This window comes from Roseovarius sp., from assembly GCF_040219995.1.
In the GTDB taxonomy this organism is placed as follows: domain Bacteria; phylum Pseudomonadota; class Alphaproteobacteria; order Rhodobacterales; family Rhodobacteraceae; genus Roseovarius.
The window spans coordinates 1-54,107 of record NZ_JAVJUC010000041.1; the positions used below are offsets into that span (position 1 = coordinate 1).

Annotated in this window: 60 protein-coding genes and 1 tRNA gene (1 of these 61 running past the window's edge); 26 read left to right on the top strand and 35 right to left on the bottom strand. The window is 63.1% G+C overall.

Going from position 1 to position 54,107, the window contains the following annotated elements; all coding sequences use genetic code 11:
- Positions 1-174 precede the first annotated feature (174 nt).
- Together RID11_RS16450 and RID11_RS16455 are read right to left on the bottom strand one after the other, a co-directional pair.
- Positions 175-627, bottom strand: coding sequence for a YqaA family protein (locus RID11_RS16450; RefSeq protein ID WP_350141054.1), 453 nt, complete (start codon positions 625-627; stop codon positions 175-177).
- A 45-nt stretch (positions 628-672) separates the two neighbouring features.
- Entirely contained in the window at positions 673-1,245 is a 573-nt protein-coding gene (locus RID11_RS16455) for a LabA-like NYN domain-containing protein (protein WP_050661671.1), read from the bottom strand.
- A 143-nt stretch (positions 1,246-1,388) separates the two neighbouring features.
- Between RID11_RS16455 and folK the strand changes: the two genes are divergently transcribed.
- From folK to recO, 13 genes are all read left to right on the top strand, one after another.
- Positions 1,389-1,955, top strand: coding sequence for a 2-amino-4-hydroxy-6-hydroxymethyldihydropteridine diphosphokinase (gene folK, locus RID11_RS16460; protein WP_350141056.1), 567 nt, complete (start codon positions 1,389-1,391; stop codon positions 1,953-1,955).
- Positions 1,956-2,033: 78 nt separating this feature from the next.
- Entirely contained in the window at positions 2,034-2,387 is a 354-nt protein-coding gene (gene rpoZ / locus RID11_RS16465) for a DNA-directed RNA polymerase subunit omega (protein WP_050661673.1), read from the top strand.
- Between the two features lie 32 nt (positions 2,388-2,419).
- On the top strand, positions 2,420-4,561 hold the full coding sequence (locus RID11_RS16470) for a RelA/SpoT family protein (protein WP_350141058.1): 2,142 nt from the start codon (positions 2,420-2,422) through the stop codon (positions 4,559-4,561).
- 11 nt (positions 4,562-4,572) lie between these two features.
- Complete coding sequence (locus RID11_RS16475; protein WP_350141060.1) at positions 4,573-5,253, top strand: DUF2062 domain-containing protein; 681 nt, start codon at positions 4,573-4,575, stop codon at positions 5,251-5,253.
- A gap of 39 nt (positions 5,254-5,292) precedes the next feature.
- The gene (locus RID11_RS16480) at positions 5,293-6,042 is read left to right on the top strand and encodes a pyridoxine 5'-phosphate synthase (RefSeq protein ID WP_350141062.1); all 750 of its coding nucleotides are present in this window, start codon (positions 5,293-5,295) and stop codon (positions 6,040-6,042) included.
- A 117-nt stretch (positions 6,043-6,159) separates the two neighbouring features.
- Positions 6,160-6,834 carry a hypothetical protein gene (locus tag RID11_RS16485; protein ID WP_350141064.1) on the top strand — a complete coding sequence of 225 codons (675 nt, stop codon included), beginning with the start codon at positions 6,160-6,162 and terminating at the stop codon, positions 6,832-6,834.
- A gap of 59 nt (positions 6,835-6,893) precedes the next feature.
- Positions 6,894-8,333, top strand: a complete 1,440-nt coding sequence (locus tag RID11_RS16490; RefSeq protein ID WP_350141066.1) for an alpha/beta hydrolase — start codon at positions 6,894-6,896, stop codon at positions 8,331-8,333.
- Positions 8,330-8,740, top strand: a complete 411-nt coding sequence (acpS, locus tag RID11_RS16495) for a holo-ACP synthase (RefSeq protein ID WP_350141068.1) — start codon at positions 8,330-8,332, stop codon at positions 8,738-8,740. Before RID11_RS16490 ends, acpS begins: the two co-directional genes overlap by 4 nt.
- 400 nt (positions 8,741-9,140) lie before the next feature.
- Complete coding sequence (lepB, locus tag RID11_RS16500; RefSeq protein WP_350141070.1) at positions 9,141-9,971, top strand: signal peptidase I; 831 nt, start codon at positions 9,141-9,143, stop codon at positions 9,969-9,971.
- Positions 9,968-10,654: a ribonuclease III gene (gene rnc, locus RID11_RS16505; protein WP_350141072.1), complete on the top strand. Its 687-nt coding sequence runs from the start codon at positions 9,968-9,970 to the stop codon at positions 10,652-10,654. Before lepB ends, rnc begins: the two co-directional genes overlap by 4 nt.
- Positions 10,651-11,556 carry a GTPase Era gene (era, locus tag RID11_RS16510; RefSeq protein ID WP_350141073.1) on the top strand — a complete coding sequence of 302 codons (906 nt, stop codon included), beginning with the start codon at positions 10,651-10,653 and terminating at the stop codon, positions 11,554-11,556. The genes rnc and era overlap by 4 nt, the downstream gene beginning before the upstream one ends.
- A 5-nt stretch (positions 11,557-11,561) precedes the next feature.
- Positions 11,562-11,894, top strand: coding sequence for a DUF1491 family protein (locus RID11_RS16515; protein WP_350141075.1), 333 nt, complete (start codon positions 11,562-11,564; stop codon positions 11,892-11,894).
- A 9-nt stretch (positions 11,895-11,903) separates the two neighbouring features.
- Positions 11,904-12,638, top strand: coding sequence for a DNA repair protein RecO (recO, locus tag RID11_RS16520; RefSeq protein WP_350141077.1), 735 nt, complete (start codon positions 11,904-11,906; stop codon positions 12,636-12,638).
- A gap of 293 nt (positions 12,639-12,931) precedes the next feature.
- Here the strand turns inward: recO and RID11_RS16525 are convergent, their stop codons facing one another.
- On the bottom strand, positions 12,932-13,321 hold the full coding sequence (locus RID11_RS16525) for an META domain-containing protein (RefSeq protein WP_350141079.1): 390 nt from the start codon (positions 13,319-13,321) through the stop codon (positions 12,932-12,934).
- A 5-nt stretch (positions 13,322-13,326) separates the two neighbouring features.
- Positions 13,327-13,881 (bottom strand): TetR/AcrR family transcriptional regulator, encoded by a 555-nt coding sequence (locus RID11_RS16530; protein ID WP_350141081.1) that lies wholly within the window; start codon positions 13,879-13,881, stop codon positions 13,327-13,329.
- A 148-nt stretch (positions 13,882-14,029) separates the two neighbouring features.
- On the opposite strand from RID11_RS16530, the gene phnC reads away from it, so the two are divergent.
- The 5 genes from phnC (at position 14,030) to RID11_RS16555 (ending at position 18,834) form a co-directional block, all read left to right on the top strand.
- Positions 14,030-14,854: a phosphonate ABC transporter ATP-binding protein gene (gene phnC, locus RID11_RS16535; RefSeq protein ID WP_350141083.1), complete on the top strand. Its 825-nt coding sequence runs from the start codon at positions 14,030-14,032 to the stop codon at positions 14,852-14,854.
- A gap of 65 nt (positions 14,855-14,919) precedes the next feature.
- Positions 14,920-15,825, top strand: coding sequence for a phosphonate ABC transporter substrate-binding protein (gene phnD / locus RID11_RS16540; RefSeq protein ID WP_350141085.1), 906 nt, complete (start codon positions 14,920-14,922; stop codon positions 15,823-15,825).
- A 72-nt stretch (positions 15,826-15,897) separates the two neighbouring features.
- Positions 15,898-16,770 (top strand): phosphonate ABC transporter, permease protein PhnE, encoded by an 873-nt coding sequence (phnE, locus tag RID11_RS16545; RefSeq protein WP_350141087.1) that lies wholly within the window; start codon positions 15,898-15,900, stop codon positions 16,768-16,770.
- Between the two features lie 4 nt (positions 16,771-16,774).
- The gene (gene phnE / locus RID11_RS16550; RefSeq protein WP_350141089.1) at positions 16,775-18,112 is read left to right on the top strand and encodes a phosphonate ABC transporter, permease protein PhnE; all 1,338 of its coding nucleotides are present in this window, start codon (positions 16,775-16,777) and stop codon (positions 18,110-18,112) included.
- A gap of 104 nt (positions 18,113-18,216) precedes the next feature.
- On the top strand, positions 18,217-18,834 hold the full coding sequence (locus RID11_RS16555; RefSeq protein WP_350141091.1) for an LbetaH domain-containing protein: 618 nt from the start codon (positions 18,217-18,219) through the stop codon (positions 18,832-18,834).
- Positions 18,835-18,965: 131 nt separating this feature from the next.
- Here the strand turns inward: RID11_RS16555 and RID11_RS16560 are convergent, their stop codons facing one another.
- Positions 18,966-19,739 (bottom strand): sulfite exporter TauE/SafE family protein, encoded by a 774-nt coding sequence (locus RID11_RS16560; RefSeq protein WP_350141093.1) that lies wholly within the window; start codon positions 19,737-19,739, stop codon positions 18,966-18,968.
- Between the two features lie 146 nt (positions 19,740-19,885).
- Here RID11_RS16560 and RID11_RS16565 point away from each other — a divergent pair, with 146 nt between their 5' ends.
- Positions 19,886-21,574: an acyl-CoA dehydrogenase family protein gene (locus tag RID11_RS16565; protein ID WP_350141095.1), complete on the top strand. Its 1,689-nt coding sequence runs from the start codon at positions 19,886-19,888 to the stop codon at positions 21,572-21,574.
- A gap of 239 nt (positions 21,575-21,813) precedes the next feature.
- Here the strand turns inward: RID11_RS16565 and RID11_RS16570 are convergent, their stop codons facing one another.
- From RID11_RS16570 to RID11_RS16580, 3 genes are all read right to left on the bottom strand, one after another.
- Positions 21,814-22,767: an SLAC1 anion channel family protein gene (locus tag RID11_RS16570; RefSeq protein WP_350141097.1), complete on the bottom strand. Its 954-nt coding sequence runs from the start codon at positions 22,765-22,767 to the stop codon at positions 21,814-21,816.
- Between the two features lie 5 nt (positions 22,768-22,772).
- On the bottom strand, positions 22,773-23,471 hold the full coding sequence (locus RID11_RS16575) for a fumarylacetoacetate hydrolase family protein (RefSeq protein WP_350141099.1): 699 nt from the start codon (positions 23,469-23,471) through the stop codon (positions 22,773-22,775).
- Between the two features lie 73 nt (positions 23,472-23,544).
- Positions 23,545-24,687 carry an alpha-D-ribose 1-methylphosphonate 5-triphosphate diphosphatase gene (locus tag RID11_RS16580; RefSeq protein WP_350141101.1) on the bottom strand — a complete coding sequence of 381 codons (1,143 nt, stop codon included), beginning with the start codon at positions 24,685-24,687 and terminating at the stop codon, positions 23,545-23,547.
- Between the two features lie 50 nt (positions 24,688-24,737).
- Here RID11_RS16580 and RID11_RS16585 point away from each other — a divergent pair, with 50 nt between their 5' ends.
- Complete coding sequence (locus RID11_RS16585) at positions 24,738-25,433, top strand: DUF1045 domain-containing protein (RefSeq protein WP_350141594.1); 696 nt, start codon at positions 24,738-24,740, stop codon at positions 25,431-25,433.
- Here the strand turns inward: RID11_RS16585 and phnN are convergent.
- The 4 genes from phnN to RID11_RS16605 are packed head-to-tail and all read right to left on the bottom strand — an operon-like array spanning position 25,415 to position 28,304.
- On the bottom strand, positions 25,415-25,963 hold the full coding sequence (gene phnN / locus RID11_RS16590; RefSeq protein WP_350141103.1) for a phosphonate metabolism protein/1,5-bisphosphokinase (PRPP-forming) PhnN: 549 nt from the start codon (positions 25,961-25,963) through the stop codon (positions 25,415-25,417). The two genes, RID11_RS16585 and phnN, sit on opposite strands and share 19 nt — an antisense overlap.
- Positions 25,960-26,643, bottom strand: a complete 684-nt coding sequence (phnL, locus tag RID11_RS16595; protein ID WP_350141105.1) for a phosphonate C-P lyase system protein PhnL — start codon at positions 26,641-26,643, stop codon at positions 25,960-25,962. The genes phnN and phnL overlap by 4 nt, the downstream gene beginning before the upstream one ends.
- Before the next feature lie 24 nt (positions 26,644-26,667).
- Entirely contained in the window at positions 26,668-27,438 is a 771-nt protein-coding gene (gene phnK, locus RID11_RS16600; protein ID WP_350141107.1) for a phosphonate C-P lyase system protein PhnK, read from the bottom strand.
- Positions 27,435-28,304: an alpha-D-ribose 1-methylphosphonate 5-phosphate C-P-lyase PhnJ gene (locus RID11_RS16605; RefSeq protein WP_350141109.1), complete on the bottom strand. Its 870-nt coding sequence runs from the start codon at positions 28,302-28,304 to the stop codon at positions 27,435-27,437. The genes phnK and RID11_RS16605 overlap by 4 nt, the downstream gene beginning before the upstream one ends.
- An 82-nt stretch (positions 28,305-28,386) precedes the next feature.
- On the opposite strand from RID11_RS16605, the gene RID11_RS16610 reads away from it, so the two are divergent.
- Positions 28,387-28,575, top strand: coding sequence for a hypothetical protein (locus RID11_RS16610; RefSeq protein ID WP_350141111.1), 189 nt, complete (start codon positions 28,387-28,389; stop codon positions 28,573-28,575).
- Between the two features lie 2 nt (positions 28,576-28,577).
- Here the strand turns inward: RID11_RS16610 and RID11_RS16615 are convergent, their stop codons facing one another.
- Genes RID11_RS16615 through phnG form a run of 4 tightly spaced genes read right to left on the bottom strand, consistent with a single transcriptional unit; the run spans position 28,578 to position 31,313 of the window.
- Positions 28,578-29,180, bottom strand: coding sequence for an HAD family hydrolase (locus tag RID11_RS16615; RefSeq protein WP_350141113.1), 603 nt, complete (start codon positions 29,178-29,180; stop codon positions 28,578-28,580).
- A 31-nt stretch (positions 29,181-29,211) separates the two neighbouring features.
- Positions 29,212-30,300 (bottom strand): carbon-phosphorus lyase complex subunit, encoded by a 1,089-nt coding sequence (locus tag RID11_RS16620; RefSeq protein ID WP_350141115.1) that lies wholly within the window; start codon positions 30,298-30,300, stop codon positions 29,212-29,214.
- Complete coding sequence (gene phnH / locus RID11_RS16625; protein ID WP_350141117.1) at positions 30,301-30,870, bottom strand: phosphonate C-P lyase system protein PhnH; 570 nt, start codon at positions 30,868-30,870, stop codon at positions 30,301-30,303.
- Positions 30,870-31,313, bottom strand: a complete 444-nt coding sequence (gene phnG / locus RID11_RS16630) for a phosphonate C-P lyase system protein PhnG (RefSeq protein WP_350141119.1) — start codon at positions 31,311-31,313, stop codon at positions 30,870-30,872. The genes phnH and phnG overlap by 1 nt, the downstream gene beginning before the upstream one ends.
- A gap of 102 nt (positions 31,314-31,415) precedes the next feature.
- Here phnG and phnF point away from each other — a divergent pair, with 102 nt between their 5' ends.
- Entirely contained in the window at positions 31,416-32,135 is a 720-nt protein-coding gene (gene phnF / locus RID11_RS16635; protein WP_350141121.1) for a phosphonate metabolism transcriptional regulator PhnF, read from the top strand.
- A 122-nt stretch (positions 32,136-32,257) separates the two neighbouring features.
- Positions 32,258-33,019, top strand: coding sequence for a hypothetical protein (locus tag RID11_RS16640; protein ID WP_350141122.1), 762 nt, complete (start codon positions 32,258-32,260; stop codon positions 33,017-33,019).
- A gap of 935 nt (positions 33,020-33,954) precedes the next feature.
- Here RID11_RS16640 and RID11_RS16645 read toward each other — a convergent pair.
- From RID11_RS16645 to RID11_RS16685, 9 genes are all read right to left on the bottom strand, one after another.
- A complete protein-coding gene (locus tag RID11_RS16645; RefSeq protein ID WP_350141124.1) occupies positions 33,955-34,197 on the bottom strand; it encodes a hypothetical protein in 243 nt (80 codons plus the stop codon).
- Positions 34,198-34,200: 3 nt separating this feature from the next.
- Positions 34,201-35,001 carry a hypothetical protein gene (locus RID11_RS16650; protein ID WP_350141126.1) on the bottom strand — a complete coding sequence of 267 codons (801 nt, stop codon included), beginning with the start codon at positions 34,999-35,001 and terminating at the stop codon, positions 34,201-34,203.
- Positions 35,002-35,023: 22 nt separating this feature from the next.
- Positions 35,024-35,692 carry a hypothetical protein gene (locus RID11_RS16655; RefSeq protein WP_350141128.1) on the bottom strand — a complete coding sequence of 223 codons (669 nt, stop codon included), beginning with the start codon at positions 35,690-35,692 and terminating at the stop codon, positions 35,024-35,026.
- 641 nt (positions 35,693-36,333) lie between these two features.
- Entirely contained in the window at positions 36,334-36,918 is a 585-nt protein-coding gene (locus RID11_RS16660) for an HNH endonuclease signature motif containing protein (protein WP_350141130.1), read from the bottom strand.
- Positions 36,919-37,081: 163 nt separating this feature from the next.
- Positions 37,082-38,419 carry a YonV C-terminus-related protein gene (locus RID11_RS16665; RefSeq protein ID WP_350141132.1) on the bottom strand — a complete coding sequence of 446 codons (1,338 nt, stop codon included), beginning with the start codon at positions 38,417-38,419 and terminating at the stop codon, positions 37,082-37,084.
- 747 nt (positions 38,420-39,166) lie between these two features.
- Positions 39,167-39,541 (bottom strand): trypco2 family protein, encoded by a 375-nt coding sequence (locus RID11_RS16670; RefSeq protein ID WP_350141133.1) that lies wholly within the window; start codon positions 39,539-39,541, stop codon positions 39,167-39,169.
- 415 nt (positions 39,542-39,956) lie between these two features.
- Positions 39,957-41,201, bottom strand: a complete 1,245-nt coding sequence (locus tag RID11_RS16675; protein ID WP_350141135.1) for a DUF6538 domain-containing protein — start codon at positions 41,199-41,201, stop codon at positions 39,957-39,959.
- 54 nt (positions 41,202-41,255) lie between these two features.
- Positions 41,256-41,342 (bottom strand) — tRNA-Leu (locus RID11_RS16680).
- Positions 41,343-41,441: 99 nt separating this feature from the next.
- Entirely contained in the window at positions 41,442-42,758 is a 1,317-nt protein-coding gene (locus RID11_RS16685) for a peptidoglycan-binding domain-containing protein (RefSeq protein WP_350141137.1), read from the bottom strand.
- Between the two features lie 102 nt (positions 42,759-42,860).
- Between RID11_RS16685 and lipB the strand changes: the two genes are divergently transcribed.
- Both lipB and RID11_RS16695 read left to right on the top strand, forming a co-directional pair.
- Complete coding sequence (gene lipB, locus RID11_RS16690) at positions 42,861-43,562, top strand: lipoyl(octanoyl) transferase LipB (RefSeq protein WP_350141139.1); 702 nt, start codon at positions 42,861-42,863, stop codon at positions 43,560-43,562.
- 96 nt (positions 43,563-43,658) lie between these two features.
- Positions 43,659-44,045, top strand: coding sequence for a c-type cytochrome (locus tag RID11_RS16695; protein ID WP_350141141.1), 387 nt, complete (start codon positions 43,659-43,661; stop codon positions 44,043-44,045).
- A gap of 90 nt (positions 44,046-44,135) precedes the next feature.
- Here RID11_RS16695 and nthA read toward each other — a convergent pair whose 3' ends face one another.
- The 5 genes from nthA to trxB form a co-directional block, all read right to left on the bottom strand.
- The gene (gene nthA, locus RID11_RS16700) at positions 44,136-44,786 is read right to left on the bottom strand and encodes a nitrile hydratase subunit alpha (RefSeq protein ID WP_350141143.1); all 651 of its coding nucleotides are present in this window, start codon (positions 44,784-44,786) and stop codon (positions 44,136-44,138) included.
- A complete protein-coding gene (locus RID11_RS16705) occupies positions 44,776-45,054 on the bottom strand; it encodes an SH3-like domain-containing protein (protein ID WP_350141145.1) in 279 nt (92 codons plus the stop codon). Before RID11_RS16705 ends, nthA begins: the two co-directional genes overlap by 11 nt.
- Positions 45,047-45,388: a ScnB-like protein gene (locus tag RID11_RS16710; protein WP_350141147.1), complete on the bottom strand. Its 342-nt coding sequence runs from the start codon at positions 45,386-45,388 to the stop codon at positions 45,047-45,049. The genes RID11_RS16705 and RID11_RS16710 overlap by 8 nt, the downstream gene beginning before the upstream one ends.
- A 39-nt stretch (positions 45,389-45,427) precedes the next feature.
- Positions 45,428-46,498, bottom strand: coding sequence for a flagellar motor switch protein FliG (locus RID11_RS16715; protein WP_350141149.1), 1,071 nt, complete (start codon positions 46,496-46,498; stop codon positions 45,428-45,430).
- A gap of 170 nt (positions 46,499-46,668) precedes the next feature.
- Positions 46,669-47,613, bottom strand: a complete 945-nt coding sequence (gene trxB, locus RID11_RS16720; RefSeq protein ID WP_350141151.1) for a thioredoxin-disulfide reductase — start codon at positions 47,611-47,613, stop codon at positions 46,669-46,671.
- Positions 47,614-47,811: 198 nt separating this feature from the next.
- Here trxB and RID11_RS16725 point away from each other — a divergent pair, with 198 nt between their 5' ends.
- Positions 47,812-48,312, top strand: a complete 501-nt coding sequence (locus RID11_RS16725) for an Lrp/AsnC family transcriptional regulator (RefSeq protein WP_350141153.1) — start codon at positions 47,812-47,814, stop codon at positions 48,310-48,312.
- Positions 48,313-48,569: 257 nt separating this feature from the next.
- On the opposite strand, the gene RID11_RS16730 is transcribed toward RID11_RS16725, so the two are convergent.
- From RID11_RS16730 to hrpB, 5 genes are all read right to left on the bottom strand, one after another.
- Complete coding sequence (locus RID11_RS16730; protein WP_350141155.1) at positions 48,570-49,322, bottom strand: Hint domain-containing protein; 753 nt, start codon at positions 49,320-49,322, stop codon at positions 48,570-48,572.
- A gap of 288 nt (positions 49,323-49,610) precedes the next feature.
- Complete coding sequence (locus RID11_RS16735; protein WP_350141157.1) at positions 49,611-49,754, bottom strand: hypothetical protein; 144 nt, start codon at positions 49,752-49,754, stop codon at positions 49,611-49,613.
- Between the two features lie 278 nt (positions 49,755-50,032).
- Positions 50,033-51,514 carry an inorganic phosphate transporter gene (locus RID11_RS16740; RefSeq protein WP_350141159.1) on the bottom strand — a complete coding sequence of 494 codons (1,482 nt, stop codon included), beginning with the start codon at positions 51,512-51,514 and terminating at the stop codon, positions 50,033-50,035.
- Positions 51,515-51,600: 86 nt separating this feature from the next.
- Positions 51,601-52,044 carry an NUDIX hydrolase gene (locus RID11_RS16745; RefSeq protein WP_350141161.1) on the bottom strand — a complete coding sequence of 148 codons (444 nt, stop codon included), beginning with the start codon at positions 52,042-52,044 and terminating at the stop codon, positions 51,601-51,603.
- 104 nt (positions 52,045-52,148) lie between these two features.
- On the bottom strand, positions 52,149-54,107 hold the 3' portion of the coding sequence (gene hrpB, locus RID11_RS16750; protein WP_350141163.1) for an ATP-dependent helicase HrpB. The gene runs 489 nt beyond the window's last position; only the last 1,959 of its 2,448 coding nucleotides appear in the window; the start codon falls outside the window, past its right edge — the gene reads right to left on this strand; the stop codon is at positions 52,149-52,151.

The following is a 54,107-nucleotide window of genomic DNA, read 5'->3' on the forward strand; positions in this document are numbered from 1 at the left end:
GCCGCGCGATCGCCGGGCCGTCCCGCGGCCTGGCGATTTGAGGGGTGGCGCAACGTGTTGGGGTTACACGGATTTTGCCGGGATAAAGTACCAGCCACGACCGGTGTATCGCCAGTCCCCGGCCCTGCGATCACGCGGCACCTTCTGGCGGGGTGCTATGTCCACTTCAGGCCCTTACCCGCCCGCCTGCACCGTCAGCCAGGCGAGCACGATATATCGTCCCGTCTTGGCGATGGTGACCAGCACGAGAAAGAGCCATGCCGGGGTGCGCATGACGCCCGCGATCACCGTGAAGGCGTCGCCCAGCGGGGCCCAGCTCATCAACAGCGTCCAGACCCCCCAGCGGGCATACCAGCGCTGCGCCCGGGAAAGCTGTGCTGCATTGACCGGGAACCAGCGGCGGGTGCGAAACCGTTCGATCCCGCGCCCCATGACATAGTTGACCACCGCCCCGAGCGTGTTGCCCACGCTCGCCACCACGATCAGCCAAACCAGTGAGGCGGTGCCCGCCAGTTGCAGGCCGACAAAGACCACTTCGGACTGAAACGGCAAGATCGTGGCCGCGCCGAACGCCGCAAGGAAAAGCCCGCCCAGTTGCAAGAAAACGCCCGGATCCGCCATGCTCATGCGTGGGGGACCCGGGCGTCAGTGCAAAGCCGTGTCAGGAAGACGTCATTCCTGTTCGGCATAGGCCTCCTGCCGGTCGTTCTGATGTTCGCGCGGCGGGCGTCCGATCACGTCCTTGAGGTCGGCCAGTTCGATGAAGTTGTCGGCCTGACGGCGCAGGTCGTCCGAGATCATCGGTGGCTGGCTGCGAATCGTCGAGACGACCGAGACGCGCACGCCCTGACGTTGGAGGCTTTCGACCAGCGGCCGGAAATCGCCATCACCAGAGAACAGCACGATATGATCGACGCGCGGTGCGAGTTCCATGGCATCGACGCAAAGCTCGATATCCATGTTGCCCTTGACCTTGCGACGGCCCTGGCTGTCGGTGTATTCCTTGGCCGGTTTCGTGACCATGGAATAGCCGTTGTAGTGCAGCCAGTCGACCAGCGGCCGGATCGGCGAATACTCGTCATTTTCCAGCAACGCGGTGTAGTAAAAGGCGCGCAGCAACTTGCCGCGACGCATGAACTCGGAACGGAGGAGTTTGTAGTCGATGTCGAAACCCAAGGCCTTGCCGGCTGCGTAAAGGTTCGAACCATCAATGAACAACGCCAAACGGTCGTCCTTGTAAAACATGATTAATGTCCTTCCAAATCGTTTTGCCTTGCCTGCGAGAGTGAGTGGTGTGAGTGGTGGGGCAGGACAAAGTAGGACGCAGAATTAGGGGCTTCCTGAAGGCTGCGCAAGAGAATGATACATTACAAAAGAATAGGTGGGACATGACGTCGGATCAACTGTGCTTGATCGCGATCGGTGGAAATATGCCGTCATCGGCGGGTCCGCCAGATCGGACGGTCGATGCTGCGTTGCGGCATCTTGAGGGGAGCGGTGCGCAGGTTGCAGCCGTGAGCCGCCTTTACCGCACCCCCGCCTTCCCGGCGGGCAGTGGGCCGGATTTCGTCAATGCCGCCGCTGTCCTGCGCATGCCGGGCGAGCCGGAGGCGGTGCTAGGTGTGCTGCACGCGGTCGAGGCCGCGTTCGGGCGCGCGCGTGTCGCGCGCTGGGGGCAGCGCACGCTCGATCTCGATCTGATCGGGATTGATGATCTGGTTCTGCCCGATCCTGCGGGGTTCGAGACGTGGCGCGCGCTTGATGCGCAGGCACAGCAGGAGCGCGCGCCAGACCGCCTGATCCTGCCGCATCCGCGCGCCCATGAGCGCGCCTTCGTGCTGGTGCCGCTGGCCGATGTGGCCCCGGACTGGGTGCATCCGGTGTTTGGACAGACGGTGCGCGAGATGCTGGAGGCGCTACCGCAGCACGCGCGCGACGAGGTCGTGCCGCTTTGATTCTACGCTTGTAAATCCTGTTTCAAACCCCTAAGTACGAGGCTTCTGATTCACGCCCAAACCCTGCCCGGAGGTCTTATGGCCCGCGTTACGACAGAAGATTGCGTTGACAAGGTTCCGAACCGTTTCGATCTGGTGATGCTCGCAGCACATCGTGCCCGCGAGATTTCGTCCGGGTCGCCGCTGACCGTGGATCGCGACAACGACAAGAACCCGGTTGTCGCCCTGCGCGAGATCGCTGAAGAGACGCAATCGGCGGATGATCTGCGCGAACGCCTGATCGAGTCGAACCAGACCCAGATCGAGGTGGACGAGCCGGAAGAAGATTCCATGGCCCTGCTGATGGGCGGTGAGGCGGACAAGCCCGAAGCCGACGACATGTCGGAAGAGAAGCTCTTGCGCGCCCTGATGGAGGCCCAGGGTCAGGGCTGAGCCGCCCCTGACCACGGCAAGGCGCGACACTGATGATCGCCGTTGATGACCTGATCACGCTGGTCCGCCACTACAACCCTCGCACCGATGAGGCGCTGATTCGCGCGGCCTATGATTTTGGTCGCGCGATGCATGAGGGGCAGTTTCGCCACTCGGGCGAGCCCTATTTCACCCATCCTGTCGCCGTCGCCGCCATTCTCACCGAACAGCGGCTTGATGATGCGACGATCATCACCGCGCTTCTGCATGACACGATCGAGGACACCAAGGCGTCCTACCGCATCGTCGAGGAGCAGTTCGGCCGCGAGGTGGCCGATCTGGTCGATGGCGTCACCAAGCTGACCAATCTGCAACTTTCAAGCTCCGAGACCAAGCAGGCCGAGAATTTCCGCAAGCTGTTCATGGCAATGTCCAAGGATCTGCGGGTGATTCTGGTCAAACTCGCTGACCGTCTGCACAACATGCGCACGATCAAGGCGATGCGCGTCGAGAAACAGGCGCAGAAGGCGCGCGAGACGATGGATATCTATGCGCCGCTTGCGGGCCGCATGGGCATGCAGTGGATGCGCGAAGAGCTGGAGGATCTGGCGTTCCGGGTGCTGAACCCCGAGGCGCGGGCCTCGATCATCCGGCGATTTATTACCCTGCAACGCGAGACCGGCGACGTGGTCGAGCGGATCACCGGCGACATGCGGCACGAATTGGACAAGGCGGGGATCGAGGCGGATGTCTTTGGCCGCGCCAAGAAACCCTATTCGATCTGGCGCAAGATGCAGGAAAAGGAGATGGGCTTTTCGCGCCTCAGCGACATCTACGGCTTTCGTGTGATCACCCGATCCGAGAATGATTGTTACGGGGCCCTGGGGGCGATTCACCAACGCTGGCGGGCCGTGCCGGGGCGGTTCAAGGATTACATCAGCCAGCCCAAATCGAACGGCTATCGCAGCATTCACACCACCGTGTCGGGCCGCGACGGCAAGCGGGTCGAGGTGCAGATTCGCACGCAGGCGATGCATGACGTGGCCGAAACCGGGGTCGCGGCGCATTGGTCCTATCGCGACGGCGTGCGCGCCGAAAACCCCTTTGCCGTCGATCCGGCCAAGTGGATCTCGAGCATGAGCGAGCAGTTTGACGCCGAGGAGGATCACGAGGATTTCCTCGAAGCGGTCAAGCTGGAAATGTATGCCGACCAGGTGTTCTGCTTTACCCCCAAGGGTGACGTGATCAAGTTGCCGCGCGGGGCGACGCCGATTGATTTCGCCTATGCCATCCATACCCGTATCGGTCATGCCTGCGTCGGCGCCAAGGTGGACGGGATGCGCGTGCCGCTCTGGACGCGGGTCAAGAACGGGCAATCGGTCGAGGTGATCACCGCCGACGGGCAGACGCCGCAGGCCACATGGCTGGATATCGCGACCACCGGCAAGGCGCGCGCCGCCATCAGGCGGGCCCTGCGCGAACTGGACCGGGGGCGCTATATCAAGCTGGGGCGCGAACTGGCGCGCTCGGCGTTCGAGCATGTCGGCAAAAAGGCCACCGACAAGGCGCTGGAGGCCGCCGCCCGCACGCTGCGCCTGAAGAATGCCGACGAGGTGCGCGCGCGGCTGGGCAGTGCGGAACTGACCGCGCAACAGGTGCTGAACGCGGTCTATCCCGATCTTGCGCCCGATCCTTCGGACGAGGTGACGCGCGACCGCGCGGTGCTTGGCCTCAAGGCCGATCAGAGTTTCGAGCGCGCGCGCTGCTGTCAGCCGCTGCCGGGCGAGCGCATCGTCGGCATCACCTATCGCGGGCGCGGCGTGGTGATCCATGCGATAGATTGTGAAACCCTGTCGCAATATGATGAACAGCCCGGGCGCTGGATGGATTTGCACTGGCATACCGGCACCCATCCGGCGGCTTATGATGTGACATTAGACCTCACCATCGGCAATGACGCGGGTGTTTTGGGACGGATTTGCACCTTGATCGGGGAACAGAAGGCCAATATCTCGGACCTGACTTTCGTTGACCGGAAACCTGATTTCTATCGCCTGCTTGTTGATGTCGAATTGCGCGATGCTGAGCATCTGCACGGGGTGCTGTCGGCGCTTGATGCAGAAAGCGATGTGGCCGCCGTCGAACGCTATCGCGATCCGTCCCGCACCGGGGGCGGTATGAACCATGAACCCTAGGAGCCGCGCTGGTGGTTTTCAAACGCAGAGACAGACGACCCTTGTGGAAGGTGATCGCTGACTTTTTCTGGCCCAAGGGCGGCTGGGCGCGGGCGTTCACCTATGTCAAGCACCGGCTGCACCGGCTGCCCGACCCGCCGGACCGGATCGCACGCGGGATCTTTGCGGGGGTGTTCACCACCTTCACACCGTTTTACGGCATGCATTTCATCGTGGCGGGCACATTGGCCATGATCCTGCGCGGCAATATCCCCGCCGCCCTTTTGGGCACCTTCTTCGGGAATCCGCTGACCTATGTGCCGATTGGCGTCATATCGCTTCAGACGGGCCACGCGATTTTGGGACGCCACTCACTGGCCGAGGACGAGATCAGCCGCTCGCTCGGTGGCAAGTTTCTGGACGCAGGCGAGGATCTGAAGAACAACGTTCTGGCGATCTTTTCGGATCATCAGGCCGACTGGCACAGCCTGCACGTGTTCTATGACGAGGTGTTCCTGCCCTACATGGTGGGCGGCATCGTGCCGGGTATCGTGACGGCGCTTGCCGCCTATTACATCAGTCTGCCGGTGATCACCGCCTATCAGAACCGCCGTAAGGGCGTGCTGCGGGCGAAATGGGCGGCGATCAAGGAAAAAAAGGCGCAGAAGGAAAATGCGTCAATTGAGGCTGACGGGCGCGGCAAAGGGGACTAGGTTGCACCCCGAGCCGATCATGATCTGAGGAAGAGCCCGATGCCGTCCGATGGAAAACTGCGCCTTGGCGTGAATATCGACCATGTCGCCACCGTCCGCAATGCGCGGGGCGGGGCCTATCCTGACCCGCTGCGCGCCGCCAAGCTGGCCGAGGAGGCGGGCGCCGACGGCATCACTGCGCATCTGCGCGAGGACCGCCGCCACATCTCGGATGCTGATATCGACGGGCTGATGGAGGTGTTGACGGTGCCGCTCAACTTCGAGATGGCGGCGACGGCGGAGATGCAGGCGATTGCCCTGCGCCATAAGCCGCACGCCGTGTGCCTCGTGCCCGAAAAGCGCGAGGAACGCACCACCGAGGGCGGGCTGGATGTCGCACGAGACGAAAACCGGCTGGCGCATTACATCGCGCCGCTGCGCGATTTGGGCTGTCGCGTATCGATCTTCATCGCCGCCGACAAGCGGCAGATCGAGGCCGCCCACCGGATCGGGGCCGAGGTGATCGAGTTGCATACCGGCGCCTATTGCGACGCCCATGCCGAGGGTGATGTCGAGACACGCGACCGCGAGTTGAAGGCCTTGCGCGAAATGTCGGCCTATGCCCATGCGCTGGGGCTCGAGGTGCATGCGGGCCATGGCCTGACCTATGACACCGTGCAGCCCGTCGCGGGTTTCCCCGAGGTGATGGAGCTCAATATCGGGCATTTCCTCATCGGCGAGTCGATCTTTCGCGGGTTGCAACCCGCGATCACCGAGATGCGCCGCCTGATGGACGAGGCGCGGGAGTGAGTCTGCAGAGAAAACGACTCGGCTAACGGGGATGAAGATGTGAGGCGAATTTTCAAAGGTCTGGTTTTGCCGATAACCCTTCTCCTTTCTTTGTCGAAAGGGGTGCTTACCCTCCTGATGATCGGTTCGCTCGCGCTGAGTCTTGCTACGGTGACGGTCTCCGGAGTTTTTTCTGCACTGTCGAGCGCGGTAGAGGCAGTAACTGGCCCCAGAACGGTGCGGGCAAAGCATCAGGCTCGGCTCGATGATTTATCGGTCAGGAATGTTGAACTCGAGGCGCGCAACGGGAAACTGGTTGCTGAGAACCAGCGCGTGAAACGAGAACTTGCCGATAGCAGAGTGACCTACCGGGGGCAGACCAGATATGCCCGTGACGCGGTGAGGGATACAAGCGGGCGGCTGGCGCATCGGGTGATGTTTGCATCAAGCCGGAACGTGGCGTCGGTCTTTGCAGAAGCCCTGCCGTTTGTAGGTGTCGGTGTGGTTGTTGCCGCCACTGCGTGGGAGATAAAGGACTCCTGCGAGATGATGAAAGACCTGCACGAGCTTGATGTGGCATTCAATCCAGAGAGCGAATTTGACGGAACGGAGGTCTGCGGTATGGAGGTACCCAACCGGGCAGAGGTTTGGCAGGCCATTCGCGAAAGCCCGTCTGCTGCATGGAATGGCGCACAGGAATACATGCCGGAATTGCCGGACTTTTCTGAAAGATATGCGTCTGGATTGGCGCGGGTTACTGGGTGGGCTTGCATGGTTCTCCCTTGTGAAACGGGAGAGGAACCCTCCGAATGAGGACGTCGCGGACGCTGTCCGGTTCCAGAGCGCTCGCTACGGTTGTGATTGCGGCGGCATTGGCCATTTTTGCCCTCTGGCAGCTTGAGGCTCAGCGCGAGGGGCTGGAGATCACCACGCGCCATGTCGGCGAGACGCCGGTGACACGGATCGTGCAGCCGGGCTCTGATGGCCCGGTGGTCGTGGTCGCGCATGGCTTTGCCGGGTCGCGGCAGATGATGCAGGCCTATGGCCACGATCTGGCGCGGGCGGGCTATCGGGTCTGGGCGTTCGACTTTCTCGGGCATGGGCGGCACCCTAGGCCGATGTCGGGCGATGTGGAGAGCATTGACGGCACGACCCGCCTGTTGATCGAGCAGACCCGCGCCGTGTTGGATGCGGCGCTGGCGGCGGAGAACTGGCAGGGTGAGGCTGCGCTGCTCGGGCATTCCATGGCCACCGATATCATCATCCGCACGGCAATTGACGATCCCCGGATCGGCCCCGTGGTGGCGATCTCGGCCTTTTCCAAGGCGGTGACGGCGACTGCGCCCGACACCCTTTTGCTCATCACCGGCGCGTGGGAGCCGGGGCTGCGCGGTTTTGCCCGCGACGCCGTGGCGATGGTCGATCCGCAGGCAGGCGAGGGCGAGACCGCGCGCGCGGGCGAGGTGATCCGCCGTGCGGTGGTGGCCCCGCTTGCCGAGCATGTCGCGGTACTGCATAGCCGCGCCGGGCGGGCCGAGACGGTGGCGTGGCTCGATGCGGCCTATGGGCGCGCGAGCGATATCGCGGTGCGCGCGACGGGGCCGTGGTTTCTGGCGCTGATGGCCGCCATCGTGGCGCTGGCGGCACCGCTCTCGCGCCTTCTGCCGGTACGTGCGCCGCCGGTGCCAGGGACGCTTTCATTGGGGCGTTTTGCGCTGGTCGTAGGCCTGCCTGCGGCTCTTGCGCCGCTGCTTGCCGTGCAGGTTGAGGCGCGGCTCCTGCCGGTGCTGGTGGCGGATTACCTTGCGCTGCATCTGGCGATTTATGGCCTCTGGCAACTGGCGCTTCTGTGGTGGCTTGGGCGACGGCCCGAGGGCCTGCGCCCTGTTGCGGTGCTGGCGCTGCTGGCTTGGGGGCTGGGCGTCTTCGGCTTTGCGCTCGACCGCTATGGCGCGAATTTCTGGCCGACGCCCGAGCGTCTGGTGATCATCGCGGCCCTCAGCCTTGGCGCGCTGCCCTTCATGCTGGGCGATGCGCTGCTGGCGCGCGGGGCCGCGCTCTGGCAACGCATCACGGCACGGCTGGGCTTTCTCCTGTCGCTCGCGCTTGCCGTGCTGCTCGATACCGAGCGGCTGTTCTTTCTCGCCATGATCGCGCCGGTGATCCTGCTCTTCTTCCTGATATTCGGGTTGATCGGTCGGTGGGTTGCGGCGCGGGCAGGGGCGGCATCGGCGGGCGTGGCACTCGGCCTGATCCTCGCCTGGGCGCTTGGCGTGAGTTTTCCACTTTTTGCACCCGGAGGACTGGGATGATCCTTGGCATCGGCACCGATCTTGCGAACATCGATCGGATCGCGGGCACGCTGGAGCGCTTCGGCGACCGGTTTCGCAACCGCGTCTTTACCGATATCGAACAGGCCAAGGCCGAGCGTCGCGCCGATGTGGTCGGCACCTATGCGAAACGCTGGGCGGCGAAGGAGGCGTGCTCCAAGGCGCTGGGCACCGGGCTGCGCATGGGGATCGCGTGGAAGGACATGGCTGTGTCGAACCTGCGCACCGGTCAGCCGGTGATGCATGTCACAGGATGGGCGGCCGAGCGATTGGCAGAGATGACGCCTGAGGGGTATGAGGCGATCATTCACGTGACATTGACCGACGATCACCCCTGGGCGCAGGCCTTTGTGGTGATCGAGGCGCGGCCGAAGGGTGGGGTTGGGTAGAGGACGGGAAGGGCCTGAAGCGGCCGTTGCCGTGAGCCGCGTATCGACGGGCCGCGGTACGGCGATCCAACGATAGTTTCCTAGCACTTTATATCAGCCAAACCCGAAAAACATGCGAGCGCAGAGCAGGTTGCAGCCAAATCGCCGTGCCGGGGGGGGGCCCGGCGATGCGCGGCGGCCTTCGGCCTTGATTCCGCGCATGTGTGTAGCGGTCAACGGCAGCTCAAGGCCAACAAACCCCCACTGTTGCAACAATCGGATGCTACCCCTGACCGCCAAGCCGCGTTTGGGTAACCCGGCCTGCCGCGCACCGGTGATCATACCCCCTCGCGCCTTGACACTTTGAGCCCCGCCCCGCATGTAGCGCGAGACCCAAATCTGCCCTATCCGGAGAGGCCCGATGGCATCTGACGCCAAAAAAGGAAATTCCATCGTCGAGACGATCAAGACGGTGTTCTGGGCTCTCGTGATCGCGGGGCTGTTTCGTACGATCTTCTTCCAACCCTTCTGGATTCCGTCCGGCTCGATGAAGGACACGCTGCTGATCGGCGATTTCCTCTTCGTCAACAAGATGGCCTATGGCTATTCCTACGCTTCCTGCCCGTCGATCCGGCTGGGATTCATCAATGTCGATGCCGAGGATATCTGCGGCTTTCTCGATGGTGACAACACCCGTATTCTGGGCGGAGAGCCCGAACGCGGCGACATCATCGTGTTCCGCCACCCTGTCGATGGGACCGATTTCATCAAGCGCATGATCGGTCTGCCCGGCGACCGTATCCAGATGCGCGATGGTGTGCTGCACATCAACGGCGAGCCGGTGGAGCTTGAACCCGCCGGTGAGTTCACCGAGGAATTTACGCGGCAGGGGCCGATGGGCATCCGCCCGCGCTGCGAAAACGGCGTGGTCGGGGCCGGGGCGGATTGCACCAAATCCCGCCAGATCGAGACGCTGCCCAACGGCCAGTCCCATGCGATCCTGAATATCGGCGACCAACGCTCGGATCATACCGGCGTGTTCACCGTGCCCGAGGGGCATTATTTCTTCATGGGCGACAACCGCGACAATTCCACCGACTCGCGCTTTCCGCAGGCTGTGGGTGGGGTTGGCTTCGTGCCTTACGAGAACCTGATCGGACGTGCCAACCGGGTGATCTTCTCCTCAGGCGGCTCGTCGATGCTGGCCTTCTGGACGTGGCGCGGGGATCGGTTCTTCGAGAGGCTGGAGTGAAACTGTCACGCGACATGGCGGAATTTCAAGCGCGGCTCGGGCATGAGTTTTCCGATCCGGCGCTGCTCGTCCGGGCGCTGACCCATTCCTCGATGTCCTCGCCCAATCGCGACGACAATCAGCGGCTGGAATTCCTCGGCGACCGGGTGCTGGGCCTCGTGATGGCCGAGGCGCTTCTGGCGCATGACAGTGCCGCCACTGAAGGCCAGCTTGCGCCGCGCTTCAACGCGCTGGTGCGCAAGGAAGCCTGCGCCGATGTCGCGCGCGAGATCGACCTTGGCACGGTGCTCAAGCTGGGGCGCTCCGAGATGCTCTCGGGCGGGCGGCGCAAGCTGGCACTCCTGGGCGATGCGATGGAGGCGGTGATTGCCGCCGTCTATGTCGATGCCGGGTTCGAGGCGGCGCGCGCCACGGTCCTGCGGCTCTGGGGCGGGCGCATCGGCGCGGTCAAGGAAGACGCGCGCGACGCCAAGACCGCGCTTCAGGAATGGGCGCAGGCGCGCGGCCTGCCGCCGCCCGACTATGCCGAGACGGCGCGCTCCGGTCCGGATCATGCGCCGGTCTTTACCATCGAGGCGCGCCTGCAGAGCGGCGAGCAGGCAAGCGCCACCGCCGGATCGAAACGCCAGGCGGAACAGGCGGCGGCGCGCGCGCTGCTCGATAGATTGGAGAGCCAGACATGACCACCCGCGCCGGTTTCATCGCCCTGATCGGAGAGCCCAATGCGGGCAAATCCACGCTGCTCAATCGCATGGTGGGTGCCAAGGTCAGCATCGTCACCCACAAGGTGCAGACCACCCGCGCGCGCATTCGCGGCGTGGCGATGGAAGGGCAGAGCCAGCTTGTCTTTGTCGACACGCCGGGCCTTTTCCAGCCGCGCCGCAGGCTGGACCGGGCGATGGTCGCGGCTGCCTGGGGCGGGGCGGCGGATGCCGATATCGTGGTGCTGCTGATCGAGGCGCATCGCGGCGTCACCGAAGGGGTGGAGCGTATCCTCGACGGGTTGCAGGATATCGCCAAGGGGCGCCGGGTCGCCCTTGCGATCAACAAGATCGATCGGGTGGAGGCGCCTGTGTTGCTGGCGCTGACCAAGACAATGAACGAGCGGTTCGCGTTCGAGCGGACCTTTCTGATTTCGGCTGAGAAGGGCCATGGCGTTGATGATCTCCGCCGGTGGCTGGCCGAGGAGGTGCCGGAAAGCCCGTGGCTCTATCCCGAGGATCAGATCGCCGATCTGCCGATGCGGATGATCGCCGCCGAGATGACCCGCGAAAAGCTGACGCTGCGGCTGCATCAGGAATTGCCCTATCAACTGACCGTCGAGACCGAGGCCTGGGAAGAGCGCAAGGATGGCTCGGCCCGCGTCGATCAGATCATCTACGTGCTGCGTGACGGCCACAAGGGCATCGTTCTGGGCAACAAGGGCGAGACGATCAAGGCCGTCTCCAAGGCCGCACGCGAGGAGATGGAAGAGTTCCTCGGGCGACGGATTCACCTCTTTCTGCAGGTCAAGGTGCGGTCCGGCTGGATGGACGAATCCGAGCGCTATTCCGAGATGGGGCTGGATTTCAAGGACGGGAACTGAGGCCCGTGGCCCGGCTGACCGCACGGTTCTGGATCGATGCCTATCTCGCGCGGTTGCGGCTGGCGGATATCGCCGCTTTTGTGGTGGCGCATGGCGATGACACCGGCGGCGCGGTGCTGGTGAAACTCAACACGCTCAATGGGCGGGCACAGGTGTTTCAACGCTCCTTCGATCTCGCGACCGGCGCGCGCGCCTGGGTGACGCTGGCCGAGGGCTGTGAGGCGGAGGTGGATGCCGCCATCGCGCGACAACGCGGGTTCGACCCGGATCTCTGGGTGGTCGAGGTCGAGGACCGCGCCGGGCGGCACCTGCTCGACGCGGACGGGTTGAGCGGGTAGGATTGGGCGATGGATTGGCGTGATCAGGGGATATTGCTGAGCAGCCGCCGCCACGGGGAAACCTCTGCCATCATTGAAGTTTTCACGGCTGAGCACGGGCGGCACGCAGGCGTCGTGCGGGGCGGCGCGTCGCGCAAGATGACCCCGGTGCTGCAACCGGGCGCGCAGCTTGACGTGGAATGGCGCGCGCGGCTGGAGGATCATCTGGGCACCTTCCGGGTGGAGCCCTTGAAATCGCGCGCCTGGTCGATGGGGGATCGGATGGCGCTGGCCGGGCTCAATGCGGTGTGCGCGCTGCTGCTGTTCGCACTGCCCGAGCGTGAAGCGCATGCCGGGATCTACCGCAAGAGCCTGATCTTGCTCGATCTTCTGGAGCAGCCGGAGATCTGGCCGCTGGCCTATCTCAACTGGGAACTGGCGCTGCTCGAAGAGATGGGTTTTGGCCTCGACCTGCGGCGCTGCGCGGTGATGGGCGAAAAGGCCAATGACCTCAGTTACTTATCCCCCCGCACGGGGCGCGCGGTGTCGCGCGCGGGGGCGGGCGAGTGGGCCGACCGGCTCTTGCCGCTGCCGCCCTGCCTGCTGGGCGAAGGCCCCGCGCCGGATGCGGAAATATTGCAGGGGTTTCACGTAACCGGGCATTTCCTGATGCACCATCTCGCACCGCAGATGGGCAACACCCCCCTGCCTGACGCCCGCGCCCGCTTTGTCGCGCGGTTTGCCGCGCAGTCAGGGGCGGGGTGAGGGTGGGATTTTGGAAGTGAGTGGAATGGGGGCGGTTATGTTTGGTCTGGAGTTGCCGTTCAGGTGCAGCCCCAATGCGCGTAATAACGGTGCCGCCGGCACCGCCGCGCAGCGCCCGACCGCCCCACCGGGCGGGCGCTTTTGCAACGTATCAAGCCATTGAAAACGCGGGAGTGCTTGGCTGGCATAAAGTGCGGTCCACCGAAGTTGCTGCGCCCACCCGGCGGTCAGGCGCCGCGCGGCTCATCTCTGAAACCGCCAACAGCAGCTCAAGGCCACCAATCGCATCCCGTCTATTCCCCCGCCCGAAACACCATCTCGCGGCCGGCGTCGTTGGTCAGGAGCAGCGTGTCGCCCGCAACCTCGACCAGCGTCATGTCCGCAAGCGCGCGCAGGTAGCGTGTCTCGGCCTCCAGATCGGGGCAGGCGCGTTTGGTGGTGATCAGGGCTTCGGTGCGGAACCACGGATAGGGCAGGGTCTGCGTGCCGGAATAGCGGTTGCAGGGGGCCTCTCCGGCAAGGCTGCCTTCCTGAGGAAAGCTCAGCGTCGCGCGGGCGGCAAAGGGCGTGCCGTCGATGCTCTGGAGCACCCATGTGGCCTCGGCCCCGCCATGGCCCGAGACCGTCTCGTCCTTGCAATAGCCAAGGATGGACATCGCGATCAGCAGGAGGGCGGCGCGCATCCGCCTTACCTGAGCGCGAGGATCAGATCGACAAGCGAGCCGATGGCGGTGGCCGCCGTATCGCGGGCGGTGTCCTGCAAGGCCTGCATGCCGGTGGCCGAGGCATAGAGGATGCGGGCCATTTCCGGATTGCCGATGCCGCAGGCCGCCAGAAGATCGTTCAGCCGGGCAAGCCGGATTTCGTCGACACCGGCCACCACACCGGCCGCCACGTCATTGCCCTGCGCCCACGCGCGAATCGCGGGTTCGGAGCGCAGCGCGGGGCTGTTGCTGGTGGTGCTGTCGGCGATGGTCTGGGCGGTGGCACGCAGCCGGGCGGTGTCGGTGGCACCGTCGGCGGTGAGCAGGGCCGTTTCGGCATCGGTTTGCCAGAGCGCCAGAAGGGCCGCGTGAAAGCCCGGCACATCGTCGAAATGCCAGTAGAACGAGCCCTTGGTCGCGCCGACACGGCGCGCCAGAGGTTCCGCGCCGAGGGTGCCGGGCCCGCCTTCGCATAAGGCGGTGAGGCCGGTCATAAGCCAGTCGTCACGGGTCAGGCGGGGGCGGCGTCGGGCGATCATGCCTATGGGTTTACGCTTGCTGTCGCACTGCCGCAAGGGTTGCGAATGTCACGCTACGTCAAGCGACCGTCAAAAAACTTTTACCAAACCGTCGCAAACTCTTTGAGTTCGCCACGTAGGTCGGGCGCAAACCAAGGGGGCATCTTTCGTGCTGAGCATCGACGCGCTGACCAAGACATTTGGCCGCAACACCGCCGTGGACAAGGTGACATTCACCGTCGAAAAACCGGCAATGATCGGTATCATCGGCCGGTCCGGGGCCGGCAAATCCACCTTGCTGCGGATGATCAACCGGCTGACCGATGCGTCCTCGGGCCAGATCATGTTCGAAGGGCGTGAGGTCACGGGCCTCAAGGGGGCGGAAAAACGCGCCTGGCAATCCGACTGCGCGATGATCTTTCAACAGTTCAACCTCGTGCCGCGGATGGATGTGGTGTCGAACGTGCTGCACGGCACGCTCAACCGCCGCTCGACGCTGGCGACGATGTTCAACCTTTATCCCGATTCGGACATTCACCGCGCCATCGAGATCCTCGACCGGCTGGGCATTGCCGATCACGCGCCGAAACGGGCCGAGGCGCTCTCGGGCGGGCAGCAGCAGCGGGTGGCGATTGCGCGCGCGCTGATGCAGGACCCCAAGATCGTGCTGGCGGATGAGCCGATTGCCAGCCTCGACCCGATGAACGCGCAACTTGTGATGGATGACCTGCGCCGCATCCACGAAGAGGACGGGCGCACGGTGATCGCCAACCTTCATACGCTGGATACCGCGCGGCGCTATTGCGACCGGGTGATCGGGATGCTGCATGGCCGCGTCGTCTTCGACGGCTCGCCCGAACAACTGACCACCGGCGTGGCGCGCGACATTTACGGGGCCGATGCAAGCTTTTCCGAGGAAAGCACATCGACCTCCATCGAAACGCTGGATCGTGGGACGGTGCGCGCGCTGCGCGAGGCCGAAGCCGCGGTCTGACGACCCCCTGGCCCGCCGGGGGGTGGCGGGCCATCAACCCAAGACAACCCAACCGGAGAGAAACCATGACCAAACTGTTTGCTGCCATCGTGGCCACCACCGCTCTCGTCAGCCCCGCGCTGGCGCAGGACAAGATCGAAGAATTCCGCATCGGCGTGCTGGGCGGCGAGAACGCGCAGGACCGTATGGCCTCGAACGAGTGCTACCGCGCGGCTGCCGAAGAGCTGCTTGGTGTGCCGGTCAAGCTGTTCACCCCCGCCGATTATGACGGCGTGATCCAGGGTCTGCTGGGCGGCACCCTCGATATGGCGTGGCTTGGTGCCTCGGCCTATGCCAAGACCTACCTGACCGACCCCGACGCCGTCGAGCCGGTCATGGTCAAGACCAACATGGACAAGTCCTACGGCTACTACTCGGTCGGCTTTGCCCGCAAGGACAGCGGCATCACCTCGCTCGACGACATGAAGGGCAAGACCTTCGGCTTCGGCGATCCCAACTCCACTTCCGGCTACCTGATCCCCTCGATCGAAATCCCGACGCAGGGCGAAGAGATCACCATGGAATCGGGCGAGTATTTCGGTGAGGTCAAGTTCACCGGTGGTCACGAGCAGACCATCGTCGCGGTCGCCAATGGCGATATCGACGCCGGCGTGACCTGGGCCGACGGCATGGGCGCATGGGAAGACGGCTACAACTCCGGCGCACTGCGCAAGGCCGCCGATGCAGGCCTCGTTGACATGAACCAGATCGTCGAGATCTGGAAGTCCAAGCCGATCCCCGAAGGCCCGATCGTTCTGCGCAAGGAACTGCCCGAGCGCGTCAAGCTGGACATCACCACGCTGACCGCCTCGCTGCCCTATATGGACGCCGATTGCGCCTATAACTTCATGGCTGGTGAGGCGCTCGGCTTCCAGCCGATCAACCACGATGCGTATCAGTCGATCATCGAGGCGCGCAAATCCAAGATGTAAGCCACTCAGGCTGACACACGGGCCGGGCCTGCCATGTGCGCAGGCCCGGCCTCATTTGACCGGGGGCAAGGCATGAGCGATCTGACAGCAGGGCAGGCGGGCGCGGCACGGGTGCACGACGTGCAATCCGCCTATATGGCGATGACCCGGCGCAAGCGGCTTTACGGCAGCGTGATGCTGATCGTGTTCATTGCGCTGATGGTCTCGGGCTTTCAGGTGGCCGACGGGCGCAACGCGGGCGGCTTCTGGGACGGGATCGGCAATATATTCCAGTTTCCCGGCGAGGTGCTGGCCGAGGCGCGCGAGAAGATCGCCAACCTGCCGGGGCTGATGTGGAAATTCCTGCCCTCGCTGATCGAGACGATCAACATCGCGGCGGCGGCCACGCTTCTGGGGGCGATGTTTGGCGTGCTGATCTCGCTTTTGTCGACGCGGGGCCTTGCGAAATGGCCGCGCCTGATCGGGGTGTTTCGCCGGGTGATGGACATCCTGCGCGCGGTGCCCGAAATCGTGATCGCGCTGGTGCTGATCTTCATCCTCGGCGGCGGGCCGGTGCCCGCGATGATCGCCATCGCGCTGCATACTGTCGGTGCGCTGGGCAAGCTCTTTTCCGAGGTGAACGAGAACGCCAGCCTCAAGCCGGTCGAGGGGCTGCACTCGGTCGGCGCGACATGGGGGCAGCGAATGTGGCTTGGCGTGATCCCGCAGGTGGCGCCGAATTACCTCAGCTACGCGCTGCTGCGCTTCGAGATCAATATCCGCGCCTCGGCGATCCTTGGCTTCGTCGGCTCGGGCGGCATCGGCTATGACCTCAAGAACGCGTTTAGCTGGGGGCAGGGCCGCTATGACGAGGTGGCGGCGATCTTCCTGCTGCTATTCGGCACCATCGTCTTTTTCGACCAACTGTCGAGCCGCTACCGCAACAAGCTGATCGGGGGAGAGTGAGACCATGAGCATGGCAAGCGATGCAGGCTTTGACGCCGCCGGGTTCTTTCGGCGCAAGAAACTCATGGCCTTCGCCGTCCCGGCGGTGATCCTGGCCTATTTCGTCTATATCTTCTTTGCCTTCGACATTCCGGGGCTGGCAGATCGCGCACGGATGGACAATGCGCGCATCCTTGTCGCCGACAGCTACAGCTACAAGACCCATGTCACCCGCGACAACCGCACGGGTGATCTGAGCATCGCGGTCGAGGGTGAGAACAAGGGCACATGGCCCGAGGGGCGCAGCCCCGACTGGGTGAGCGTCGAGAGTGAGGATCGCACGCGCGTGGCGCTGAAACACGGGCATGAGGTGCTGATCGGCGGCAACACGCTGCGCTATGACGTGCCGGGTTATGGGCTGATCACGGCCGAGGTGTCGCGCCGCGAGGGCGTGGTGCTCGACCTGCCCACCGACACGGTGCCGGACTGGATCAGCGCGAGCAGCGCGCGCGTCGATATCACCACCGAGGGTGGCCGCGTGACGCTCACCAAGGCGCGCACCGAGGTGATGCGCTATGCCTTCGGCTGGGAGCTGTTCTGGTTCACGCTCGACAGCCCGTTCTACGGCAAGAGCTTTGGCGAGTTGGCGGCACTGGTCGTTTCGGGCGATCGCGTCGTCGAGGGCAAGAGCAACCTTGCTGCCATCATCCACGACATCTGGAACAACAAGATGTGGCAGCACAAGGATGTGATGTGGGCGATCTTCGAGACCATCCTGATGGCCTTTCTCGGCACCATGGGCGCGGCCATCGTGGCGCTGCCGCTGGCCTTTGCCGCGGCGCGCAATTTCTCGCCGCTGATGGCGGTGCGCGCGGCGGTGCGGCGGGTGTTCGATTTCGTGCGCGGCGTCGATGCGCTGATCTGGACGATCATCCTCGCCCGCGCCTTCGGCCCCGGCCCGCTCACCGGCGCGCTGGCGATCCTGCTCACCGACACCGGCACCTTCGGCAAGCTGTTCTCCGAGGCGCTGGAAAACGTCGACAAGCGCGAGATCGAAGGCGTGCAATCGACCGGCGCCAAACCGCTGCAACGCTACCGCTTTGGGGTCATCCCGCAGATCACGCCGGTGTTGCTGAGCCAGCTTCTCTACTACCTCGAATCGAACACCCGCAGCGCCACCATCATCGGCGCGATCACCGGCGGCGGCATCGGGTTGTTGCTGACACAGGCGATGATCACGCAAAAGGATTGGGAAGAGGTGAGCTATTACATCATTCTCATCCTGATCATGGTGATGGTGATGGATACCGTGTCGGGCTGGTTGCGGCGCAAGCTTATCATGTCGGATGACAGTGGGCATTGAGGCCGCGGATTTGAGTATTTGAGCCATAAAGAAACCGAGGGCCTTGCGTTTCTTTGTGGCAAAATTACTCGCGCCGCAGGCATTCATCTCTTGGGGAGCAAGACATGCCGAGATTGCAAGCCGACGGGGCGGTGATCCATCCCGACTGCGAGATCACCGATTGCGAGTTCGGGGCCTATACCGAGGTCGGGCGCGGCAGCCGTCTCGCGCATGTGGCGATGGGCGATTACTCCTATTGCGACCGGGCCTGCGATCTGGCCAATGCCGAGATCGGCCGCTTTGCCAATATCGCCAGTTACGTGCGGGTGGGGGCCACCGATCATCCGCTGGATCGGGCAAGTTTGCATCATTTCCTCTACCGCTCGGCAAGCTATTGGGAGGATGTCGAGGATGATGTGGCCTGGTTCGACAAGCGCCGCAAGAGGGTCGCGCGGATCGGGCATGACACCTGGATCGGGCATAACGCGCAGGTGAAACCCGAGGTGACGGTGGGCCACGGCGCGGTGATCGCGGCGGGGGCGGTGGTGACGCGCGATGTAGCCCCTTACATGATCGTGGCGGGGATGCCCGCCAAGCCGCTGCGCGCGCGGCTGACCCCCGATCTGGCAGAGCGGATGATGGCACTGGCGTGGTGGGACTGGGATCATGCGCGGCTGCGCGACAGCCTTGGGGATTTCCGCGCGCTCACAGCCGAGGCGTTTCTGGAAAAATACGGCGGCTGAAACGCAAAAAGGCGGCCACGAGGGCCGCCTTGCAGATGCTGAAATATCGCGGGGTGAAAGAGCAACTAGAATATGCACGGTGCCTAACGCGGCGATATGACAGAGGGGTGACAGCGCGCGAGATTTCCGCCTCAGAGCATCAGGACCCCGCGCCGGATCAGGTTTACCCCCGCGATCAGCAGCACCCAGAGCGTGACCTTGCGAAAGGTGTCCTGATCGAACCGGTCTTGCAGCCAGAACCCCAGCCCGATCCCCAGAAGTGCCGGCGGCACCAGCCCGAGCGAGAGCGGCAGCGTTTCGGCGCGCAGCACGCCGGAGCCCAGATGCGACACCAGCAGCAGCACCGCGCCTAGCCCGTAGATCACCCCCTGCACCCGCATCTGTTCGCGCTTTTCCGTGCCACGCGCCATCAGCATCGCGACGGTAGGCGGCCCCCAGATGCCTGAAAGTCCGCCGAAAAGCCCCGCGAGCGCACCCATCCCGGCCTCACCGCGTGCGCCGCCATCGGGCGACAGGCGCAGGCCCCGGCCCAGCAGAGTCGAGAGCGCATAGGCGGTAATGAGCGGGCCGATGAAAAGGAACATGGCGGCGGGCGGCAGGCGCGGCACGAGTTGTGCGGCCAGCACCATCACCGCACCGCCCGCCAGCAGGAACACCCGGAACCGCGCGACCGAGGCCAGCGCCGCCCCCACCCCCTGCCGCAGCGCCTGCCAGAGGTTTGTGGCAAGCGTCGGCAGGATCAGCCCGGCCAGCGCCAGATCCGGCGGCATCATCGTGCTCAGCCCCGCGATCAGCACCGTCGGCATGGCAAAGCCCACCACCCCCTTGACCAGTCCGGCGCAAATCGCCACGCCAAAGGCGAGGCTCCAGCCCCAGAGCGGGCCTATATCGAAAAACATCTCCATGTCTGGTGTGGTAGCATGTCGGTAGCGCCGCAGTGCAAAAAATCAATACGCAACTTTAGATCAAAAACCTGCGACAATTGGCATAATAGTTGCGCTGCACCTGCATAATAGATAAAAGGCACCAGATCAGGAAAAGGATGCGATTCATGGCACATGACGGACAGGACATTGCAATGGCCCAGACCACGATTCTGGATGACCTTCTGGCGCTGACCGGTGCGGCGGTTGCCCCGGTCGAGACCGTGCTGGAGCGTGCGAAAACCTCTGTGGCCGACATGGTCACCGTCGAGGGCCGGGTGTCCGGTGCCGAGATCGAGGCGCATCAGACGGCCGCGCACGGGCTGGCGTGGCTGGCCACCTATGTCGAATCGCTGCGCCAGATGCAGAACTGGGCCACCCGGCTGCTGGAGCAGGGCCAGTTCGGCGAGGTCGAGCAGCTTGTTCACCAGATCGCATTCGGCGAATACCTGCATCAGATCGCCGGCGGTATCCAGATGAACCAGGGCGAGATGGTGCGCCTGCAGGATTTGGGCCTTGGCTGGGATGCGCTCAGCGGGTTCCAATGTGCCGAGGTGCAGGCCCTGATGGCGCGCGGCAACAGCCAGGCCGCACGCACCCGGCTGGTGGAGTTGATGCAGGAACGCGCCGCCGAGATTACCGTCGGGCGCAGCGGGCTCGATGACGAGCTTGAGATGATCCGCGAACAGTTCCGCCGCTTTGCCGTGGAAAAGGTCGAGCCGTTTGCCCATGAGTGGCACCTCAAGGATGAACTTATCCCGATGGAGATCATCGAAGAATTGGCGGAAATGGGCGTGTTCGGCCTGACCATCCCCGAGGAATTCGGCGGGCTTGGCCTGTCGAAAGCGTCGATGTGCGTGGTCTCCGAGGAACTCAGCCGTGGATACATCGGGGTCGGCAGCCTCGGCACCCGCTCGGAAATCGCCGCTGAGTTGATCCTTGCCGGGGGCACGCAGGAGCAAAAGGAAAAGTGGCTGCCGCGTCTGGCTAGTGCCGAGACGTTGCCCACGGCCGTTTTCACCGAACCCAACACCGGGTCGGACCTTGGCGCGCTGCGCACCCGGGCGGTGCGCGACGAGAATGACGACTGGAAAGTGACCGGCAACAAGACCTGGATCACCCATGCCGCGCGCACCCATGTGATGACGCTTCTGGCGCGCACGGTGCCCGACACGACCGATCACCGGGGCCTGTCGATGTTCCTCGCCGAGAAGGAGCCGGGCACCGATGAGCACCCTTTTCCGACCGAGGGCATGACCGGCGGTGAGATCGAGGTGCTGGGCTATCGCGGCATGAAGGAATACGAGCTTGGCTTCGACAATTTCCACGTCAAGGGGGAGAACCTGCTCGGTGGCGAAGAGGGCAAGGGCTTCAAGCAGTTGATGGAGACGTTGGAATCCGCCCGCATCCAGACCGCCGCGCGGGCCATTGGCGTGGCGCAATCGGCGCTCGATGTGGCGATGAAATACGCGCAGGATCGCAAGCAGTTCGGCAAGCCGCTGATCGCCTTCCCGCGCGTCTCGAGCAAGCTGGCGATGATGGCGGTGGAGATCATGGTGGCCCGCCAGCTGACCTATTTCGCGGCTTGGGAAAAAGACAATGGTCGCCGCTGTGATCTTGAGGCCGGGATGGCCAAGCTGTTGGGCGCGCGTGTCGCCTGGGCGGCGGCGGATAACGGGTTGCAGATCCACGGCGGTAACGGCTTTGCGCTGGAATACCCCATCAGCCGGATCCTGTGTGATGCGCGTATCCTCAATATCTTCGAGGGGGCTGCGGAGATTCAGGCGCAGGTGATTGCACGGCGGTTGCTGGGGTAGGTTTGGTCTGGCCTGAAGCGGCCAATAGATCAAAGCACCCGCGCGATACGCGGCCGAAGGCCGCCGCGCATCGCCGTGCCGCCCCCCGGCGCGGCGATTTGGCTGAAACCTGCGCTGCGCTCTTATGTTTTCAGGGCTTGGCTGGCATTAAGCACTGCCAAACTAACGTTGGGTCGCCACACCGCGGCACGACGATGCGCGGCTCACGGCAACGGCAACTCAAAGCCAAAATCATCCCATCAATCCGGCTGAAAGATCGCCCCGGCCTGCAACGCACGCCCCGTGCGCCAGATCAGCCCCGCGATGATCACACAGAGCACCGCCAAGAGCGCCAGCCCGATCAGCCGATGCCCCGCCGAGCCTGTCATCTGCGCATGCGCAAGGCTGGCCAGCACCGCCCCCGCCACCGGAAAGCTGAGCGCCCAGAAGGCGAGCGAGAAGGGCAAACGCAACAGTTTCGGCAATTGCACCGCCACGATCAGCGAAAACAGATAGGCGCAGTTCAACAGAACCCGGGCGAATTCATCCACCCCGCCGACCAGTTCCACCCAGGCCAGATACCCAACCGAGGGCGGCGCGATCAGGATCACCAGCGAGGGCTGCAACCGCTCGGGCAAAGGGTCGTGAAAGATCAGCCGGTTCATGACCAGCACCAGCATCACGATCCAGAAGATCAGCCCGACGCTGGTAAAGAACCAACTGATCTCGATATAACCCAGGGGCACACCCGCAATCGCCACGATCACGTTGCCGACGGCGGGGATGAACCACGCGGGCGACAGGTGGCCGTGCTGGAACGCGCGCGCGCTGATCCAGCCATTCACCACCGCCAGTGTCAGCCCAAGTTGCATTGGCACCGCCACCAGCCACATCGCCCGTGCCAGCCCCGGATAGGGGGCCAGCATGACGATGGACATCAGCACCAGTGCGATGGAAATCGCCGGGAAGAACGCGAGTTTCACGGGATGCTGCCACTCGGCCTGCACGGCACCCGGGTGGCGCAGCAACTTGGCCAGGTAGCCCACGGCGATCGCGGCAAAGATGCCCATGGTCAGCCAGTGCGCCACGGCTGAAGCGAGATGACCCAGCCCCAACGCCGCCTCGCCCGCGCGCAGCGCAAGCGTAAAGCCGCACAGCCCCATCACCACGGTAAAGAGCGTCACCGGCATGTGCTCCAGACGGCTTTCGGCCATGCCGCTCACTCCGCCGCGCCGATGCTCAGATGCAGCGGGGCAAGGCCGTCAACCTCGCCTAGAAGCACATTGCCCGGCCCCACTGGCCCGACTCCGGCAGGCGTGCCGGTATAGATGAGATCCCCCGCTTGCAGATGGTAGAACCGCGACAGGTGCGCGATGACCTCGGGCACGGACCAGACCATGTCCGACAGCCGCGCCTCTTGCGTGACCGTACCATCCACCGCCAGCCGGATCGCCTGATCGCCGATCTCGCCGAATGCCGTCTTGGGCGTGATCGGGGCAATGATCGCGGAATGCTCGAAATCCTTGCCCAGATCCCAGGGGCGGCGTTTCTCCTTGGCCGCGCCTTGCAGGTCGCGGCGGGTCAGGTCGATACCGCAGGCATAGCCGTAGATCGCCGTCAGCGCCTCAGCCTCAGGGATGCGAAAGGCAGGCGCGCCGATGGCGACGACGAATTCCATCTCGTGATGGCAATCGCGTGTTTCCAGCGGATAGGGGATCGCCGCCTCGCTCAGGCAGATATCATGCGCCGACTTGGTGAAGTAGAACGGCGCCTCGCGGTCCACCTCGTTGCCCATCTCGGCGGCATGGGCAGCATAGTTGCGCCCGACGCAGAAAATCCGCCGCACCGGAAAGGCCCCGGCCTCACCCTCGACCGGGATAAGCGGGGCGGCTGGAACGGTGAATAGCGGGTCAGTCATGGTAAACTCCGGGGCAAGCGGTTGAAATCGCGCCTGTTATGCGCCCCGCGCGTGACCTTGTCAAAGCACTGGCTCAGCCCGCGCGCAGGCCCCGCGACCAGACCCCGCGCAGGGCGGGCGCGTCGCCGCGCATCCGAAACCGGATCAGATCGGCGCGCGTGCCCAGTTCAATCCGCCCGCGATCCGTGAGCCCCACGGCGCGCGCCGGGTTCATCGTGACGGTGGCCAGCCCCTGCGCCATGTCGCCCCAGCGATGCCCCAGCTGCACCGCCGCCAAGAGCAGCGCCGAGGGCACGTAATCCGAGGACAGGATATCGAGATGGCCGAGATCAGCCAGATCGCTGGCGGCGACATTGCCCGAATGTGACCCGCCCCGGATCAGGTTGGGCGCGCCCATGATGACGGAGATGCCGCGCGCGTGGCAGGCGCGCGCCGCCTCCACTGTGGTCGGGAACTCCGCCAGCCGGATGCCATGGCCATGCGACACGGCGACCTGCGCCTCGGTGGTGTCGTCATGGCTCGCCAGTACCGCGCCATAGCGGGCGGCATGGGCCACCGCCGCCGCCTCGTGCCGGTCGCCATGGGTGTCGCGCAGCGCCTTCAACTGCGCGACATGGGACTCGAATTCGGCGTCGTTCAGCGCGTGCTTGCCCTTCATGTAGGCTTCAAGCTTGCTCAGATCGCGAAACTGCCGCTGTCCCGGTGTGTGGTCCATCAGGCTGACGATGCCGACGCGGTCCTCAGGCCCGAATTCCTCCATCTCCTCTTCCAGCGTCTCGGAACAGACCTCAGCGCGCAGATGCAGGAAATGGCTGATGCGAAGCGCGTCCTCGGCGCGCAGGTTGAGCAATTCGTCGGCGAGCCCACGGGCATATTTCTTGTAGCGCCCGACCCCGGTGGGCACAGAGCCGACGCGCATCGCGTCAAAGACCGTGGTGATCCCGGTGCTGGCCAGTTCCGCGTCATGGGCGAGGATGGCGGCGTTATGCGGCCAGTCCACCTTGGGACGCGGCTGGATATGGCGCTCCAGATTGTCGGTATGCAATTCGATCAGGCCGGGGGCGAGGTAATCGCCGCCGCAATCCACCGCACCCCTAGGCACGGCTGTGCCGGTGTCGATGGCGGTGATCTGCCCGTCCTCGATCTGCACCGATCCGGCGCGCACCTCGTCCGGCAGGATCAACACGGCATTGGCGAGAATGAGGCTTTCTGTCATGTCACTGTCACGCTTCTCTGAAAGGGGGCGTCAAACCGATGAGTATGCCCATGCAATTCACCCGCTACGCTGTCTATTACACGCCGCCCGAGGGCGCGTTTTCGGAGTTCGGCACGGCCTGGCTCGGATGGGATGCGGCGCGGGGTGCCGCGATCGCGCATCCCGAGGTGGCGGGCCTGCCCGCGCCCGTCGCCGAGATCACCGAGACCCCGCGCAAATACGGGCTGCACGCCACGATGAAACCGCCGTTCCGGCTGGCCGAGGGGCAGGACGAGGCGGGTTTGCGCGATGCCTTTGCGCGGTTCTGCGCGCAGGCGCGCCCGGTGCTGCTCGACGGCCTTGCCGTCACCGCACTTGGCCGGTTTCTGGCGCTGATGCCCGAGGGAGACACCACTGCGCTCGACGCGCTCGACGCGCTCGCCGCCGAGACCGTGCGCGCGTTCGAGCCGTTTCGCGCCCCACTCTCGGCGGCGGAACTGACCCGCCGCCGCGCGGGCGGGTTGAGCCCTGATCAAGAGGCGCGGCTCATGGAGTGGGGCTATCCGCATGTGATGGAAGGCTTCCGCTTTCACATCACCCTCACCGGCAAGCGGCCGAAATCCGAGTTGCCCGCGCTGCGCGATATCCTCGCGGCGCAGCTCATGCCGCTCTTGCCGCGCCCCTATCCCATCGACGCGCTGGCGCTGATGGGCGAGGACGCGCAGGGCCGGTTTCACCTGATCGCGCGTCATGTCCTCACCCCGTAGACCAGCTTGATCGCCCGTTTGGCCAGCCGCCCGACAGGGGCATCGGTGTCGAGCGTCACCACCGGCCACGTACCGTCGGGCAAGGCCATGTCCGCCCCCTCCAACCGTTCCGCGATATCGCCCGCCGCCTCGCGCCCGCGTGTGGCCAGGCGCGCGGCCAGCACCTCGGGTGCCGCCGTCAGATGCAGCACGATCAGGCGGGGATAGCGCGCCTGTGCCTGCACCAGCACACCGCGCGACAGGTTGACCAGCAGGTCCCGCCCGGCGCCGAGATCCATGCAGATACCCACTGGCACCCCGTAGCGCAGCCCGTGCGCGCGCCAGTCGAGGGCAAAGCCACCCTCCTTGCGGCGCGCCTCGAACTCGGCCTCGGTCACAGGCTCGTGCCCCTCGCCGCTATCGTCGGCGGGCCGGGTGATGACCCGGCGCACGCGGCGCAAGCCGGGGCGTTCGGCCACCATGGCGCGCATCAGCGTATCCTTGCCCACGCCCGAGGGGCCGACCACGGCGATGAGACGGCCCTTTTTCATGCTGCCCGCCCCGGGGCAAAGGCACCCACGTCGACTTCGCGGTCGCAGACCCGGTCGCGCGCGGCCTCGTCGTGAAAGATGCCGATAATCGCCGCGCCGCGCGCCTTGGCCTCCTCAATCAGCGTCAGAACCACCTCGCGATTGGCGGCGTCGAGGCTGGCGGTCGGCTCATCCAGCAAGAGCGCGGGAAAGGCGTGGGCAAAGCCGCGTGCGATGTTCACCCGCTGTTGCTCGCCCCCCGAAAAGGTCGTTGGGCTCAGCGACCACAGCGCCTGAGGGATGTTGAGCCGCGAAAGCAGCGCCTCGGCGCGCGCGATGGCCTCTGCCCGCGCCACGCCAAGGGTCAGCAGCGGCTCTGCCACCACCTCGCGCGTCGGCACGCGCGGCACGACGCGCAGGAACTGGCTGACATAGCCGAGCGTGTCGCGGCGGAGTTGGATAATCTCGCGCGGGGCGGCGCCGGCGATGTCGGTCTCGCCCACCATGATCCGGCCCGCGCTGGCGCGGTAATTTCCGTAGATCATCCGCATCAGGGTGGATTTGCCTGCCCCCGACGTGCCCGTCAGCGCGACGCACTCGCCGCGCGCCACCCGCAGATGCGCCCCCGCCATCACCGGGATCACCGCACCGCCCTGATTGTGCAGGGTAAAGCTCTTGCCCAGACCTTCGATCTCGATCATCGCATCCATCCTTTCCTGCCCTGCTCACACCTGCAACACGCTCGACACCAGCAACTGCGTATAACCATGCTGCGGATCATCGAGCACCTGATCGGTCAGCCCGTGCTCGACCACGCGGCCATCCTTCATCACCATCAGCCGGTCGGCGAGCAGGCGCACCACTGCCAGATCATGCGTCACGATGATCGCCGAGAGGCCCATTTCCCGCACCAATCCGCGCAACAGGTCCAGAAGCCGCGCCTGAACGCTGACATCAAGCCCGCCGGTCGGCTCGTCCATGAACACCAGACGCGGGCCGGTCACCAGATTGCGGGCGATCTGCAGGCGCTGCTGCATCCCGCCTGAGAACGCCTGCGGCTTGTCATCGACGCGGTCGGCGGCAATCTCGACCCGGCCCAGCCAGTCAATCGCCTGTTCGCGGATATCGCCATAATGCCGCGCGCCCACCGCCATCAGCCGCTCGCCCACATTGCCACCGGCCGAGACGCCCATGCGCAGCCCGTCGCGGGCGTGCTGGTGAACAAAGGCCCAATCCGTGCGCATCAGCATGCGGCGCTCGGGCTCGGACATGCGCAGCGTGTCGCGCGGGCCATCGGCGCGGGTATCGAAAATCACCTCGCCCCGGTCGGGGGGCAGATGCCCGGCAAGGCACGACAGAAGCGTCGATTTGCCCGAGCCGCTCTCGCCGACGATGCCCATCACCTCGCCGGGATAGAGGTCAAAGGTCACATCCTCACAGCCACGCCGCGCCCCGTAGAATTTCGCGATACCCTGAACCTGCAACAACGGTGTCATGCGCTGGCCTCCTCATAGGGCGCGCCCTGTGCGCCGACATGGCCCGCCGCGCGGCGCGACCGGCAGTAATCGGTGTCGGAACAGACGAACATCCGCCCGCCCGCATCATCCACGATCACCTCGTCAAGATAGCTGTCTCCGGCCCCGCACAGATCGCAATCGTGATCGGCCTTGCTGGGCTCGAACGGGTGATCCTCGAAGTCGAGACTGACAACTTCGGTAAAGGGCGGCAGCGCATAGATCCGCTGTTCCCGCCCCGCACCGAACAGTTGGATCGCGGCCATGCTCAGTTTCGGATTGTCGAATTTCGGGATCGGGGACGGGTCCATCACATAGCGCCCCTCGACCTTGACCGGATAGGCATAGGCGGTGGCAATCGCGCCGTGCAGGCTGATATCCTCGTAGAGTTTCACATGCATGAGGCCATATTCCTCAAGGCTGTGCATCTTGCGGGTCTCGACCTCCGACGGTTCCAGAAAGCGCAGCGGTTCGGGGATCGGCACCTGATAGACAAGGATCTGATCCTCGCTCAGCGCCTCCTCTGGGATGCGGTGGCGGGTCTGGATCAGGCTCGCCCGCGCCGTTTCCTCGGTGGTGGCGACCTGCGCGGTCTTTTCAAAGAACTTGCGGATCGAGACCGCGTTCGTGGTGTCATCCGCGCCCTGATCGATCACCTTGAACGTGTCATCGGGGGTCAGGCAGGCGGCCGAGACCTGCACGCCGCCCGTGCCCCAGCCGTAAGGCATCGGCATTTCACGACTGGCAAACGGCACCTGATAGCCAGGGATCGCCAGCCCCTTGAGAATGGCGCGGCGGATCATCCGCTTGGTCTGCTCGTCGAGATAGGCAAAGTTGTAGTCAGACATGCCATGTCCTTTCTTGCACGCGATACCGCCAAGGAAATGCCCGATTCGTGATGCACCCTGGCGGCGCAAAAGGAGACCCGGCATGTTCGACAACTGGATCATCATAGCCCTCGGCGGCCTCTTCGCCCTGTTCCTGGGGCGCTCTGCGGTCATCGTGCTTTGGCCCGAGAGCGAAGCTGCCAAGTTTTGCGAAAACCAGCTTGGCATCATGGATAGCGTCGGCGACAGCGACGGGGACGGCTGCGATGGCGGGGATGGTGGCGGCGACTGACATCACAAAAAACCCCGCTCGCACAGATCGGCGCGCAGCCGCTCCGCCTCGGTAAAATGATGCGCCTTCCAGCCTGCATTCCGCGCGCCCGCCACATTGGCGGCACTGTCGTCGATGAAAAAGCACGCTTCGGGGGCGATGCCCGCCCGAGCGAAGAAAAGGTCAAAGATCGCGCGATCCGGCTTGGCCAGCCCCTCGTGACCCGAGACGACGATGCCCTCGAACGCCTCCTCCAACTCGGGATGCAGGCGCAACGCCTCGGGCCATGTGTCCGGCCCCCAATTGGTCAGCGCCCAGGGTCTGTGTCCGCGCGCGCGCAGCTCCGCCAACAGCGCCCAACTCCCTGCGATCTTGTCGCGGATCGTCAGGTGGAACCGATCAAAGAACTGATCCATCAGGTCGGCATGGTCGGGCCAATGCGCAGAAATCGCCGCCACCGCCTCGGCACGGGTCCGCCCCCGGTCCTGCTCGTAATTCCAGTCGTAAAACCCGACCTTCTCCAGCATCGCGTCGATCTCGACGTCGCTGTCCATGGCATGGCGAAAGGCCGCCTGCGGCTGCCACCGCAAGAGCACATTGCCGATATCGAAGACGATCAGGGTCATCTCATCCCCCGTTTCATCTTGCCAGAAATACTCATTCCGCCGCCTCCCGCCGGGCGCTGTCCTCGACCTCGCGGCGTAGTTTGCGCACCAGTTCCAACTCGGACTGGAAATCGACGTAATGCGGCAGCTTGATATGCTCCAGAAACCCCGTTGCTTGGATATTGTCGGCATGCATCAGCACGAATTCCTCGTCCTGCGCGGGCGCGCCCTGATCCTCTTCGCCCAGTTCCTTCCAGCGCAGTGCACGGTCGACCAGCGCCATGGCGATGGCCTTGCGCTCGGTCTGGCCAAAGACGAGGCCATACCCCCGGGTGAATTGCGGCGGCTCGGTTTTCGAGCCCTTGAACTGGTTGACGGTTTCGCATTCGGTCATCGTGACCTCACCCAATTCTATGGCAAAGCCCAACTCGGGAATGTCCATCTCCACCGCCACGGCCCCGATGCGCAATTCGCCGACAAAGGCGTGGTTGCGGGCATAGCCGCGCTGCGTGGAATAGGCGAGCGAGAGGATGAACCCCTCGTCGCCCCGCGTCAGCGCCTGCAGGCGCAGCGCGCGGTCGGCGGGCAGTTCCATCGGTTCGCGGGTCAGGTCCGGCGGGGTCGCCCCATCCGGCACTTCCTCCTCAATCAGCCCCTCGCGGTTCAGATAACCCATGATATGCGGCGTCGGCCCGGGCTGCGGCGATGCCTCGGGGGCGTCGGCCACCTCGCCCTCGGCGGCCAGTTTGAAATCCAGCAGGCGGTGCGTGTAGTCGAAAGTGGGTCCCAGAACCTGCCCCCCCGGCGCGTCCTTGAACGTGGCCGAAACACGCCGGTCGCAGCGCATGGCAGAGGTCTCCACCGGGTGCGAGGCGCCAAAGCGGGGCAGGGTGGTGCGATAGGCGCGAATGAGAAAGATCGCCTCGATCAGATCGCCGCGCGCCTGTTTGATCGCCAGCGCGGCAAGGTCGGGATCATAGAGCGAACCCTCGGCCATGACGCGGTTGACGGCGAGGCTCAGTTGCTCACGGATCTGCGCGACGCCCAGTTCTGCGACAGAGGTATCGCCGCGCCGCTCCTCGGCGAGCCAGGCATGGGCGTTGTCGATGGCGCGTTCACCGCCTTTGACTGCGACATACATCTATTGGCCCTCCACGCGGGTGCTGCGCGGCAGGGCCGCAACGCGGTCGCCACAGGTAAAGAGGAAATCGAGGCCCAGCGGGAAGGCCCTCGCATTGGCCTGAAATGCCGCCACCTCGGGCAGCGAGAGCGCCGCCGTATCTGCAATCCCCGGCCCGGTCAGCCGCGCACCGGTGGCCTCAAGCCGCGCCGTCTCGACGATCAGCGTGGCCGAACGGTCGGGATATTCGGACGTGCCCCGCGCGTAGTCGTCGAGTGGCATGAGTGCGTGCCAACTTCCTATCGCGAACATCGCTTCGGCGCGCGCCACCAGCGGCGCGCCGGTGTGAAAGGTGATCCAGTCGTGGACGCTCTCGCAATCGGCTTCGCCCGCCAGATGCACCGGCGTTTCCGGGTCGCAGAGCGTGAGCAGCACCGTGCCCGCCGCGACCGACAGGGGGGCGGGCGGCGTGGCCCCCGTTACCGCCTCAATGGTTCCGGGCCGGGCCATCACGCGCATCACCGCGCGAAAGGCACGGGCCGCATCGACCGGGGGGGCCGCAAATGCGCCGCTCAGGGTGTCTGCCTGCATCAATCCTCTCCCCGCATCATGGTAAAGAAATCCACCTTGGTGGCCGCGGCACGGGCGGCACGGGCAGTGCGGCGGGCGTCCTCGGCCTCTTGCAGGGGCGACAGGATCGCCGCGCGCAGGGTCTCGGCCTCACCCCCCTGCATCAGCGCATCGATGAGCGCCGCCTGCGTCGCATGGGTCTTGCCGCGCCCCTGCACATAGCCGTGCCCGACGATCCCATCGGCCAGCCGCACCGCGCAGCGCGTCACCGTCATCTCGCCCAGATTGAACGGCGCGCCGGTGGCCCCGGCGCGACCGCGCACCATGACGCCACCCACCTCGGGCGGGCGCAGATGGACGAACTCGGGGGTCAGCCCGGCCTCGGACCACAGCCTGTTCAGCTCCCCGGCGGGCGCACGCGCCAGTAGGCCCATCCATGACTTGCGCTCTGAAGTTTCGGTCATGCAGACACCTTGCGGATTTGTCGAGATAACTATACAACTAGACAAATATCTACCTGAACCTGCCCTGTCGAACAAGCCTGCAACCCGTGAAATTTATGTGACATGCCCCGAGACAAACCTGATGCGCTGTGGCGCGCGATCCATGATAATCTGAACGCGGACATTGCGGCGGCGCGCTACGCGCCCGGCGACAAACTGCCGACCGAGGCGGCGCTTGCCATCCGCTTCGGCGTCAACCGCCACACCGTGCGCCGCGCGCTTGGCGAACTCTCCGAGGCCGGGGTGATCTTTACCCGGCGCGGGGCCGGGGCCTTTGTCGCGCATCGCCCGACCGATTACCCGATCGGCGCGCGGGTGCGCTTTCACCAGAACCTGCGCGCCGCCGGGCGCCTGCCGGCCAAGGAAATTCTGGCCCTCGAGACCCGCGCGGCGGATACCGCCGAGGCCGAGGCGCTCCGCCTTGTTCCCGGCGCGCAGGTGCATGTCTATGACGGGCTGTCGCTGGCCGATGGTATGCCGGTCGCCACCTTCCGCAGCACGTTTCCAGCCGCCCGGTTCCCGGATCTTCCTCAGGCGCTGCAACGCCTTAAATCCGTGACCGAGGCGCTGCGCGAACAGGGGGTCGCGGATTACACCCGCGCCTCGACCCGGCTGACCGCGAAACTCGCCAGCCCGACCCAGGCGCTGCATCTGCATCTGAACCCCGGCGCACCGATCTTGCGCACGACGGCCGTGAACGTCGACCCCGACGGCCACCCCATCGAATACGGGCGCACATGGTTCGCGGGCGACCGGATCACGCTGACGCTGAGCGATCTGTGATCCCTCCTGTGTTGCGCGAAAGTGCACGCCCAAAGGCAAAGCGCTGTCGCCTGCGCGTCCACATTGACAAAAACCCGAACTGGCCAAATCATCCGTCAAAAATGATTGGGCAAGGGCAGGGCATGGCTACGGTTTTATGCGTCGGGGATTCCCATATGCGGCTTGTCGGGATCAAGCCGCGCGGCGCGCTCTTTCGCTATGAGCGGATCAGCCCGACCCGGATTGCCGGTTTCGACACCGCGCATATCCTAAGTCTTCGCGGCGCGACAGCGGCGGGGCTGCGTCAGAAATCGGATCGCACGAATAGCTATGCCCGGGTGGCGCGGGCGATCGCGCGGCTTGATCCCGATACCGTATGTTTCGGGTTCGGGCAGGTGGATGCGGAACTCAGTTGCTATTACATGGCCCTGCGCGACGGCGTCTCGCTGGCCGAGGCCACGCGCGCCAAGCGGGGTGCCATGCCACGCTATCTGCGCAATTGCCTGCGACTGGCGGAGGGGCGCGGGCTGGTGATCAAGGGGCTGAACACGGTGACGTTGCGCGGCACCGGGGCGCTGCACATGATACTGCGTGCGAACTTGTGTCCGGCGCTTGACCTGTCCGAGCAAGACCTGTCGCATTGGCTGCACGAGAACGACATCACACTGGCGCGGCACGGGGCGATCAATGTCGAGATCGCGACCGCGCTGCGCCGCTCGGCGCATCGCCTTGGTCTGCCGTATTTCGATCTGCGTGCGGTGCTGGCGAGCCCGGATCATCCGGGGCTGTCACAACCTCGGTTCTGCGGGCGCGCGCGGGATGTGCATGTGCAGCCGGTGATGCAGGTCGAGAGGATGATCGGGAACGGCCTGTCGCGGCGTGTAACGCGGGAGCGTGCCGCCTGAGGCACCTTCGGTCGATCTGACATTCGGATGAATGGTGCGGTCGAGAAGACTCGAACTTCCACGGGTGTTACCCCACAGCGACCTCAAGTATAACGCGTCGTATTCTTCCGGTTATCCGCACGAATAGCGGTAGGAAAAACAGTGGGTTACACCCGGTACACCAAAAGACCTAATAAACCTCAGACTTACTCTCGTTGATGGTTCGAGTACCGTTTTTACTGTAAGGGCGAATCACCTGTCAACCCTTACAGTCAATCCTGAACATTCGTGAACACGCAAAAAACTTATCTGTAATTGTCAACCTCCGACAAAGGCACCTCTGCGAGGAACGAGAGTGAACCGTCTGCCCAACCTCGGTTGAACGCGCGTTTCAGCCTGTCCCGCTCGGGCTGGCTGAGGTCACACGGGTAGGTCAAACCGTTGATGCACTCGAAGACATACCAAGCCCTTGCCTCTCGGTCTCGAAAGAGGAAAGGCAGCGCCGGGGTTATGTTGGGATTGTAGAGCATCCCCTTGGTTTGGGATTCCTGCCGCCCCGCTCTGGACTTGAATAGGGCCTGTAGGATTTCCTCGTACAGATCATCACCGAGGATATGCAGGGGCGCTAAGGCGTCCACAGCGGCCCTGAGAGAGTCACTGAGTGCCGCTGAGGGTTTCTTGGTAGACCCAGAGACTGTAGCGCTTTGAGGTTGTCCAGAGGCCGGTAAGATTCCGCATGGGGATGCTAGCAGAGGAGTTACAAGGTAGTCCTCAGGAGAGGTATCTTGGGAACTGGGGTATCCACCTCCTGTACACACCTCTGGACAAGGATTGATATTACCCGAATTCAACTTATTTGTCTCCATTTTTTGGAAGGAGGCAGAGAGGCAACCTCAGCCAATAGCCATAAATTGCCTCTCTGCTTAGTGCGCCACGGCTAGACGCTACCGGAAGGATCAACCGTCGAGGTCTACATCAATCGGGAAATCCAGCCTGTCTGCCGGTATACCCCCGGTGTACGCAAGGTGACCCTCGGGCTCCACGGGTTGCACTCGGTTCGACGTCACGACCTTCACGGCGTTCCCGATATCCGTTGCTGTCGCCTCGTCTTTTTCAAGCTTGGTAATTAAGGCGCGGATCAAGAGGCCATTGAGTTTCTCAAGGTCCGCACGGGTGGCATTCATGTCCTGCTTGGTCATGGGTTACTCAGCGCCTTCATAGGGGGCATAGAGGAAATCGAATGCCTCTGCGGCATCCTTGGCGCTCAGCTTGCCGGTAGCGGCCATGAACCAGAGGTTACGGACGATTGCCTGTTCCTTTTGGTTCCCATTGAAAGCCTTGTCGGCCAGGAACTCGATCCGCTCGGCCCCGAGACCATCGCCGGTTTCCATGTACTGCGCCATGACCTGATCGCCAGTATCGCGCATGTCTTCATATAGCGCAGCGACGGATTGCTCGGACATGCCCAGCTTCTCCTGAGCGAAAGCAAAACCTTCCTCGCCAATCTCGCCATTGTAGACGATATCGTTCTGGAAAGTGGCAAGAGCGGCATCGGCATTGCCTTCACCCACAGCAACCTCAAGCTGGGCTTCGAGCAACTGAGCGGCCTCGGGTCGGGTATCTTGTTGCTGCGCCTGTTGCAGTTCGGCTCGGGTATTCTCAGCGTCGGACATAAAGTTGTCCGCGGGGGTATTGAGGGTTTCCCCTTTGAGCAACCCTAGGGACGCGGCGTCCTCGTAGGCAATTTCCATGCCACCGATAACGACAAGATCACCGGGCTGGTATTCCCCGTTGGCATGTTGCCGCGAACCGTCACGGATCACGACCTCAGGGTTATTGTCGATTTGCTCATCGGGGATGTAGTTGTCGGCGGTGTGGTAATAGCCGTTGGCAATCTTCTCGGAGTGTACATCACGGGCAGAGAACCCGAGTTCATTGTCGGTGGTGAGGTTATGGGTGGGTGTAGGTACGGCGTGGCCGTTGGCATCAATTGCGGTTGTCATGTTTCAATTTCCTTATGAATTATCAGTATTGTTCGAAGTGTTGGTGGATGCTGGGGGTTGAATTTGGGAGGCCCAGCGCCTCGCTTGCCCTTTGCAATAGGCGGTAGTCTGAGGCCCACTTAGGCCCCATAGCGTGATCGACAGCGGCTCGGAGTTCGTCGCCAATGGCACGAACGACCGTCGCTATGGCCCACGAGTCTCTGGCCTTTGTCGTGGTCACGGTTTCGGTGATCGGTTTGGGCAGGTTGTCGCGGGGGTTTTCCGAGACGTACCAAGGGCGCTGCCAAGCGATCACCTTTTCCTCGGTGGTGGTCTTTGTGAACCCAGCATTTGATAGGACAAACTTTCCTGCCCAAGTATTCACGAACTGGTGCCGCTCCTTTTGAAAGCCCTTGCGGCTTCCCTCGGGCAGTCGCCATTTGAACTCGGTCCAGAGCCTCACGGCCATATACCTGAGCATGGCATCCGAGAGGGAATGGCCCTGCTTGTGAAAGTAGTGAGACAGGATCACCCAGCCCTTGGCTTTTTGGGTGTACCCCGAGTGGCCCTCAAGCTGGCTGTAGGTCAACGCAAAGGACGGGTGGTTGCGAATAATTCGCTGTCCTGCTGACCAGTTCCGTTTGAAGGCTTCCCGGTCTGCTTTCGTGGTCAGGCAATCATTGGCCAGCCAATCCTTAATGGCCTTCTCCACGGCCCTGAGTTCACCTGTCGTTGGCGTGGTGATCGTGGGGTGTCCTGTTCGTCGGTAGCGTTTCGAGTGACCGTGACAGTACGGGTACAGATCATGGCGGTTCTTGGTGCACCCTGAGACCGCGCAAGGCAGGGATTTGTTTGCTGTCTTCCTGCTGGTAACGCTCTCGCTGCGTTTCCTTTGCTGGCTCTCGGGGTACCTTTGGGGGCGAGGTAGCTTTACCTTACCCACTGACGACAAACCGCGAGGTCAGAACTGAGCGGTGACCAGAACCCGGACTTGCGCTCTTTAGAACCGTTTCGATGGACACGCCAATCTCGGCCAGCTTGGCTCGGACCTCGGACCCTTCAGGATATACAAAGCGGGTTGTGAACCACTTCCAGCTTGTCGAGGAAATCCCGAGATCCATTCGGATATCATAGGGGGCATAGTGGCCCTTGGGTTTACTCTGCAAATACACGAGTAAACGCTGGGTAAGTCTTTCGGATGTTGTCTTCATGATCGTTAAAATTTTCAAATTCAGTAGGGGGAAGGGGTAGCGATGATGATTGCGGCGTAGGCAAAGATTGCCACGAGAGAAGGTGCAATATTTATGATTTCCATTTCTGTTTCTGTTCCTTGTTTGTCTAATTGGTAAGGGCTCAGCCTCGACCTTCGACCTCGGCATAACGAGCATCAAAGAGGAACGAGAGGTAATTGAGAGCGGTATTCGCCATCAGCTTCGAGTCGAACTCAAAGACCATTTCGGGAATACCTGGGCCGGGAACAAAGACGGTTCTGTAACGACCACCACCAATATCCTTGACCTCGCCAGAACTCAGGCAACCCGAGTTGGAAATGCAGTTGGTCAGGTTGTCCGTGTACGTCGCGGCCCTGAGGTTCGAGGGGCGATTGTCGAAAGGGATGCGATTGATATGGTCAATCAGCTTGGGTGGTTCTTCCTCGTACTTGAGTAGCCAGATCAAGCGATGCAGCATCACTCGCACCGGACCGAGGTCAGGGTGTCGGATGCCGACGATGATGTGAGGCATCTTGAGGCAGGGCGTCTTGCCGACAATGGTACCGCCATAGCGGTTAATGAAGGTGGTGTGGTTTCGAGAGGATTTGAAATGGTGTCGGGGCCGCTCTTTCCAGTAAAGGCGGCCTAGGTCGATTTCGGTTGTATCGAAGGTGGCCCTGAGGAAATCGAGGTTCTCGGGTCGGAGTAATTGATCGGTTTTGTTCATTGGTGTTTGTGTCTTTCGTTCTTGTCTGGAAAATCATGATAGGAAAACGACTAAGGGCCGACCGAAAGAGGCCGACCCAAAGTACAATTTGTTTTACAGGTAGGGGTCTGAAACCCCTTATTTATAAGGCTCAAATTCGCTTACGTCCAAACGCGTTTGGATGTTAGCTGCGACCACGGCTGATCTGGTCCCGAACTGAGGTCGGCACTTGGCCTTCCCAGAGCCACTGCAAGAGCAACTCTCGCATACGCTCGGACGGGATGTAGAGGGTGATCGGCTTGTCGTCTCGAACCTGAGTACGCCAGAGCCATTGAATGAGTTCTGTCAAAGCATAATCATCATTCGAAATTGCCTTGGGTCCACCGAACCAATTCAGGATCGAAGGATTGAGGTTCTGGTCGTACAAGTAAATGGCACGAGTACAGTGTTTGTAGTCGTTTGTTCCTCGGGTCGTATTGGGAACCCAAGTGGCTTTAGGTTTACCATAGCCACTGGCTGCAAGCCTGCTGTTGCTGGCATAAGGACCGGGACGAAAGGCTGTCTTCTCGTCTCCGAAATCATCAAGCAAAGGAGCCTTACCCTTATGGTACCATTTATCCTTGGGGCAGGTAATCAGGATATAAGGTAGCCAAGTGTCAGGGAATTGGTGCCTACGCAAAGACGCCAAGGCATTCGGAACCTTCTCGTTAAGCGTCTTCGAGTTGGTCCGTGTTTGACTATTGTAGCTGAGGCTGATCCCCCGCAATGCACGAACGTCCTTAACGGTAATCAGGTCTCTTGCCTGTCGGACGAACTCTTGTTCGATTTCAGGTGAACCTGTGTCATGCACCGGGTCGAGCCCTATGCGCTTGAGATACGCATACATGATCGAACCCTCTGCCTTGTAGGTATAGACAGTCAGGGAATTACCGGCCTTCAAGAGAACCTCGGGCATCACCGCGAGGTTGATCCCATCGCCCAAATGATAGAGGCGCCCAGCCATAGCGGCATGGTACAGCGACGTACTCAAGGCATCGTCTACGTCTTCCAGATGTTCAATCCAGAGGTCCGTGGGTGTGATCTTACCGGTATCAGGATCAATCGAAACGTATCCGTCACCGACATAGAACTGTTCCCACGTCTTCTTCTTTACGCGGTACCCGTCATCGACAACGGACATGACCTCATCAATGATGACCTCATAACCATCCAAAAGCCCCATGCTTGCGACGTCAGCTAGGTTGTTGAACATGGCGTGAGTTGTCACGACATTCTTACCAGCTTCTAGCAGGGCAATCAGGTGGTCTTTCTTGGTTTCAATCTCGGGATCATCTGCGATCACTTCGGGTTGCATGAAGGCCACCTTGGCGTCTCGGATGATGCGTTCGCATTCGGATAAGAGCGGGGTGACCACGAGGTAGCGCTGGGTGGCCTTGAGGCCTTCGATCATCTGGGTTGTCTTTCCTGTCCCGCATGGGCGGTCAATGATCGTGACCATTCGGGTATTGCTATTCTTGTTCATGGTTATGCTATTGATTTCAATTATTAAAAAAGGTTGTGGGGGAGCGAGCGCTGCAAAATAGCAACGCCTCGGGTAGTCATGAGGATAGGCACGAGGACGGGTGAGAACACATAGGGAACGCTATGGTTCGCTTAGATGTGTGTACTCTTAAGTAAGGGTTTTTACCAAAGCCCTTATTGCATTGGCTTTGCGAGGGTCTCTCGGTCACGATCGGGATCGGTGGCGTGTGTTGTCTCCATATGAGGACCTTTTATCCGAAACCCTCAGGCAATCGGTGGAATGTGTACTCTTTATGCAGCTTTTTTACCAAAGCCATTGTTTCATTGGCTTTGCGAGGGTCTCTCGGTCAAGCTTAGGATCGGTGGCGTGTGTTATCTCTATAGTACGGGTATTTATCCGAAACCCTCGGGCAATCGGTGGTATGTGTACTCTTTATGGAGGGTTTTCACCGAAGGCCTTATTTCATTGGCTGTTCATGACTTGCTCGGTCACGCTTAGGATCGGTGGCGTGTGTTACCTCTTTATGAGGGGTTTTTATCCGAAACCCTCACAGCACCCTAACGCCACCCAGGTTAACCCTCTGATTTCTTTAGGTTCACTGCGAGTAAGATCAATCGCACCCCTTGTTCTGGAGAGGTGGTGCTGTCGTTCTGAGCGTGGTCACATAGGGGGCATGGGGGAACGGGCTGCGCCCCACCGATATATACCGCCACAGATTTTTGGTACAAAACTCGGGGGCTTCCCATCTTAGCCTTCTACAGGTTTCTTTACCTTCCCTATTCGGAATTCTTGGGCAGCGTCCGAGGGCAGAACTACGTCCAGTGAGAAAGTCAAACGAGACACGCTCTCATTTGTCGAGGATTCTCCGCCACCAATGGAAGCTTCTACAACCCATATTCGCGCTTTAGCACCAGCTTCGGCTGTACCGCTTTTAGTAGCACTTACAGCAATATCGAAATTCAATTTAGTTCTATGGTGCACAAACTCAGTTCCACCACCGTCGCCCCAAATGTGAGTACCTGGGTTCACCATACCGCCGAGTTTATATATCTCAGAATCGGCTTCCTTCACTCCATTTGCAATATCGGTGATTGCAGAAACTATGAAATCCTTAAGCTCCAACGCAGCCATCCTTCTGTAAACTTAGGGCCATTCAAGAAAACCGACGATCAATATAGCGTACCTGATTGTCCCTAGAAGAAAAGGGCCAGCGTTTCCACCGGCCCAATATAATCGTTCTTGCAATGTCAGGTGAACGCACCGATACTCTGGGCGACGCAGTATGCTCAACAAAGCCCGAGGTAGCCCCTCGGGTTTGCTTGTTTCTGGGCCTCAGCGTCGGACAATCCAAAATAGTGAGACGTTAATGCGAGAAGCCTTCAAGGCTCTTCTCGTCAGCTTGCTGGCCAATGCCATTTGGCACTTGGTTCTGACCAGCTTGCTGCCGAAGCTGCCTCAACTGTTCTAAGCGACGGTCGCAACTAAGCGACATGCCGCATTCATAAGAACGTCGAGTCAGTGAACGGGAGAGGTGTGCCTAAAGCCCACCGCCCAGTTCCTCGTACATCGCCTCAAAGGTCGTCTTAATGACCTCGCTGAGGTCACCTCGTTTCGCATAGACAGACATGCCGATATCGTCCTTGTTCGAGTGACCCACTGCAAGGTTCCGGGCTTCCTTAGCAACCCCCGCGTTGACCAAGGCCGAAACCCCGGTACGCCTAAATGAGTGCATGTCCCATTCGTCGGCATTCATCGCCAACGTCTTTCGCGCTTTCTCCAAGGCTTTCCCGAGGTAATGCCCTGTAGTCCTGTCGTAACCGCCCCTGAGCAACCTAGGGAACAACAGGCCCTCGTTCTCGGCACATACCGGCTCAGCTACTACAGCACGTCTCATGGCCTCTCTGAGCAACTCGCAGTCCTCTTGCCCCACAATCATCACTGTCCGGTTCCCGGCCTCAGTCTTGGCCCCGGTGATCTTCAATCGGATATGGTCGCCTTGGTCGTCTATGTCACTCAGGGCCAACCCGGCGATTTCCCCGAGGCGACACGCGGTCACCCAAAGCAACCTCACGGTCACGTACATTTCCCGCTGGTATTTGAGACGATCATTTCCAGCGATGTACGACAGCAAAGCCTCTGCCTCGCTACGGGTCACGGGTCTGAGGTTCTTCTTCCTCGGGTCAGCCTTTTTCCTTTGTCCTGCAAAGCGGCGCAGCAGCGACGAGAAGGGGTTCTTCATGTCGCCATCGACAAGACCCCAGTGTTCCAAGACACGCCAGTAAGACGCCAGACAGATTTGATGGATGGAGAGGCTACGGTGCGAGAGAAGCTGTCCAGTCTTTGGCGAGGGGATGGATTTCAGATGATCCATGAAGCCCAAGGCCAACTCACGGTTAATCTTGGTGACCTCACAGTTGCCCGAGTATTCCTCGAACCTCGCAAGGATACTGCGGTATCTGGCGCGGGTGGAATTGTTGATCCCGTCGCTCTCGCTCAGCCAACGGTGGGCTGTCTCTCGGACGGTGGTGCCTATGCGCGCACCACGCGGACCGGTGTTGGAAACCTTGGGGGTAACGGGTTCCTCGAAGTCTGAGAACAGGGAAACCCTGATCTGCTCCAAGACCTCCCCTCGTTTGCCTAGGGCTTCACCTAGGTCTTTCGTTCCGAGAGAGCGGATAATTTCTTTCTTTCCGACTACGGATTGAACCTCAGTCGGCACCGAGAATCTTACGGCATAGACGTCGCCGCGCTTGAAGATTCCTTTGGGAAGTGTACGGGTCACGGGTCTTTTTCTCCCTTACAGTTGGGAGAGTAAGCCCTTGATTTTATTAGGATTTGGTGCGGTCGAGAAGACTCGAACTTCCACGGGTGTTACCCCACAGCGACCTCAACGCTGCGCGTCTACCAATTCCGCCACGACCGCACGTGATCAGGTAGGTGCGCGCCGTATAAGCAACCTGATCGGGATTGTGAAGGGGCAAAACCATTGCCCCTCCGTATTTTTTCAGGTCCTTCCGCGCGCTCAGTCGAGCGAGAAGGTGGGCAGGGTCGAGGCGGGTTGCACCGTCTCCTGCGGCTTGGGGGCCCGTGCGCCCTTGGACTGGAACGCGGCCTTGCGAATGAGCGAGTTGCGCTCTGAATTGCCGGGGGCAAAGACCGGCTCGGCACCGTTCTCCACCGCGCTTACCGCGCCCTCGTACCACGCGAGTGCCAGATCGGGGCGGCGGGTGGTGCCGAACCCTTCATTCAGGTGATGGCCCATCAATTCACCATAGGCTTCTTCGCCCAAGGCGGTGAGCAACAGGCCGGAGCCGAGTGCGACGTTCATGTTGTCGATCCGGTAGCCGACCGACAGACAGACCTTGGCGGTGCCCGCCAATTGTGCCGGCGACTGGCCGGATTGCAGCACGAAGCCGCGCACATCGCCGATCACCGCATCCCGCTCATTGAGCGACAGCGCCGAGACGTAATCGCGCATCGCCGGGCCGAAGGAGCGGCACTGATCCTCGAGTTGTTCGGGGGTCACGCCCTTGAGATTCGCGGCAATGGTCTCGCCCTCGGCGATCGCATAGGTCCGCGCGAGGCAGAATTGCTCGTTCAGGGCAAATCGCGCGTCAGACAGCGAGGCCTCGGTCACAAAGCCACCATTGGAATTGGTGATCAGGCTGACCTGATTGCAATGCGAGGCCAGCGACGGCCCGTCGCCGCCCGATGACATCAGGTTGGGCAGCGCGGACGACGCCGTCTGCGGCTGCGGCTGTGCCTGCGGCTCGGCTTCCGGCACCTGCGCCGCCTGCGGCACGGCGGCCATCACGCGCGACTGACCCTGCGCCTGTGGCACCGGGGCCGCGGCATAGGTCGGCACGCCGACCGCCTCATCGCGATACGCATGCAAAAGCCCGCGGGTGCCCTGACCGCGCTGTGCGATCAGCTGCGAGGTGGCGGCCCCGCTGCTCTGCGCCCGATAGTAGGACGAGATCAGGAACTGCCGCTCGTAATCGGCCAGATACCCGGTGACCGGATAGCTCATATGGCCCTGAAACTGCGATACCGCGTTGCGCGTGTTGCGTCCGCGCACACCGTCCGGTGTGCCTGCGGGAAAGCCGAAATAGTTCAGCGCGGTCTGCGTCTCGCGGACCTGCTGCCGCTCAACCGTGTTGACCGGGGCGCGATAGACCCGTTTCGTGGTGGTTGTGCGCTTGCGCTCACGCGCCTTGGCGCTTTCATTGACGATGATGCCGCTGACCGCGCCGCCGACAAGGCCACCAACCAGACCGTCCGCGAAATCCGCGGACGCGCGTCCTGCGGGCAGGGCCACACTCGCAGCCAGGGCCGCCATCATAATTCGCTTTGAAACCATCTCTCATCTCCCCTAATCAGGTACAGCAAACATTAACCGAGTATATCACATCTTTCCCTTCCGCGTGCATCGAGTCCAGCCTTGACACCCGAAACCCTCATCGAGACCGATCAAAATGGCGTGGAATGGCACATCTCCGCCGGTTTGACCCCCTATCCGGACGCGGTAGAGACGATGGAGGCGCGCGCGGCGCGAATCGCCTCGGGTGACGCGGCAGAGGCCATCTGGCTGCTCGAACACCCGCCGCTCTATACCGCCGGCACCTCGGCCAAGCCCGCCGATCTGACCGATCCCGACCGGTTTCCGGTCTTCGCGTCGAAACGCGGCGGGCAATATACCTATCACGGTCCCGGGCAGCGCGTGGTCTATGTGATGCTCGATGTGGGGCGCCGGGGGCGCGACGTCCGCCGCTTCGTGCAGCAGCTTGAGACATGGGTGATCGCGACGCTCGATCAATTCAACGTGACCGGTGAGATCCGCGAGGGCCGCGTCGGCGTCTGGGTGGCGCGTGACGACAAACCGCTTACCGCCACCGGGGCGCGGCCCGAGGACAAGATCGCCGCTATCGGCATCCGCCTGCGCAAGTGGATCAGCTTTCACGGGATTTCGATCAATGTGGAGCCCGATATCGAGCATTTCACCGGGATCGTGCCCTGTGGCATTACCGAACACGGGGTCACGAGCCTTGTCGATCTCGGCCTGCCGGTGACAATGGCGGATCTCGACGTGGCGCTGCGGCGCTGTTTCGACGGGGCCTTTCCGCCGCCCCACGCGCCGGGATGACGGCGGCAGCGATCTGCGGCAAAGTTGACCTTGCATCACCGGGCAGCCGATCTATTGTCCTGAAGGACTGCAACCAAATCGACAGTGAGGTAGCCCATGAAGACCCTTATCGCCGCATCCGCAACTCTGGTGGCGCTTGCCATGCCCGCGCTGGCCCAAGACGCCGCGAAAGGCGAAAAAGAATTCAACAAGTGCAAGGCGTGTCACATGATCGCCTCGGACTCCGAGACCATCGTCAAGGGTGGCAAGATCGGCCCCAACCTTTACGGTGTGATCGGTCGCACCATGGGCGGCGTTGAGGATTTCAAGTATTCCGACGGGCTCCAGGCCAAGGCCGAGGCCGGTGAGACCTGGACCGAAGAGAACCTTGCCGAATACGTGACCGACCCCAATGAATTCCTCGGAAGCCGCTCCAAGATGACGTACAAGCTGCGCAAAGGCCAGGAAGACGTGGCCGCCTATCTCGCCACCTTCTCCGAGTAAGCGGGCATATCCCGACAATGCAAAGGCCGCGCGACATCTCGCGCGGCCTTTTCCGTTTCGACCGTACTGCCGGGTGCCGTCACACGTCTGTCACGGCTGACGCGGCAGCCCGGTGCCGATCATCGAATCGCGGGTCACGAGCGCTGCCAGATCCGCCTCGCTCATGCCATCGGTGCCATGTGGGCGCGCGGGCAGCACGATATAGCGCATGTCGGCAGTGCTGTCATGCACGCGCACCGTCACATGATCGGGCAGGTCGAGGCCAAACTCGCGCAGCACGGCGCGCGGCTCGCGCACGGCGCGGCTGCGATAGGCACGGGTCTTGTACCAGTCCGGCGGCAGGCCCAGCAGGTTGCGCGGATAGCACGAACACAGCGTGCAGACGATAAGGTTATGGGTGTCTTGGGTGTTCTCCACGGCGATCAGGTGGAGCGGCCCGATATCGAACCCCATCTCGCGGCTCGCCGCCGAGGCATCCTCCAGCAGCCGCGCCTTGAACGTCGGATCGCTCCAGGCGCGGGCCACCACAGCCGCGCCATTGGCCGGGCTGCGATCATCCATCGCCTCGATCTGCGCGGCGATCTCGGCGGGGGTCAGGTGGCCGTTTTCCACCAAGAGTTCGCGCACCGCGATCTCCATCCGCTGCCAATAGCTCAGCGGCGCGTCGTTATCCGCGCGGTAGGGGTGGCCCGAGGGGCTCATGCCCTCGTGGTGAAAATGGTCGTGGTGGTCATGGGGCATGGGCATCGAGCCTTTCCAGCCAGTGGCCATAAAGTTCGGCATCCAGCGTGTCGTCGGGGGTCTCGGCCCGGTCGCCCCAGACCTCGGCCATGGTAAAGCGCACGCGGTAAAGCGGCTTTTCTTCGGCGGGCAGGCCATAGGCCAGTTGCTCGGGATTGGCGAAGGCCCCCAGGGGCCGCTCGATCACGCCGACCTTGCCGCGCAGATACCAGGGCGCGCGCACATGGCCCGGTGGGTTCAGCGCCTTGACGCGCACCCGCTCAGCCATCGCCCTGCGCCTCGCCATAGGTGGGGCCGCGCCGTGCCACCTCGTCCATCCGGGCGGCCAACTCCTCCAGCGAATAGGCCCCGGCCTCGATCAGGTTCTGATTCACGGCGGCGATCCAGCGTTCGTAATAAGAATACTTTTCGAAAGCGTCCTCGCCCATATCCTCGAGCGCGCGGCGCAGCCCATCGACGGTAAAAAGCCCCTTTTGCCCGCAGAGCACCATCAGCGCGTCGATGCGCTTTTCCCAAAGCGCGAAATCATGCCCGTCCATCGGCACAGGCCCTGCATCCTGTCCGCCCATGTCGTGCCAGCGGCGTCCATCCCAATCACTCATGCGCAGCAGCCTAGGCATCGCCCGGCACGCTGTCCAGCCCTAGCCTTGCGCGTCCTCCTCCTCCTCGTCGTCGGCGCGGCGCAGGGTGATTTCGCCCGCCGCCTCCAGCCTGCGGATGGCGTTCACCACCTCGGTCATCGCCGCCTCGCCGTCGCGGGGCCGCACGCGGCCCGCCTCCTGCATCTCTTCGCGGATCGCCTCGGCCATGCGTTTGCTCATGTTCGCCAGGATGAACTCCGCCACCGGGGCCAGCTCACCAGCCTGCGCCCCGGCCAGTGTCGTCACCAGCACCGGCTGATCGACCTCGCGGGTGATCCGCGGGATGTCGGTGGGGCTCACCCGCTCTGGGATATGCACGAAGGTAAAGATCGCCCGGCGCACCAGTGCTGCGAAATCCTGATCGGTTTCCTCCAGCCCCTCCAGCATCTCGTCGCGGGTGGTCGAGGCCGAGTAGTTCAGGATCGCGCCTATCCGTTCGACCGCGCCCTCTGCAAAGGCGACCTCGGGCACGTCATGCAGCTGCGCGGCCAGCGCCAGCCCGATCCGGTCCACCGCCTCGGGGCTGACCGATCCGGTCTGCGAGATGGCATAGGTGATGCGCCGGGCCACCGGCCCGGGCAGGCGGCCCAGAAGATCGGCGGCGCGCGCCACGTCGAGTTTTGACAGCACCACCGCCGCGATCTCCGCGCCCTCCTCCTCGAGGATCGGCAACAGCGCCTCGGGGGGCGATCCCTGCACCAGATCCCAGGGGTCGCCATATTGGCGCACGCCCGCCTCTTTGCGCAGGCGCATCGCCGTCTGCGGGCTGATCCGGCCATCGAGCGCCGAAAGCGCCCCCGCCACCCCGCGCGGAAAGGTCAGGCCCATCCCCTCCAGTTCCTGCGCGAACTCCGCGACCACGTCGGCCAGCGTGCCGCGATCCACATAGCGCATCGAGCCCATTTGCGTGGTCAGCCGCGCCTGCAAGGCATCCGGCAGGTCGGTCAGCGGCACATCGGTGCCCTCGTTCAGCAGAAATCGCACGATGATCGCCGCCTTCTGTGCGCGGGTCAGATGCGCCGCTGCGCCGCGCCGCGCCGGGGGCTCGATTCGTGCCAGTGGTGCGCCCATGCCTCGATCCCCGTTGCCTGATCCGTCCTCGATCTTAGGGCGCAAGGCATGAAAAAAACCTGAACGCGGGCCGGGTTTCTTTTTGGCCGAAATACTCCGGGGGTTTGGGGGGCAGCGCCCCCCATCAATATATTAAGCGTGGCGCAGCCACACCGCTTTCAGACGCCCGGTCAGTCCTCGTTTTCGGCGAGGAATTTTTCCGCGTCGAGGGCCGCCATGCAGCCCATCCCGGCGCTCGTGACCGCCTGCCGATAGACATGATCGGTCAGGTCACCGGCCGCGAACAGCCCCGGCACCGATGTGCGGGTGCTGCCCGGCTCGACCTTGACATAATCGCCGTGATGCATCTCGACCTTGCCCTTCACCAGCTCGCTCGCGGGGGCGTGGCCGATGGCGATGAACACACCCTTGCAGGGGATTTCGGTGATCTCGCCGGTCTCGACATGGCGCACGCGCACGCCCTCGACGCCCTTGGGATTGTCGTCGCCAAAGACCTCGTCGAGCGTGTGGAACCACAGCGGCTCGATCTTGGGGTTTTTCATCAGCCGGTCCTGCAGGATCTTCTCGGCCCGCAATTCGTCGCGGCGATGGATCAGCGTCACCTTGGAGGCGAAATTGGTCAGGAAGAGCGCCTCCTCGACGGCGGTATTGCCGCCGCCGATGACCACGATCTCCTGCCCGCGATAGAAAAACCCGTCACAGGTGGCGCAGGCCGAGACGCCAAATCCCTTGAACGCCTCCTCGCTGTCCAGACCCAGCCATTTGGCACGCGCGCCGGTGGCGAGGATCACTGCATCCGCCGTGTAGGTCGCGCCGCTGTCGCCTTTCGCCACGAAGGGGCGGCGCGTCGTGTCCAGCTCAGAGATGATATCGCCCACGATGGCGCAGCCCATCGCCTTGGCATGCGCCTCCATCCGGACCATCAGGTCGGGGCCCTGCACCTCGGTATCGCCGGGCCAGTTCTCCACCTCGGTGGTGGTGGTCAACTGCCCGCCCGGCTCGATCCCCTGCACCAGGATCGGCTCCAGCATGGCACGAGCGGCATAGACCCCGGCGGTATAGCCGGCGGGGCCCGACCCGATGATCAGGCATTTCGTATGGGTGGTCTGGGACATGGAGATTCTCTTCCTGATGATCCGCGAATTCGGAGCCGAGATATAGCGATGCCGGACACGGGATGTAACCCCGTGCAAAGCGGCATTGCGCCGCCCAAGACCCTTGATCGGAGAAATGATGTTGCGCAAATGCGAAAGATTATTGCGTGTTCCAGCGGCGGTGATATAACATCTGCGAATATAAGGGAGTATGACGACATGGCGGCATCCCGTCTTGATCCGATAGATCGCAAGATACTGGCGGAATTGCAGGCCGATGGCCGGATGACCAATGTGGAACTGGCCAAGCGCGTGGGGATATCGGCCCCGCCCTGCCTGCGCCGGGTGCGCACGCTCGAGGAGCAGGGCTATATTCGCGGCTATCACGCCGAAGTGGACCCGCGCGAACTGGGCTTCGAGGTGCAGGTCTTTGCGATGGTCGGGTTGCAGAGTCAGGCCGAGGCCGATCTGTCGGCTTTTGAGTCTCGCTGCCGGGCGTGGCCGTTGGTGCGCGAATGCCACATGCTCAACGGCGAGGTGGATTTCATCCTCAAATGCGTGGCACCGGATCTCTCGACCTTTCAGCGGTTCCTGACCGAGGAGCTGACCGCTGCCGACAATGTCGCGAGCGTAAAGACCTCACTGGTCATTCGTGGTGCCAAGGATGAGCCCGGCGTGCCGTTCGACATCCTCGAGGCGCGGCTCAGCCAATCGGCGTAAGCGGCGACGGGGCGAGCCGGGCTTGAGCGACCGTTGAGTGACCCGCAGAAGGTGCCGCGCGGTCGCTGGGCCGGGGACTGGCGATGCAGCAGCTGATGCCCGCGCTTTATCCCAGCCAAGTCAGTCGTAGTTCAACACGTTGTGCGCCATTCCAAATCGCCAGGCCGCGGGACGGCCCGGCGATCGCGCGGCACCTTCGGTGCGTTTCGCGCGGGATGCGCTTATGTCCGAAACAGGCCCGCAAACCGCATCACCGCCTACGCCACATCCAGCGTGTCGGGCGTGTCGAGTGGCAGGCGCAGATGGGCCAGCGGGCCGAAATCATGCAATGTGCGGATATGTGGAAAGAGCGAAAGGAAGCGGCGCAGCGTCTCGGCATCGCAGTCCCGGTCGAACCCGGCCCCGGGATGAAAGCTCTCGACCTCCAGCCCATTTGCCGTGATCACCGCGTGCCGTCTCAGGCACAGGTGATAGAGGGTGACGGTCTGGCGGGGAATGACGCAGAAGGTGTTCTGGCCATCCGCCATCACATGCGCGGGCGTGAGGACATGATCCGCCCCCAGCCGATCGCGCAGGTGGCGCGGACGACCGAGCAGGCGCGCCCCCGGCCCTGCCATCAGATCGGCAAGCGGACGGCCCATGCCAAAGGCGTCGGCCATGATCCGGGTCAGGCGCGGTCCGTTGCCCTGCACCTGCGGGCGCAGGTCCATCGACCCGATCCACGAGATGGCGAGCGGCCCATGCGCCGCGGTCACCACCTTGTCGCCGGGCAGCAGGTCCTCGATTGCGACCGGCCCACGCGGCGTCAGGATCAGCGTGCCACGCACGAAAGCCGAATGCGCCGCGTCAAAGAGCGCATGCACCGGGGCCTCCTGCTCGGTTTCCTTGATTTCACCGGACAGGTCCGTCCAGAGGCTGCGATACCGGCCCGTCTGCGGGGCAACAGGAATCTGTGACACGCCAACACGCGGCACGGCCTCGATACGTGGCGACAGGCGGGGGATGGTCATGCTGTGTAACCTTTCAATCAAGGTTGTCACAACCGCGTCGGCCCCCACCGACAACGACAGATGGACAAGATCTGTTCACTTAATGGAAATAGTGTGCGTCAGCCTGCGGCTTTGCGTCAAGTTTCCGGGGGGATTGTTCCAGTCTCGCGAATGATCGCGCGGAACATGCCGCTTTGTTCTCGGAACTTGCGCAGCTTTGCCATATTCTGCTGTGTCCCCCCGAATCGCGTAACGGGGCCGCGCGTTGCGCGACCCCGTTGACCTGTGTGCCTGTAATCCGATCCGCGCTCAGGCGGAGTTCACTGCCTTCGGCGTTTGCGCAATCCGCGCGCGCTTGCCCGTTTGGCGGATGCCGCGTGCATAGGGCAGGGCGGGCGCGGCGTCCTTGCTGTGCTTGACCACTGATTTCAACCAACGTGCTTTCATGACCATGTCCTCATTCTGCTCTGCCCATTCTGGGGCGCATTGTTTCTCTAACAGCAACTATGCTCGGGTTTTGGGGCCAAGGTTTGACGAGGCAGCAGAAAAATCAGGGAAAGCCGGAGAATCTGGCGCTGAGCCTCGTCGATAATTCAAGTAAATGATTCTATTAAATTAAATTTGAATGCTGGGCTCTCATTGCTGACCAGAGGCAAGCGGATGCCGGGCCAATGCGGCGAAAATCGTGTCGGCTTCGCCCAGATCCCGCCCGATTTCGGCAGCCTGCGCCGCTAGCGGATCAGGCTGTTCAGCAGCACAAAGATCGCGCTCGACATCAGGGCGGCGGCGGGCACCGTGATCACCCAGGCGGCGACGATGGTCAGGAAATGGCTGCGGCGCACCAGCTTGCGTCGCCGCCGTTCCTCGGGGGCGATACGCATCGGGTCGGGGCGCGCATTGTTCAGCATCCGCCGCCGCCGCGCCATGTGCCATTCACGAAAGAACCCCACGCCAAAGACCGCACCCACGGCGATATGCGTGGAACTCACCGGCAGGCCCAGCCAGCTTGCCACGATCACCGTGATCGCCGCCGACAGCGCCACGCAATAGGCGCGCATCGGGTTCAGCCTAGTGATCTGCCCGCCCACCATGCGGATCAGCTTGGGCCCGAAAAGAAACAGGCCAAAGGAAATCCCGAACGCGCCGATCACCATCACCCAGGCCGGAATCGCCACCTGTCCCGCAGCGCTGCCCATGTCCGAGGCATGCACGATCGCTGCCAGCGGCCCCACGGCATTGGCCACGTCATTGGCCCCATGCGCAAAGGACAGCAGCGCCGCCGACAGGACCAGCGGCATCGCGAACAGCACCTTGACTGATTTGTTGCGGTTCTCCATGCCGCGCGACTTGCGCGCGATCAGCGGGCGGGTGACGACATAGGTCACCAGCCCGAGCGCAAGCCCGATCAGCAATGCCCCCTGCATGGTGATCGGCAGCACCTTCTTCAGCCCCTTGAGCGCGAGATAGGCGGCAAAGGCCCCGGCCATGATCGCCACCAGAATCGGCACCCACCGCCGGGCGGCGGCGATCTTGTCCTCCTGATAGAGGATGCGGCTCTTGATCAGGGCGAGGAACGCGGCGGCGATCACGCCGCCCAGCACCGGCGAGATCACCCAGCTTGCTGCAATCGCACCCATCGTGGGCCAGTTCACGGCCCCCAGCCCGGCCGCGGCGATCCCGGCGCCCATCACGCCGCCCACTACCGAATGCGTCGTCGAAACCGGCGCGCCCACCCAGGTGGCAAGGTTGATCCACAGCGCGGCGCTCAGCAGGGCGGCCATCATCGCCCAGATGAAGGCGCGCGCTTCGGCCACGCTAGTCGGGTCGATGATGCCCTTGGATATGGTCGAGACGACGTCCCCCCCGGCCAACAGCGCGCCGGCACTTTCGAAAATCGCGGCGATGGCGATGGCTCCGCCCATGCTGAGCGCGTTGGCCCCGACCGCCGGGCCCATGTTGTTGGCGACGTCGTTGGCTCCGATATTGATGGCCATATAGGCCCCGATCACCGCCGCCGCGATTACCACCAGGTTGACGGGTGTGGTGTCGAATAAAACCGCCGCCGCCAGCCCCGCCATGACCATGAATGCAAGGGCGACGCCCGGGGCCACCAGCGGGCGCGAGACATACGCCGTCGCGTATTCGACCTGAGAAATCTTGCTCAGGTCCTTGTCGATCGTGTTCCACTGGTTGCCGTCAGGTGAGTCAGCCACGCGAATACCCCCGGGTGTTGCGGGTTTCGCCTATGGGCAATGGCATCCCAGTTCAATGCGGTTGGCGCAAATCTGTTACGAATACGTCACATTTGCCGCAGGATCTCTTGCAGCCCCGGCTCCTGAACCCGGTTCGCCGCCTCTTCGGGGGTAAACCACTGGCGCTCTCGCTGACCAGCTTCGGGATAGCTGTCTTCCAGCCGATCGATGCGAACCTTGAACACATGCGCTTCGACGGGGGTCTCATAGCCCTCGTCGTGGCGCTTGTCATAGTCGAAATGTCCGGCCGGTTCGGCACGCTCGACCCGCGCCTTGACCCCGGCCTCTTCCCACGCCTCCTGCAACGCGGCTTCGACCGCGTTCAGCCCGTCGATGGGCCAGCCCTTGGGCACGATCCAGCGCCCGGTGCCCCGGCTGGTGATCAACAGAACCTGACGGCCCTTGGGGGTATCACGATAGCAGATCGCGGCCACCTGCAACTGGCGGGGGCGGCGCAAAAGCGGCTGGACCAGATCGGTCCAGGTTTTCATCAAACCTTCGGTCATATCTATATTTGCCTGCTCAGGTAAATTTTTGTTATGGACAGGTAATATAGGGCCAGATCAACAAAATTGCAATTCACCGCCCCGCAGCGTCATTTTCTTGGCTTGGCGCGCAGGGTCGGGTCGGCCTCGCGCGGGTCCTCGGGCCAGGGGTGCCTTGGGTAACGCCCGCGCATCTCCTTGCGCACCTCGGCATAGGAACTGTCCCAGAAGCCGGGAATGTCCGTCGTCGTCTGCACCGGCTTGTGCCCCGGCGACAAGAGCGTGACGCGCAAGCGCGTGCCGCCCACCACCGGATGCGTGGTCTGGCCGAACATCTCTTGCAGGCGCAGGGTGATTTCGGGCGGGTCCGACGCGTAATCGATCGGGATCTTGCGCCCCAGCGGCGTGGTGAAATGCGCCGGGGCCGCGCGGTCGAGCGCCTGCATCTGCTCCCATGAAAGCTGCGCGCGCAGCGCCTCCAGCATGTCGAAGCGTTTCCAGTCCTGCGCGGTCTTCACCCCCTTGAGATAGGGCAACAGCCAGTCCTCCAGCACCTCCAGCAGGGCCGCGTCGGACAGGTCGGGCAGTCCGTCGATGCTATCGCGGCAGAGCATCACGCGCGCCTTGAACCGGCGCGCCGCGTCAGACCAGTTCAGCCCAAGGTCGCGCACCCCGTCGAGCATGGCGCGCGCCACGGCCTCGGGTGGGGCATCCTTCCACTGCCGGTCGTCGAGGGTCAGCGCGCCAAAGCGTTCCTGCCGCCGCATCAGCACGCGCCGCTCGCGCTTGTCCCAAAGACAGACATCGTGCCAGGCGATCTGATCGGCGAACAGCGCGCGGATTTCGGCCTCGCTGATCTGCATCGCCTGCCGGATACGGGCCTCGCGCGGGTCGCCATCGAGATCCGTCGCCACGATCAGCCGCGCGCCCGCCATCGGGTCGTCCTCGGGCATCACCGCGCCCTTGCCGCCCGACAGCACGTAGCGCGGCGCCTCGCCCTTGCGGCGCAGCCCGATCCGGTCGGGATAGGCCAGCGCGGCGCATTCGGCATCGCTCAGTGTGGAGTTCGTCGGCTTGGCCTGACGCGCGAGGCGTTTGGCCTCGGTGCGGATGCGCTCCACCGCGCCGCGACCCGCCGGGTGGGGGTGACGCTCGGCATAGGCGCGGGGATCGCGCAGGGCGGCGAGGCGGAGCGACAGATCGACCGGCGCGCCGCGCCCCAATGGATCGCGATCCGCCAGCAGCGCCGCCATGCGCGCGGCGTCCGGCCCCGCGACGGTCAGCATATGCGCAAGGCGCGGGTGTAGCGGCAGGGTGGCGAGGGCGCGACCGTGATCGGTGATCAGGGCCCGCGCGTCGAGCACGCCCAGCATGTGCAGCAGCGCCTGCGCCTCGGCGAAACTGCCGGGATTGGGCGGGGTGAGGAAGGGCAGGTCATCGGGCGCGGCCCCCCAGAGCGCCAGTTCCAGCGCCAGCCCCGCCAGATCCGCCGCCTCGATCTCGGCGGGCGGAAACGGTTGGAGCGCGCCCTCTTCCCCCTTGGTCCATAGCCGGTAGCAGAGGCCCTCGGCCACGCGGCCCGCGCGCCCCGCGCGCTGCGTGGCCGCGGCGCGGGTAACAGGCTCGGTGACCAGCCGCGACATGCCGGAACCGGGATCGAACCGCGCGCGCCGCGACCGGCCGCCATCGACCACGACGCGAATATCCTCAATCGTCAGCGAGGTTTCGGCGATGGCGGTGGCCAGCACGATCTTGCGGCCCTGCGTCACCGGCGCGATGGCGGCGCGCTGCGCGGTAAAGTCCATGGCACCAAAAAGCGGGCGGATCTGACTGTCGGGCGGCAAGCGGCCCCTGAGCATGGCCTCCACGCGCCGGATCTCGCCTTCGCCGGGCAGGAAGACCAGCACGCCGCCCTGTGTTTCGGCCACCGCCTGCGCCACCAGATCGGCCACGCCCTCCTCAAACCTCTGCCCCTTGCGGCGGGGCTTGTCGAGCCAGCGGGTCTCGACCGGATAGCTGCGCCCCTCCGAGGTGACCATTGGCACGTCGCCCATCAGCCGCGCCACCGG

What these genes read in the sequence shown, in the direction of transcription:
- RID11_RS16450 (WP_350141054.1), bottom strand. Translation starts at nt 627, where the DNA reads ATGAGCATGGCGGATCCGGGCGTTTTCTTGCAACTGGGCGGGCTTTTC.
- RID11_RS16455 (WP_050661671.1), bottom strand. Translation starts at nt 1,245, where the DNA reads ATGTTTTACAAGGACGACCGTTTGGCGTTGTTCATTGATGGTTCGAAC.
- folK (WP_350141056.1), top strand. Translation starts at nt 1,389, where the DNA reads ATGACGTCGGATCAACTGTGCTTGATCGCGATCGGTGGAAATATGCCG.
- rpoZ (WP_050661673.1), top strand. Translation starts at nt 2,034, where the DNA reads ATGGCCCGCGTTACGACAGAAGATTGCGTTGACAAGGTTCCGAACCGT.
- RID11_RS16470 (WP_350141058.1), top strand. Translation starts at nt 2,420, where the DNA reads ATGATCGCCGTTGATGACCTGATCACGCTGGTCCGCCACTACAACCCT.
- RID11_RS16480 (WP_350141062.1), top strand. Translation starts at nt 5,293, where the DNA reads ATGCCGTCCGATGGAAAACTGCGCCTTGGCGTGAATATCGACCATGTC.
- RID11_RS16485 (WP_350141064.1), top strand. Translation starts at nt 6,160, where the DNA reads ATGATCGGTTCGCTCGCGCTGAGTCTTGCTACGGTGACGGTCTCCGGA.
- acpS (WP_350141068.1), top strand. Translation starts at nt 8,330, where the DNA reads ATGATCCTTGGCATCGGCACCGATCTTGCGAACATCGATCGGATCGCG.
- lepB (WP_350141070.1), top strand. Translation starts at nt 9,141, where the DNA reads ATGGCATCTGACGCCAAAAAAGGAAATTCCATCGTCGAGACGATCAAG.
- era (WP_350141073.1), top strand. Translation starts at nt 10,651, where the DNA reads ATGACCACCCGCGCCGGTTTCATCGCCCTGATCGGAGAGCCCAATGCG.
- recO (WP_350141077.1), top strand. Translation starts at nt 11,904, where the DNA reads ATGGATTGGCGTGATCAGGGGATATTGCTGAGCAGCCGCCGCCACGGG.
- RID11_RS16525 (WP_350141079.1), bottom strand. Translation starts at nt 13,321, where the DNA reads ATGCGCGCCGCCCTCCTGCTGATCGCGATGTCCATCCTTGGCTATTGC.
- RID11_RS16530 (WP_350141081.1), bottom strand. Translation starts at nt 13,881, where the DNA reads ATGATCGCCCGACGCCGCCCCCGCCTGACCCGTGACGACTGGCTTATG.
- phnD (WP_350141085.1), top strand. Translation starts at nt 14,920, where the DNA reads ATGACCAAACTGTTTGCTGCCATCGTGGCCACCACCGCTCTCGTCAGC.
- phnE (WP_350141087.1), top strand. Translation starts at nt 15,898, where the DNA reads ATGAGCGATCTGACAGCAGGGCAGGCGGGCGCGGCACGGGTGCACGAC.
- phnE (WP_350141089.1), top strand. Translation starts at nt 16,775, where the DNA reads ATGAGCATGGCAAGCGATGCAGGCTTTGACGCCGCCGGGTTCTTTCGG.
- RID11_RS16555 (WP_350141091.1), top strand. Translation starts at nt 18,217, where the DNA reads ATGCCGAGATTGCAAGCCGACGGGGCGGTGATCCATCCCGACTGCGAG.
- RID11_RS16560 (WP_350141093.1), bottom strand. Translation starts at nt 19,739, where the DNA reads ATGGAGATGTTTTTCGATATAGGCCCGCTCTGGGGCTGGAGCCTCGCC.
- RID11_RS16565 (WP_350141095.1), top strand. Translation starts at nt 19,886, where the DNA reads ATGGCACATGACGGACAGGACATTGCAATGGCCCAGACCACGATTCTG.
- RID11_RS16570 (WP_350141097.1), bottom strand. Translation starts at nt 22,767, where the DNA reads ATGGCCGAAAGCCGTCTGGAGCACATGCCGGTGACGCTCTTTACCGTG.
- RID11_RS16575 (WP_350141099.1), bottom strand. Translation starts at nt 23,471, where the DNA reads ATGACTGACCCGCTATTCACCGTTCCAGCCGCCCCGCTTATCCCGGTC.
- RID11_RS16580 (WP_350141101.1), bottom strand. Translation starts at nt 24,687, where the DNA reads ATGACAGAAAGCCTCATTCTCGCCAATGCCGTGTTGATCCTGCCGGAC.
- RID11_RS16585 (WP_350141594.1), top strand. Translation starts at nt 24,738, where the DNA reads ATGCAATTCACCCGCTACGCTGTCTATTACACGCCGCCCGAGGGCGCG.
- phnN (WP_350141103.1), bottom strand. Translation starts at nt 25,963, where the DNA reads ATGAAAAAGGGCCGTCTCATCGCCGTGGTCGGCCCCTCGGGCGTGGGC.
- phnL (WP_350141105.1), bottom strand. Translation starts at nt 26,643, where the DNA reads ATGATCGAGATCGAAGGTCTGGGCAAGAGCTTTACCCTGCACAATCAG.
- phnK (WP_350141107.1), bottom strand. Translation starts at nt 27,438, where the DNA reads ATGACACCGTTGTTGCAGGTTCAGGGTATCGCGAAATTCTACGGGGCG.
- RID11_RS16605 (WP_350141109.1), bottom strand. Translation starts at nt 28,304, where the DNA reads ATGTCTGACTACAACTTTGCCTATCTCGACGAGCAGACCAAGCGGATG.
- RID11_RS16610 (WP_350141111.1), top strand. Translation starts at nt 28,387, where the DNA reads ATGTTCGACAACTGGATCATCATAGCCCTCGGCGGCCTCTTCGCCCTG.
- RID11_RS16615 (WP_350141113.1), bottom strand. Translation starts at nt 29,180, where the DNA reads ATGACCCTGATCGTCTTCGATATCGGCAATGTGCTCTTGCGGTGGCAG.
- RID11_RS16620 (WP_350141115.1), bottom strand. Translation starts at nt 30,300, where the DNA reads ATGTATGTCGCAGTCAAAGGCGGTGAACGCGCCATCGACAACGCCCAT.
- phnH (WP_350141117.1), bottom strand. Translation starts at nt 30,870, where the DNA reads ATGCAGGCAGACACCCTGAGCGGCGCATTTGCGGCCCCCCCGGTCGAT.
- phnG (WP_350141119.1), bottom strand. Translation starts at nt 31,313, where the DNA reads ATGACCGAAACTTCAGAGCGCAAGTCATGGATGGGCCTACTGGCGCGT.
- phnF (WP_350141121.1), top strand. Translation starts at nt 31,416, where the DNA reads ATGCCCCGAGACAAACCTGATGCGCTGTGGCGCGCGATCCATGATAAT.
- RID11_RS16640 (WP_350141122.1), top strand. Translation starts at nt 32,258, where the DNA reads ATGGCTACGGTTTTATGCGTCGGGGATTCCCATATGCGGCTTGTCGGG.
- RID11_RS16645 (WP_350141124.1), bottom strand. Translation starts at nt 34,197, where the DNA reads ATGACCAAGCAGGACATGAATGCCACCCGTGCGGACCTTGAGAAACTC.
- RID11_RS16650 (WP_350141126.1), bottom strand. Translation starts at nt 35,001, where the DNA reads ATGACAACCGCAATTGATGCCAACGGCCACGCCGTACCTACACCCACC.
- RID11_RS16660 (WP_350141130.1), bottom strand. Translation starts at nt 36,918, where the DNA reads ATGAACAAAACCGATCAATTACTCCGACCCGAGAACCTCGATTTCCTC.
- RID11_RS16665 (WP_350141132.1), bottom strand. Translation starts at nt 38,419, where the DNA reads ATGAACAAGAATAGCAATACCCGAATGGTCACGATCATTGACCGCCCA.
- RID11_RS16685 (WP_350141137.1), bottom strand. Translation starts at nt 42,758, where the DNA reads ATGGCGGCCCTGGCTGCGAGTGTGGCCCTGCCCGCAGGACGCGCGTCC.
- RID11_RS16695 (WP_350141141.1), top strand. Translation starts at nt 43,659, where the DNA reads ATGAAGACCCTTATCGCCGCATCCGCAACTCTGGTGGCGCTTGCCATG.
- nthA (WP_350141143.1), bottom strand. Translation starts at nt 44,786, where the DNA reads ATGCCCCATGACCACCACGACCATTTTCACCACGAGGGCATGAGCCCC.
- RID11_RS16705 (WP_350141145.1), bottom strand. Translation starts at nt 45,054, where the DNA reads ATGGCTGAGCGGGTGCGCGTCAAGGCGCTGAACCCACCGGGCCATGTG.
- RID11_RS16710 (WP_350141147.1), bottom strand. Translation starts at nt 45,388, where the DNA reads ATGAGTGATTGGGATGGACGCCGCTGGCACGACATGGGCGGACAGGAT.
- RID11_RS16715 (WP_350141149.1), bottom strand. Translation starts at nt 46,498, where the DNA reads ATGGGCGCACCACTGGCACGAATCGAGCCCCCGGCGCGGCGCGGCGCA.
- trxB (WP_350141151.1), bottom strand. Translation starts at nt 47,613, where the DNA reads ATGTCCCAGACCACCCATACGAAATGCCTGATCATCGGGTCGGGCCCC.
- RID11_RS16725 (WP_350141153.1), top strand. Translation starts at nt 47,812, where the DNA reads ATGGCGGCATCCCGTCTTGATCCGATAGATCGCAAGATACTGGCGGAA.
- RID11_RS16730 (WP_350141155.1), bottom strand. Translation starts at nt 49,322, where the DNA reads ATGACCATCCCCCGCCTGTCGCCACGTATCGAGGCCGTGCCGCGTGTT.
- RID11_RS16735 (WP_350141157.1), bottom strand. Translation starts at nt 49,754, where the DNA reads ATGGTCATGAAAGCACGTTGGTTGAAATCAGTGGTCAAGCACAGCAAG.
- RID11_RS16745 (WP_350141161.1), bottom strand. Translation starts at nt 52,044, where the DNA reads ATGAAAACCTGGACCGATCTGGTCCAGCCGCTTTTGCGCCGCCCCCGC.